47 protein-coding genes (2 of these 47 running past the window's edge) are annotated in these 57671 nt (G+C 41.6%); 27 read left to right on the top strand and 20 right to left on the bottom strand.

Annotation, left to right across the window (positions count from 1 at the left end; all coding sequences use genetic code 11):
• The 5 genes from HMPREF1532_RS14925 to HMPREF1532_RS14945 form a co-directional block, all read right to left on the bottom strand.
• On the bottom strand, window positions 1-1127 hold the 5' portion of the coding sequence (locus HMPREF1532_RS14925; RefSeq protein WP_005931213.1) for a sensor histidine kinase. The gene continues 220 nt to the left of window position 1, outside the view; 1127 of the gene's 1347 nt are visible here — the first part of the coding sequence; the start codon lies at window positions 1125-1127; its stop codon lies off the left edge, out of view.
• 25 nt (window positions 1128-1152) lie between these two features.
• Window positions 1153-1830 (bottom strand): response regulator transcription factor, encoded by a 678-nt coding sequence (locus HMPREF1532_RS14930; protein ID WP_005931216.1) that lies wholly within the window; start codon window positions 1828-1830, stop codon window positions 1153-1155.
• 177 nt (window positions 1831-2007) lie between these two features.
• Window positions 2008-5133: an efflux RND transporter permease subunit gene (locus HMPREF1532_RS14935; RefSeq protein WP_005931219.1), complete on the bottom strand. Its 3126-nt coding sequence runs from the start codon at window positions 5131-5133 to the stop codon at window positions 2008-2010.
• Window positions 5134-5148: 15 nt separating this feature from the next.
• Window positions 5149-6240, bottom strand: a complete 1092-nt coding sequence (locus HMPREF1532_RS14940; RefSeq protein ID WP_005931221.1) for an efflux RND transporter periplasmic adaptor subunit — start codon at window positions 6238-6240, stop codon at window positions 5149-5151.
• A 7-nt stretch (window positions 6241-6247) separates the two neighbouring features.
• Window positions 6248-7513, bottom strand: a complete 1266-nt coding sequence (locus tag HMPREF1532_RS14945) for a TolC family protein (protein WP_005931224.1) — start codon at window positions 7511-7513, stop codon at window positions 6248-6250.
• A gap of 897 nt (window positions 7514-8410) precedes the next feature.
• Between HMPREF1532_RS14945 and HMPREF1532_RS14950 the strand changes: the two genes are divergently transcribed.
• Both HMPREF1532_RS14950 and HMPREF1532_RS14955 read left to right on the top strand, forming a co-directional pair.
• Window positions 8411-9223, top strand: coding sequence for a TrmH family RNA methyltransferase (locus HMPREF1532_RS14950; protein WP_005931232.1), 813 nt, complete (start codon window positions 8411-8413; stop codon window positions 9221-9223).
• Window positions 9224-9398: 175 nt separating this feature from the next.
• Complete coding sequence (locus tag HMPREF1532_RS14955) at window positions 9399-10952, top strand: ATP-binding protein (protein ID WP_005931235.1); 1554 nt, start codon at window positions 9399-9401, stop codon at window positions 10950-10952.
• Window positions 10953-11061: 109 nt separating this feature from the next.
• Here HMPREF1532_RS14955 and HMPREF1532_RS14960 read toward each other — a convergent pair whose 3' ends face one another.
• Window positions 11062-11841: a class I SAM-dependent methyltransferase gene (locus HMPREF1532_RS14960; RefSeq protein ID WP_005931238.1), complete on the bottom strand. Its 780-nt coding sequence runs from the start codon at window positions 11839-11841 to the stop codon at window positions 11062-11064.
• A gap of 359 nt (window positions 11842-12200) precedes the next feature.
• On the opposite strand from HMPREF1532_RS14960, the gene HMPREF1532_RS14965 reads away from it, so the two are divergent.
• A complete protein-coding gene (locus tag HMPREF1532_RS14965; protein ID WP_005931241.1) occupies window positions 12201-13376 on the top strand; it encodes a hypothetical protein in 1176 nt (391 codons plus the stop codon).
• A 116-nt stretch (window positions 13377-13492) separates the two neighbouring features.
• Window positions 13493-14161, top strand: coding sequence for an HAD family hydrolase (locus HMPREF1532_RS14970; protein ID WP_005931243.1), 669 nt, complete (start codon window positions 13493-13495; stop codon window positions 14159-14161).
• Window positions 14162-14314: 153 nt separating this feature from the next.
• On the opposite strand, the gene HMPREF1532_RS14975 is transcribed toward HMPREF1532_RS14970, so the two are convergent.
• From HMPREF1532_RS14975 to HMPREF1532_RS14985, 3 genes are read right to left on the bottom strand one after another with little or no spacing between them, the layout of a single operon-like run.
• A complete protein-coding gene (locus HMPREF1532_RS14975; RefSeq protein WP_005931245.1) occupies window positions 14315-15682 on the bottom strand; it encodes a TolC family protein in 1368 nt (455 codons plus the stop codon).
• Window positions 15679-18810, bottom strand: a complete 3132-nt coding sequence (locus tag HMPREF1532_RS14980; RefSeq protein WP_005931247.1) for an efflux RND transporter permease subunit — start codon at window positions 18808-18810, stop codon at window positions 15679-15681. Before HMPREF1532_RS14980 ends, HMPREF1532_RS14975 begins: the two co-directional genes overlap by 4 nt.
• On the bottom strand, window positions 18810-19877 hold the full coding sequence (locus HMPREF1532_RS14985; protein ID WP_005931248.1) for an efflux RND transporter periplasmic adaptor subunit: 1068 nt from the start codon (window positions 19875-19877) through the stop codon (window positions 18810-18812). The genes HMPREF1532_RS14980 and HMPREF1532_RS14985 overlap by 1 nt, the downstream gene beginning before the upstream one ends.
• A 165-nt stretch (window positions 19878-20042) precedes the next feature.
• Here HMPREF1532_RS14985 and HMPREF1532_RS14990 point away from each other — a divergent pair, with 165 nt between their 5' ends.
• The 3 genes from HMPREF1532_RS14990 to HMPREF1532_RS15000 all read left to right on the top strand — a co-directional run bounded on the left by HMPREF1532_RS14990 (window position 20043) and on the right by HMPREF1532_RS15000 (window position 22772).
• On the top strand, window positions 20043-20918 hold the full coding sequence (locus HMPREF1532_RS14990; RefSeq protein ID WP_005931250.1) for a helix-turn-helix domain-containing protein: 876 nt from the start codon (window positions 20043-20045) through the stop codon (window positions 20916-20918).
• A gap of 49 nt (window positions 20919-20967) precedes the next feature.
• Entirely contained in the window at window positions 20968-21876 is a 909-nt protein-coding gene (bla, locus tag HMPREF1532_RS14995) for a class A beta-lactamase, subclass A2 (RefSeq protein WP_005931252.1), read from the top strand.
• 182 nt (window positions 21877-22058) lie between these two features.
• Window positions 22059-22772, top strand: a complete 714-nt coding sequence (locus HMPREF1532_RS15000; RefSeq protein ID WP_005931254.1) for a DUF3784 domain-containing protein — start codon at window positions 22059-22061, stop codon at window positions 22770-22772.
• 420 nt (window positions 22773-23192) lie between these two features.
• Here the strand turns inward: HMPREF1532_RS15000 and HMPREF1532_RS15005 are convergent, their stop codons facing one another.
• Together HMPREF1532_RS15005 and HMPREF1532_RS15010 are read right to left on the bottom strand one after the other, a co-directional pair.
• Window positions 23193-23741, bottom strand: a complete 549-nt coding sequence (locus tag HMPREF1532_RS15005; protein WP_005931255.1) for a 30S ribosomal protein S16 — start codon at window positions 23739-23741, stop codon at window positions 23193-23195.
• Window positions 23742-23873: 132 nt separating this feature from the next.
• Window positions 23874-24764 carry a helix-turn-helix domain-containing protein gene (locus HMPREF1532_RS15010; protein ID WP_005931257.1) on the bottom strand — a complete coding sequence of 297 codons (891 nt, stop codon included), beginning with the start codon at window positions 24762-24764 and terminating at the stop codon, window positions 23874-23876.
• Between the two features lie 215 nt (window positions 24765-24979).
• Between HMPREF1532_RS15010 and HMPREF1532_RS15015 the strand changes: the two genes are divergently transcribed.
• The 5 genes from HMPREF1532_RS15015 (at window position 24980) to HMPREF1532_RS15035 (ending at window position 31096) form a co-directional block, all read left to right on the top strand.
• On the top strand, window positions 24980-26239 hold the full coding sequence (locus HMPREF1532_RS15015; protein WP_025819191.1) for a TolC family protein: 1260 nt from the start codon (window positions 24980-24982) through the stop codon (window positions 26237-26239).
• 50 nt (window positions 26240-26289) lie between these two features.
• Complete coding sequence (locus HMPREF1532_RS15020) at window positions 26290-27198, top strand: HlyD family secretion protein (protein WP_005931262.1); 909 nt, start codon at window positions 26290-26292, stop codon at window positions 27196-27198.
• A gap of 32 nt (window positions 27199-27230) precedes the next feature.
• On the top strand, window positions 27231-28691 hold the full coding sequence (locus HMPREF1532_RS15025) for an ATP-binding cassette domain-containing protein (protein WP_044094044.1): 1461 nt from the start codon (window positions 27231-27233) through the stop codon (window positions 28689-28691).
• A gap of 3 nt (window positions 28692-28694) precedes the next feature.
• Window positions 28695-29798 (top strand): ABC transporter permease, encoded by a 1104-nt coding sequence (locus tag HMPREF1532_RS15030; protein WP_005931268.1) that lies wholly within the window; start codon window positions 28695-28697, stop codon window positions 29796-29798.
• Between the two features lie 125 nt (window positions 29799-29923).
• Window positions 29924-31096 carry an ABC transporter permease gene (locus HMPREF1532_RS15035; protein ID WP_025819190.1) on the top strand — a complete coding sequence of 391 codons (1173 nt, stop codon included), beginning with the start codon at window positions 29924-29926 and terminating at the stop codon, window positions 31094-31096.
• Window positions 31097-31293: 197 nt separating this feature from the next.
• Here the strand turns inward: HMPREF1532_RS15035 and HMPREF1532_RS15040 are convergent, their stop codons facing one another.
• The 6 genes from HMPREF1532_RS15040 to uvrB form a co-directional block, all read right to left on the bottom strand.
• A complete protein-coding gene (locus HMPREF1532_RS15040; RefSeq protein WP_025819189.1) occupies window positions 31294-31722 on the bottom strand; it encodes an Hsp20/alpha crystallin family protein in 429 nt (142 codons plus the stop codon).
• Between the two features lie 229 nt (window positions 31723-31951).
• On the bottom strand, window positions 31952-32422 hold the full coding sequence (locus HMPREF1532_RS15045; RefSeq protein WP_005931277.1) for an alanyl-tRNA editing protein: 471 nt from the start codon (window positions 32420-32422) through the stop codon (window positions 31952-31954).
• Window positions 32423-32559: 137 nt separating this feature from the next.
• Complete coding sequence (locus HMPREF1532_RS15050) at window positions 32560-33273, bottom strand: hypothetical protein (RefSeq protein ID WP_005931283.1); 714 nt, start codon at window positions 33271-33273, stop codon at window positions 32560-32562.
• A complete protein-coding gene (locus HMPREF1532_RS15055) occupies window positions 33270-34070 on the bottom strand; it encodes a hypothetical protein (RefSeq protein WP_005931286.1) in 801 nt (266 codons plus the stop codon). The genes HMPREF1532_RS15050 and HMPREF1532_RS15055 overlap by 4 nt, the downstream gene beginning before the upstream one ends.
• 357 nt (window positions 34071-34427) lie before the next feature.
• A complete protein-coding gene (locus HMPREF1532_RS21000; RefSeq protein ID WP_005931291.1) occupies window positions 34428-34823 on the bottom strand; it encodes a hypothetical protein in 396 nt (131 codons plus the stop codon).
• Between the two features lie 404 nt (window positions 34824-35227).
• Window positions 35228-37261: an excinuclease ABC subunit UvrB gene (gene uvrB / locus HMPREF1532_RS15065; RefSeq protein ID WP_005931294.1), complete on the bottom strand. Its 2034-nt coding sequence runs from the start codon at window positions 37259-37261 to the stop codon at window positions 35228-35230.
• 135 nt (window positions 37262-37396) lie between these two features.
• Here uvrB and HMPREF1532_RS15070 point away from each other — a divergent pair, with 135 nt between their 5' ends.
• The 5 genes from HMPREF1532_RS15070 to HMPREF1532_RS15090 all read left to right on the top strand — a co-directional run bounded on the left by HMPREF1532_RS15070 (window position 37397) and on the right by HMPREF1532_RS15090 (window position 41270).
• The gene (locus HMPREF1532_RS15070) at window positions 37397-38695 is read left to right on the top strand and encodes a phenylacetate--CoA ligase family protein (RefSeq protein WP_005931297.1); all 1299 of its coding nucleotides are present in this window, start codon (window positions 37397-37399) and stop codon (window positions 38693-38695) included.
• A gap of 93 nt (window positions 38696-38788) precedes the next feature.
• A complete protein-coding gene (locus HMPREF1532_RS15075; RefSeq protein ID WP_005931299.1) occupies window positions 38789-39214 on the top strand; it encodes a hypothetical protein in 426 nt (141 codons plus the stop codon).
• Window positions 39215-39516: 302 nt separating this feature from the next.
• The gene (locus tag HMPREF1532_RS15080; RefSeq protein ID WP_005931301.1) at window positions 39517-40320 is read left to right on the top strand and encodes an outer membrane protein assembly factor BamD; all 804 of its coding nucleotides are present in this window, start codon (window positions 39517-39519) and stop codon (window positions 40318-40320) included.
• A gap of 15 nt (window positions 40321-40335) precedes the next feature.
• Window positions 40336-40671 carry a DNA-directed RNA polymerase subunit omega gene (locus tag HMPREF1532_RS15085; protein ID WP_005931304.1) on the top strand — a complete coding sequence of 112 codons (336 nt, stop codon included), beginning with the start codon at window positions 40336-40338 and terminating at the stop codon, window positions 40669-40671.
• A gap of 152 nt (window positions 40672-40823) precedes the next feature.
• Window positions 40824-41270 (top strand): DUF4293 domain-containing protein, encoded by a 447-nt coding sequence (locus tag HMPREF1532_RS15090; protein WP_005931306.1) that lies wholly within the window; start codon window positions 40824-40826, stop codon window positions 41268-41270.
• Between the two features lie 136 nt (window positions 41271-41406).
• On the opposite strand, the gene HMPREF1532_RS15095 is transcribed toward HMPREF1532_RS15090, so the two are convergent.
• Entirely contained in the window at window positions 41407-42117 is a 711-nt protein-coding gene (locus HMPREF1532_RS15095) for a porin family protein (RefSeq protein ID WP_005931308.1), read from the bottom strand.
• Window position 42118: 1 nt separating this feature from the next.
• Window positions 42119-43903 carry a LysM peptidoglycan-binding domain-containing protein gene (locus HMPREF1532_RS15100; protein ID WP_021936915.1) on the bottom strand — a complete coding sequence of 595 codons (1785 nt, stop codon included), beginning with the start codon at window positions 43901-43903 and terminating at the stop codon, window positions 42119-42121.
• A 143-nt stretch (window positions 43904-44046) separates the two neighbouring features.
• On the opposite strand from HMPREF1532_RS15100, the gene HMPREF1532_RS15105 reads away from it, so the two are divergent.
• The 8 genes from HMPREF1532_RS15105 to HMPREF1532_RS15140 all read left to right on the top strand — a co-directional run bounded on the left by HMPREF1532_RS15105 (window position 44047) and on the right by HMPREF1532_RS15140 (window position 56050).
• Complete coding sequence (locus HMPREF1532_RS15105; protein WP_005931312.1) at window positions 44047-44739, top strand: T9SS type B sorting domain-containing protein; 693 nt, start codon at window positions 44047-44049, stop codon at window positions 44737-44739.
• Between the two features lie 7 nt (window positions 44740-44746).
• A complete protein-coding gene (gene uvrA, locus HMPREF1532_RS15110; RefSeq protein WP_005931314.1) occupies window positions 44747-47572 on the top strand; it encodes an excinuclease ABC subunit UvrA in 2826 nt (941 codons plus the stop codon).
• Between the two features lie 30 nt (window positions 47573-47602).
• Window positions 47603-49510, top strand: a complete 1908-nt coding sequence (locus HMPREF1532_RS15115; protein WP_005931316.1) for a tetratricopeptide repeat-containing sensor histidine kinase — start codon at window positions 47603-47605, stop codon at window positions 49508-49510.
• Between the two features lie 237 nt (window positions 49511-49747).
• On the top strand, window positions 49748-50404 hold the full coding sequence (locus tag HMPREF1532_RS15120; RefSeq protein WP_005931318.1) for a response regulator: 657 nt from the start codon (window positions 49748-49750) through the stop codon (window positions 50402-50404).
• Between the two features lie 39 nt (window positions 50405-50443).
• Window positions 50444-52771, top strand: coding sequence for a carboxypeptidase regulatory-like domain-containing protein (locus tag HMPREF1532_RS15125; protein WP_005931320.1), 2328 nt, complete (start codon window positions 50444-50446; stop codon window positions 52769-52771).
• Window positions 52772-52969: 198 nt separating this feature from the next.
• Complete coding sequence (ybaK, locus tag HMPREF1532_RS15130; protein WP_005931322.1) at window positions 52970-53449, top strand: Cys-tRNA(Pro) deacylase; 480 nt, start codon at window positions 52970-52972, stop codon at window positions 53447-53449.
• A gap of 76 nt (window positions 53450-53525) precedes the next feature.
• The gene (locus HMPREF1532_RS15135) at window positions 53526-55049 is read left to right on the top strand and encodes a peptide MFS transporter (protein ID WP_005931326.1); all 1524 of its coding nucleotides are present in this window, start codon (window positions 53526-53528) and stop codon (window positions 55047-55049) included.
• 380 nt (window positions 55050-55429) lie between these two features.
• Complete coding sequence (locus HMPREF1532_RS15140) at window positions 55430-56050, top strand: hypothetical protein (RefSeq protein WP_005931329.1); 621 nt, start codon at window positions 55430-55432, stop codon at window positions 56048-56050.
• Here the strand turns inward: HMPREF1532_RS15140 and HMPREF1532_RS15145 are convergent.
• Window positions 56031-56528 (bottom strand): GNAT family N-acetyltransferase, encoded by a 498-nt coding sequence (locus HMPREF1532_RS15145; protein WP_005931332.1) that lies wholly within the window; start codon window positions 56526-56528, stop codon window positions 56031-56033. The genes HMPREF1532_RS15140 and HMPREF1532_RS15145 overlap by 20 nt on opposite strands.
• Window positions 56529-56811: 283 nt before the next feature.
• Between HMPREF1532_RS15145 and HMPREF1532_RS15150 the strand changes: the two genes are divergently transcribed.
• Together HMPREF1532_RS15150 and HMPREF1532_RS15155 are read left to right on the top strand one after the other, a co-directional pair.
• Complete coding sequence (locus tag HMPREF1532_RS15150; protein WP_005931334.1) at window positions 56812-57138, top strand: PadR family transcriptional regulator; 327 nt, start codon at window positions 56812-56814, stop codon at window positions 57136-57138.
• A gap of 22 nt (window positions 57139-57160) precedes the next feature.
• Window positions 57161-57671, top strand: the 5' end (the start) of a protein-coding gene (locus tag HMPREF1532_RS15155; protein WP_005931337.1) for a PspC domain-containing protein. It continues 575 nt past the right edge of the window; only the first 511 of its 1086 coding nucleotides appear in the window; it begins with the start codon at window positions 57161-57163; the stop codon falls past the right edge of the window.

The raw sequence follows: 57671 nt of genomic DNA on the forward strand, positions 1-57671 counted from the left end.
ACTTCTATGACGGGCGCGTTTTCACGAATGCTTAAACTGACATCTACCTGCCCTTTGGAGTACTTCCGGGCATTATCGATTACATTTTGGAAGGCTATGCGCAGCAGATAGAAATTGGCCGTAACGAGAGCATGGCCTTCCGGCACATCGGTATGGAACATCACTTGGGGGTATTGTAGGCATAAGTCGCGTAAAAGCACCACAAGGTCCATCTCTTCCCTTGCGTTTTGCAGGATGTCTTCTTCTTGGCGGGAGAGGAAAAGCAGGTGCTTTATCAGTTGGGTGATGCGCTTGCTTTCGGTAGAGATACGCTGGAGCGAATCGATATACTCTTGGGGGGAACGCTCTTTGAGCAGGGTGATTTCGCACTCGCCCTGAATGGCGGTGAGCGGGTTGTTCAGTTCGTGCGAAGCATTGCTGATGAAAGATTTTTCCGCTTGGAAAGCGGTGTCGATTCTGTCCAGCATTCCGTTCAGCGTGCGGATGAGGTCGTCCAGTTCATCCTTGTTGCCGAATGTTTTCATCCGTATGTTCAGGTTGTTTCCACGGATGCGCTTCAACTCTTTGAGGATGTGTTTCAGGGGATGCAGAATACGGTTGGCATAGATTCTTCCGATGAGGTAGATGAGTCCGCAACTCATCAGCAGCAGGAACAGGGCGAGCAGGAGGATGTGCTTCTGAATGTCGCGTCCGTAATTATTGCTTGCCATGACCAATACGATGAAGTCACCTTCATTGTCGGGATAATGGAGGGCAGCACCCCTCAGATTGCCGTAGACGAACGGAACCGGGAGGTCTTTGAACAGGCGTGCCTGCTGGTTACTGTCGAGGTATTTGTTCAGCGTGTCGTTCACGGCTGCCGACGCACTGTCTATATTCAGCAATATCTCTTGCGCCTGTGGCAACAGTTCGTCATATTTCTGTTGGATTTCGCGGTAGCTGTATTCATCCACCTCATCTTTTTCCCAATGCTTCTGAGCGGTCAGATAGGCTTTTTCTATCAGGTAAGAGTCGTAAAGATGGTTGATGTAGCGGGAGGTGAAAAAGTAGAATACCATGACCACCGCAGCGATTGCCCCTACGGTGATGATGGTATAAAACAATGCTATTCTGGAACCTATCTTCATACGCTGTGCTTTTTCTTTTTATCTGTTACCGGATACCCATGATATAGCCCATTCCCACAACGGTGTGAATGAGCTTCGTGTCGAAATCCTTGTCTATCTTGTTTCTCAGATAGTTCACGTAGACATCTACCACGTTGGTGTTGGTATCGAAGTTCTTGTCCCACACGTCTTTTAGCAAGGTGAGACGGGAAAGGACGATGCCTTGATGGGTCATGAAGTATTCCAGCAGGCGATATTCCTTAACGGTAAGGTCGATGCTGATCTCTCCGCGTTGGGCGCGGCGGGTGTTGCAGTCCAGCACGAGGTCATTGCAGGTCAGTTGCAATGTCGGTGTTTCCCTACCCCGGCGGAGCAGTGCTTTGATGCGGGCTTCGAGTTCCTGAAAGCTGAAAGGCTTTACCAGATAATCATCCGCTCCGGCATCCAGTCCTTTCACTATGTCTTCGGTAGTGCCGAGTGCGGTGAGCATGATGACAGGTGTCTGATATCCTTCCTTCTGCCGGTATTGCCTGCATAAGTCCAGACCGTTTATTCCGGGCATGATGATATCCAGCACTAACAGGTCGAACGCTTCGTGCTGTAATAGTTCCCAGGCGGTGGTGCCATCGTGGGTTACGCTTACCGTATGACCGAATTCATGCAGTCCGCGTTCGATGAACGAGGCTATGTTCCTTTCATCTTCTACCAATAATATCTTTGCCATAACTGGAACAACGTTTTTAAAGTACCGTACAAATATACGAGAATTCACCACAGAATGCCATAGAGTTTCTTAAGTTTAAGGCTTGTATTTGTTTTATTTGTACCAACACACCATTATGGTTACTTGCAAGGCTCGAAAGAAAAACTCTCTGTGCCCTTTCTGTGGTGAATATCTTATTTATAGTTTTCTCTGGTTCAGATTACCTTCCTTGTCATACAGCATCTTCTTGTAAACCATCTCCACAATCAGCGGGAAGATGAACAGGGCAAAGAAAGTAGCGCCTATCAATCCGCCGATAATGACGATTGCCAACGGGCGTTGCGATTCCGAACCGATGCCGTGACTCATGGCTGCCGGCATCAGGCCGATGGCTGCCATGGCTGCCGTCATCACTACGGGGCGGATGCGCGAACGCATACTTGTCTTTATGGCTTCCGGCAATGGCAACCGTGCCTGTATGTTGTGCTTGATGTCCGAAATCATAATCACACCGTTTTGAATACAGATACCGAACAGGGCGATGAACCCGATACCTGCCGATATGGAGAAGTTGAAGTGGGTGATGAGCAGCGCAATAATACCGCCGACGGCTGCAAAGGGTACATTCAGTAATACCAACCCTGCATCCCGTGCATTGGAGAACAGTACGAACAGGATGATAAAGATGATAGCGATACTTACCGGAACGACTTGCGAAAGACGTTTGGTGGCACGTTGCTGATTCTCGAAGTCTCCCGTCCACTTTAGCGTGTATCCTTCGGGCAGGTGTACGGAAGTATTGACCTTCTTTTGCGCTTCGGCCACGGCAGTACCCATGTCCCGACCGCGTACGGAGAATTTCACGGCGCAGAAGCGGGTGTGGTTATCGCGGAATATCAGCAGGGGGCCTGTGATGGTTTTTATCTCCGCCAGTTCCTTGATGGGGATCATTGTCCCGTTCATGGTGGGTACCAGAATCTTGCCTATTTCCTCTTCGTTCTGCCGGTATTCCGGTTTATAGCGTACCATGATGTTGAACTTCCGCTCGTCTTCGTAAAGCAGTGATGCCGATTTTCCTCCGATAGCCATTTCGATGATGGACTGTACATCCTCTTTGGCTACCCCATAGCGTGCCAGACTCTGTTCGTTCAGTTCGATGCGTAGTTCCGGCTGACCGATGTTGCGGATAACTCCGAGGTCTTCGATACCCTGCACGGTGGAGAGTATCTTGTCTATCTGTACCGCAATCTTTTCCGATTTATACAGGTCTTTTCCGAATACTTTCACGGCGATGGAGCCTTTCACGCCCGAAGCCGCTTCCTCCACATTGTCCGTGATGGGCTGGGAGAAGTTAAAGTCGATGCCGGGATATAGCGAAAGGTCGTCCTGCATTTTGTCTATCAGTTGCAGCTTGCTGAGTTTGCTTTCCCAGTCCTTTTCCGGGTAGATGTCTACGTGGAATTCGATGTTGTAGAATCCTGTGGCATCCGTGCCGTCATTGGGGCGTCCGGTTTGTGAGAGCACTTGCCGCACTTCGGGGTATGCCGCTAACTTGCGCCGCATCTGATTGGCGAGCTGTACCGATTCATCCAGCGAGATGCTTTGCGGCAGGGTGGCACGGATGTAGATGGAACCTTCGTTCAGTTGCGGCAGGAACTCTGTGCCCAGCAGGGTGAACATCCACAATCCCACGATGGCGGCGATGCTCGCCAGCCCGATGGATAGCTTGCGATGTGCATAGCATTTGTCGAAGAGGGCACTTGCCTTTTCGTTGATGAAACGGACAAAGAAATTATTCTTTTCGCGTACATTCTTTTTCAGCAGCATGGAAGACATTACGGGTACCAGCGTCAGCGTAAACAGCAGTGCGCCCAACAAAGCGAAACCGAGCGTATAGGCCAACGGTGAGAACATCTTACCCTCTACTTTCTGGAAAGAGAAGATAGGGATAAGCGCCGTGATGATGATCAGTTTGGAGAAGAACACCGCTTTGGCCTTGTCTTTGGCCGTGTGGCGGATGAGTCCCATCTTCGACATGCGGTTGAAGGCAGGCATGCCCACTTCCCGCGCTTTTTTGTCGAGCGCCACGAACACCCCTTCCACCATCACCACAGCACCGTCTATGATAATACCGAAGTCGATGGCGCCCATGGATAGGAGATTGGCCGACATGCCCATGGCCCGCAGGCAGATAAAGGCGAAAAGCAGTGCTAACGGAATGACTACCGCCACTACCACCGTGGTACGCCAGTCGGCCATGAATATCAGTACGATGAAAGTCACTAACAGAATCCCTTCAATCAAGTTATGGGTAACCGTGCGCACGGCAAGGTTTACGAGATTTTCGCGGTCATAGAACGGAACGATTTCCACATCTTTGGGCAGTATGTTCTTGTTTATATCCTCTATTTTAGTCTTTAGGGCGTCGATCACCTCTCCGGGATTTTCTCCCTTTCGCATCACGACGATGCCTTGCACTACATCGTCTTCGTCCATTCTTCCCACTTGTCCCAAGCGTGGCAGGCACGATTCGTGCACATCTGCCAGGTGGCGTACCAGTACGGGCGTACCGTTGATGTTTTTCACTACGATGTTCCGCAGTTCCTCCAGGTCGTTGATGAGGCCGATACCCCGTACCACATATGCCTGCGAGCTTTTCGTGATAACGTCGCCGCCCACGTTGATATTACTGTTGGCAATGGCGTTGTACAGTTCCAGCGCGGTGATGCCATAATTGATCAGTTGGTGCGGGTTGACACTAACCTCAAAAGTCTTCACCTCTCCGCCGAAGCTGACAATATCCGCTACACCCGATACTGCACGGAGGTTACGTTCGATCACCCAGTCCTGAATGGTTTTCAGTTCGCGTACGCTCCGTTTGTCACTGCGCAGGGTGTAGCGGAATATCTCTCCCGTAGGGCCATAGAGGGGCTGTACCTCCGGTGTGATCCCTTCCGGCAGGTCGGCGTCGTTCAGCAGGTTGTATACTTGCTGGCGGGCGGTGAAGTCGTCCACTTGATCTTCAAACATCACATTGATCACCGATAGCCCGAAGAGGGTGGTAGAGCGGATATCCGTTTTCTTCTGCACCGGATTCATGGCTATCTCGATGGGGATGGTGATGAACTTCTCCACCTCTTCGGCGCTTCGTCCCGGCCATTGGGTGATGATGGTGACCTTCGTGTTCGTCACATCCGGAAAGGCGTCGATCGGTGTATGCTTAAAGGACACGACTCCGGCGATAACGGCTATCGTGGTACAGAAAAAGATAAAAAACTTGTTCTTCAGTGAGAAGGCTACAATGTTATCGATAAACTTGTGCATCGTCTGTTCCTCCCTTTAATCTGCATTCAGTGCGTTATACACTAACAATACGTTTTTGTTCAGAATCCGGTCTCCTTCCTGTACCCCCGATGAGAGATAACACTCCTTGCTCAGTTGCCGGTATACTTCCACCTCTTTTACGGCGAGTTTGCCGTCGGCATCCACCGTCACTACAAAGTTCTTTCCGTTTTCAAACACGAGGGCGTGCAAGTCGATGCGGGGCAGTTGCTTGTCGGACGATCTGCTGATTACGGATACGTTGGTGAACATGCCCGGTTTCAGCAGGTAGTTTTCGTTGGTGAGCTTCACACGCACGTTCATCGTTTTACTTTCGTCGTTCAGCATGTTGTACACCTTGTCTATCTTTCCGGTGAACTCTTTGCCGGGGTAGGCGAGGGTGGTAATCCGTACCGGAGCGTTCTCGTGCACCTTGCTGATGTTGCTTTCGTATACATCCGCCATCACCCACACGTTTTCCAGTCCGGAAATGACGAACATCTCATCGTTCTGGTCGGAACGTATCTGCATCTCCTTATTGATATTCTTTTCGACGATGAAACCCGATACCGGCGCTTTCACTATATAAAGGGATTTGCCGGCAAGGTGGTAGATGGAGAATATTTCCGTGATTCTCTTCTCTTCCGCTTCGGCATTGCTCAGTTCCTGGCGTGCTTGCAGCACATCGCGTTCCGATGCCATGCCGGATGCGAACATATCCTGCACGGATTGCAGGTTGCGCCGGGCGATGATGAGCTGTTGTTCGGCTTCTTTTTTCTGTTTCTCATAATCGGCTACCTCACCGCTCCGGATGACGGCAAGTATATCGCCTTTGCGCACATGGTCGCCGATTTCGGCAGAAACCTCGGTCACCGTTCCCCCGAAGATGGGGAATACGCGTGCCACTTGTTCCTGATTGAAAGTGACCCTGCCGTTAAGCGTCAACTCATCGGCCACTTCATGTATGTGTACGGTGTCCACCGATACTACGTTTTGTAAACTGTCTGTAAGAAAAAGTTCCCGGGTTGTTTCTTGGGGAGCTTCTGTTTGTCCGCCACAAGCACTTAATAGCGCAGCGCAGAGGCAGGCGGGTAGTAGAATGCGATTCATATTGAGTTTAATAGTTAAATACGGTTTGTCCGACAATTGTGTTTAAATTCTCCATAGCGAGGAATACCTCTTTTTTCAGTTCGTGCAGTTGCAGGCAGGTTTCTTTGTAACTTTGGTAATAGTCGATGAACTCGAGCATGCTGATGTTCCTTTTCCGGAAGTTCTCGTTCACCCCTTCGATGAGACGGCCGAAGTTATGTTCCAGTTCATCGTTGGACGAGCGGTACAGTTCCGCTGCTTTCTGCAATCGGATATAGGCGGCATGCAGCTCCATACGTGCTTTCTCTATGGCGTATTCCTCTTCCTTGCCATTTTGTTGTATGTCGAGTTTGGCCGATTTGATGTTTCCTTGATTACGGTTGAAGATGGGTACGGAGATGCTGGCTCCTATGGCGAAGTAGTTATCAATAAAGTTTCCCGCCCGGTCGTACATCCCTTTGATGGAGAACTCCGGTGCGGCCAGCGACCGTTGTAGTTTCAGGTTTGCCTGAGCGGCTGTGACATTGGCATGAGCCATTTTCAGATCGGGACGGACGGAAAGCATCCGGCTCATATCCGTGAAAGAGACCGTTGCCGCATCCACCTGCTTCAGAATTTCATCATCCAGCAGTAATGTTACCTCTTGACCCGTAGGAAGGCTCAACAGCAGGTTTAATTCGCCGTGCAGGCCGATGAGATTGTTTTCCAGTTCGTTCTTCTCTTTACGGAGCGATAACAGTAAGGATTCCAATCGTGAACTCTCCAGCAGCGAGATGTTTCCTTTGCTCTGTTGCTCTTTAGTTGCCTGCATCAGCAGTCCGAGGGATTCTATCTCTTTGTCGTATATCCCGATCGAGCGGGTGGAGAAGCAGATTTCTACAAAAGTCCGGTTCAGTTCGCTGCGCAAAGTACGCAATACCTCTTCAAACTGATATTCGGCTATCTCCTTGTTTACCCTTTCCAGCCGTACCCGTTTGTTGCGTTGTCCGGCCAGGTTAATCACCTGCTCTATTTCGGCAGTGGCTTCCCCCTCTTTCCCCATATCGAAGTATTTGCCGTTCAGTCGGTTGTACACGTTTTGTTCCAATGAGATGACGGGGTTTTCGAATAATCGTGCCTGCGTTACTTGCGCCTGAGCCATATCGATGTTGTATCTTTCGGCAATCAGTGACAGGTTGCGTTCCAGAAATATCTTTTCCGCATCTTTCAGTGATAATTGTAAAGCCGTAGTTTCCTGTGCATGCAGAAATCCGTAAACGGATGAGAACAATAAAATAATAATCAGCCTTTTCATTCTTACTTTTAATTTTGGGGCAAAAGTAAAACTCTCCTTCCGGAAGGCATTCCGAAGGGGATTATAATACACTCAGACGAGATTAGAAAGTGATTAGAGAGCTTTAGAAGCTGCCTAGATTTTGCTCAAAATAAGCTGATAAAAACTTTTAAGAGAAAATTTAAACAGGTCGCTAGGTCAGGCTTTGTGTGGATAACAATATAGGTGGCGGGACACTACATATATTGGTGGATGACATTACATTTATTGTTATTTCTTTTATATGTAATGGTACAGGAAAGAAATTTGTTTTTGTTCCTCTTTTGTAATATCATTCCTGACAGGTACATAATTGTTGAAAAAGCAAATATAAAATTTCTCGAGAATTGGCGATGAGGTTGATTGTGTTTCTTTGCTATTTGTGTAATCGCTTGTTGTAGAGTGATATATGAGTGATTCTTCGGTCGTTGTAAAAGTATGCTCTTTTTCTTGTGTTAACTGTATACTTCTGCCGTATAGGAGTATACAGTTTTGTAGGGGAATGATATATACTTTTAGATAGCCAATCTTTATTGTTAATTTTGAATGTTAATAATGGGTTTTCTTTTTAACAGTCTATCTTCTTTTGATAATTTGAATATGGTTAATTGTATTGATGGGGGTGTACGATACATATCCGAAATTACGGATTTATATGTAATAGAACTTATATTGAATAAATAATAAAAGCATTCTTTTCTTTATCTTTGTGATTTAAAAAGTTTAATAGATGTATTACGACAAAATCTGTCACTGGTACAGTCTGGTTTTTGCTTTTACAGGGCTAATTCCTGTAGAGTGCGATACGTTACTGATAACTACCAAATACCATTTATAGTGAAAATTGTATTTACTGGATAATTACTTTTACTTAAGAATATGCCTGTTATTGAAATATCTTCTTTATCTCATCCTGGAGTTGAGATGTTCTGTACTCTTACCGAGGCTCAATTGCGTAATCGTATCGAGCCTGACAAGGGTATTTTTATCGTGGAAAGCCCGAAGGTCATCATTAGAGCTTTGGATGCCGGTTATGAACCCTTAGCCATTTTGTGTGAGTATAAGCATATCACCGGTGATGCCTCCGACATTATTAAACGTTGCGAAAATGTGCCTGTCTATACGGGCAATAGGGAATTACTTGCTACACTGACCGGCTACGTTCTGACACGTGGTGTTCTTTGTGCTATGCGTCGCCCCGCAATACGCAGTATGAAAGAAGTATGCCGGGAAGCCCGGCGCATCGTCGTGATCGATGGTGTTGTTGATGCTACCAACATTGGAGCTATTTTCCGTTCGGCGGCCGCTCTCGGAATAGATGCTGTATTGCTGACACGCAATTCTTGTGACCCATTGAATCGTCGTGCAGTCAGGGTATCGATGGGGGCAGTTTTCCTTGTTCCATGGACTTGGTTGGACGGTTCTCTTAGGGATTTGGGTAAATTGGGATTCCGCACGGCTGCCATGGCACTCACGGATCATTCTATTTCCATTGATAATCCTGCTTTGGCTTCTGAGTCCAAATTAGCTATCGTGATGGGTACTGAAGGTGACGGTCTCTCACCTGAAACGATTGCCGAAGCTGATTATGTAGTCCGTATCCCTATGTCGCATGGGGTCGATTCGCTCAATGTGGCTGCTGCGGCTGCCGTCGCTTTTTGGGAGCTTCGTGATACACGGTTCAAAGATTAGTATGCATTAGCGATACCGTTGTTTAGGCTGGATGAACTTTGTCCGGACATTAATGTATACACTTCTATTTTGTAATACAGGTTCTTTGATTGTGGAAAGAGAAAAGCATTTTCTTGAAAAGATTGAAAGTAAATAGAAAATAAGTACCTTTGTTGTTATAGAAAAGGAGAGGAATATGGGCAATAAAATTTATCCTATCGGTATTCAGAGTTTCGAGAAGATTCGTAAAGACGGTTATTTTTATATTGATAAGACAGCGTTGGTTTATCAATTGGCAAAAACGGGTTGTTATTACTTTTTGAATCGTCCCCGTCGTTTCGGTAAAAGCCTGCTTATCTCTACTTTGGAAGCTTACTTTCAAGGAAAGCAGGAATTATTTGAGGGACTGGCGATCGATAAGTTGGAAAAGGATTGGATAAAATACCCTATACTGCACTTGGATCTTAATATTGGAAAATATGATGCTCCGGAAAGTCTGAATCAGATATTGAACGATCATTTGACGCATTGGGAAGAATTATATGGAAGCCGCCCGTCTGAGGTTTCTCTTGCTTTGCGTTTTGCCGGTATCATTCAACGCGCTTGTGAGCAAACCGGACAACGGACCGTGATTCTGGTAGATGAATATGACAAGCCTATGTTGCAGGCTATTGGTAATCCGGAATTGCAGGAAAACTATCGTAATGCCTTAAAGCCTTTTTATGGGGCTTTGAAAAGTAAGGATGGGTATATTAAATTTGCGATGCTGACGGGAGTCACTAAATTTGGTAAGATAAGCGTATTCAGTGATCTGAATAATCTGGATGACATATCTATGCGTGAGCCTTATGTGGATTTGTGTGGAATATCCGAAGAGGAAATTCATGCGAATTTGGAAACAGAACTGCATGAATTGGCAGTGGCCCAAAAAATGACCTACGAACAGGCTTGTGCTAAGTTGGAAGAGTGCTATGATGGCTACCATTTTGTGGAAGATACAATTGGTATTTACAATCCGTTCAGCTTGCTTAATACGTTTAAGTATAATAAATTCAGTAATTATTGGTTTGAAACAGGTACGCCTACTTATCTGGTGAAACTTCTGAAACGACATCATTATAATTTGGAACGTATGGCAGATGTAGAGACGGATGCCGATGTGTTGAATAGCATTGATTCGGAATCTACTAATCCCATTCCGGTTATCTATCAGAGCGGCTATCTTACTATTAAGGAGTATGACTCTCGTTTTGGTATCTATCGATTAGGTTTCCCAAACCGTGAAGTAGAAGAAGGATTCATGCGTTTTCTGCTTCCTTACTATGCCAAAACTACTAAAGTGGAAGCCCCGTTTGAGATTCAGAAATTTGTTCGTGAAGTGGAATCCGGTGATTACGATTCTTTCTTTCGCCGTCTGCAAAGCTTTTTTGCCGATACTACTTATGAGATTATCCGCGAACAGGAATTACACTATCAGAATGTTCTTTTCATCGTTTTCAAGTTGATAGGCTTTTACACGAAAGTGGAATATCGTACCAGTGAGGGGCGTATAGACTTAGTTCTCCAGACCGATAATTTTATTTATGTCATGGAATTCAAATTGGATGGAACTGCCGAAGAAGCGTTGCAACAAATTAATGAAAAGCATTATATACAGCCTTTTCAGACAGATAGCCGTAAATTATTCAAGATAGGAGTGAATTTTAGCGGAAAGACACGGAACATAGAACGGTGGATCGTAGAAGAATAGATAAGTGCAGGTATTTTCTTTGTTTGAAGAATACCTGCACTGTTTAAGTTCGTATCAGCGATTTACCTAATGCTTACCTTTTCCGTCTACGAACATTGACAGGAATGAATTATAGTCCTGTCTTTTTTGCAATAAAGAATGTATAACCGTAGAAATCTTTATACTTACGATACAGTTCTTCTTCAAAGGATTGAAGTGCACTGAATTCTTCGGCAATTTTATTTCTTGCATATTTCTCGAGGAAAATCTTCTGTGCTGGAATTTTTAGCGCAAGATAATGTTCCGTCCAGCAAGTGGCAGGTAGAATAAATGTGGCGACGGGAAGATACCCTGCTTTGTGTATCTTGACCACTTGATTGGGGATCGTATCTATTTCCGGATACGCATCCACCCAGAAGTCATTGATTTCCGCAGGCCGTTCGTCGGTAAACCACGAACTTTCGGAAACAGCAATATATCCTCCTTTCTTCAAATACTTGCGCCACTCATTCAGTCCCCGTTCGAACCCGATATTATAGATGGCTCCTTCCGACCAGATCAAGTCTAATTCCTCGCTCTGAAAGGGAAGGTTGTCCATTGAACCGACAATACCTTTCACTCTATTTTGCAAACCGAGGTGTTTGGCATTACGATTGAATATATCGATAAAGTCGGGAAATAAATCGAGTCCGGTGATCTGTCCCTGTAACTGCCGAGCCAATACCATTGTCTGACCGCCTGTGCCGCACCCGATATCGGCGATGAGGGATTTGTCGGTGAGATCGTCTATGAAGCTTAATGCTTTTAGGGTTACTTCGGGGCTTCCGGGCCCTTGCCGTTCCATATTGGAAAAAAAGTCGCAGATTAACTTTAGTTCGAAATCGTGAATGGTTTTATTTTCGTTACTCATTGTCTTAATGTATTTTGCATACACAGCGAAGCATCACAAAGCTTTCGCCATTGTATGCAGATTAAAAATTGAAATTATAAGGGTATAAAAATCACTCCCGAAAAGAATGATCCGAGAGCATACGAAAGGACAATCTGTACGTGAAACACAGATTGTTTACAACACCAAATCCGATTTAATAGTCTTTGTCATGCGGCAAAGGTACATAAAAACGAGGTAAAACCAAATTTTAACCCTATAAGTTGGATACTCTCAAGAAATATATGATGAATAAAGCAATTAAAATTTTATATATACTTCTATCGATGGATGTAAAATTTTCCACTACATTTGTATATAGTATTTAAAAAACTAATGGTATGAAAAACAGAGTGTATTTTATTATTGTTTTTATCTTTTTTTCTTGTGTCTCTTATTCTGCAAACGTAGAATGGATGAAAGGATATGTTGTGACCAACGAATCTGATACTATTTATGGGGAATTGGGTTATCGTGATGGTACAGGAGACTGGAAAGAATGCTTTTATCGTCAGCAGGGAGAGGTAGAATATAAAGTTTATTCTCCGGAACAGATTACTGCTTATGGTTATGAATCAGGGCTTCTCTTTGTCTCTGAAGATATAAAACTATTCAAAATAAAGCAACGTGTTTTTGTTCAGTCGCTTCTTTCTGGTATAATAGATCTTTATTATTTGGATGTAAAAAAATGTACGGATTTTCCCAAGGGTTATGCTGCATATATTGTAAAAGAGGCTTCCGGAATAATGATGGAGTTGTCTGATCCTTCTAAATCTGACAATAGAGACATCATAAGGCGACAGAATAAAGCTAAATTGAATTATTTGTTTTCGGATTATCCTCAATTACAGAAAAGCATAAATAAAATAGATTCAGATAGAGATCAATGGATAGCATTGTTTCAGAAATATCATGATATTATTTGTAATGAATCTGTTTGCACTAATTATGAGGAAAAGAAGGTGGCTTCCCGTTGCTTTTTAACTCCTTATATAATAGGGAATTATTGTAAGGTGGGTTTTAATAACTTCGTTGATAGGAATAGCTTTGCGCCTGGAATAGGAGTTGCTTTTTCCAGAAGTATGAGTAAATATACAGATCGAAATTTAATTCATGTTGGATTGGAGTTTTCCGGAATCTCTATATCTTCACATGAAGAAGGCTCAGAACAAATGGATTTTTCTACGTTATCTTTTATAAATTACTATACTTATGAGAATCGTTTTACACTTGACAAAGTAGCTCCATTGTTGGAAGTGGGATTTTTTCATGGTCTACAATTTGCGTGTAAGAATAAATTAGAGAGCCACTATGATTATGCTAATGAAGTAGACTATAATAAATACTATTATGGTATTACTTTGGGGGCAGGTATAGCTATTAAAGTGAGAAAAACTTGGATTCCTGTGAAGCTCCAATATAGATATTACTTTTGGGGTACAAAAGTATTAGAGGGAGTTTCTCTTCAGAAAATTAATGGTGTTTCTTTATCTATTGGATATGATTTTAAATTGTAACCTATGGTGCCAATTTTATGTTTTATATTTTAAGATAGCATCATTTTTATTTGTATCGTGTTACGGGATATATGGCAAATTTGCTTTATATTCGCGTAATATATAATAAAAGAAGAATGAAGCAATCATTTAATTTATTCTCGAAATACCAATACCTTTTCTTTGATCTGGATGGTACCGTTACCGACCCTATGCAGGGTATTACCCGTTCCGTAGCTTATGCTTTGAATCATTTTGGCATTGTTGTGAATGATCTCCGGGAACTATGTCCTTTCATAGGTCCTCCATTGAAGGATTCTTTTATAGAGTTTTATCAGTTTATGGAAGTGCAGGCAGAAGAGGCGGTGAAGAAATACCGGGAACGATATTCGGAAACAGGACTTTATGAGAATGAAGTGTATCCGGGTATGGCCGAACTTCTGGAACAAGCTCGGCGAAAAGGATATCAGTTGATGATGGCTACTTCTAAACCGGATGTTTTTGCCGGGCTTATTCTGAAACATTTTCATTTGGACGGTTATTTTTCCTTTGTGGGTGGTAGCGGATTGGATGGTTCGCGGCATACGAAGGCGGACGTGATAGAGTATGTGATACGTGAGAATGGAATTACGGACTTAAGTAAGGTAGTGATGATTGGCGACCGGAAACATGATATAATAGGTGCGAAAGCGGTAGGCATTGATTCTATCGGTGTGCTGTATGGATATGGTGACCGGGAGGAGCTGATGACGGCCGGAGCAGATTATATTGTAGAGGATATCGAGGAATTGATGTCTTTACTTTAATCATATTCTATTTTTTCATTTCTTTCGTCCCGCACAGATATGCAAAGATAATTGGATGAGGATATAAAAACGGTAAAAGCCCGTCGGGTTGCATGCATAGATAGTGCTGCCAGACGGGCTTTGGTAATTCTTTATTTGTTATGCTCTTTTCTTTCAGAATTTGTTTTGCAATGTTCCCGATGCTTTCAAGTATTCGATATAGCTTAGGTAGAGTTGGAAATGCGCATCTACTTTAGTCTCGTAAGCTTGTTGCCATAACGCTTGTGCTTCCAAATGGTCGGATAGGTTTTCAAGTCCTACTTCATATTGGCTTTTGCTTACTTTCATGTTTTCTTCGGCCTGCTCCAGAGCACGGTTAGAAAGTTCACATTCCAGACGGGCTTCATCCAGATTGTTGGCGGCTTGTGTCAATTCCAGCAGCATCTGCTCGTTCATATTCTCTTGTTCCAGCCGGGATTGTTCTAATTTGGCCTTGGAGGCACGCACTTTGTTGCTCCGTTCGCCAAAGTGGAAAAGTGGGATACTCACATTCAGAAAGACAGAAAAACTGCCTTTATCCAGTAGTGTCTGATCGTTCAGCTCTAATCCGTGAACGTAGTCATAAGAACCTTTGATACCGACTTTGGGTAATAATTCACTGCGATTTAGTTTTACTTGTTGCTGTGCAATAGCTACTTGTTTGCTCAATATACTATATTCGGGGCGGGCGGCAATGTTTGTTATTTGAACTTCCACATCTTGCTCTATCTTTGGAAAATCAGCCGATACGGCTATATCCGTATTTAGTGGTTTCCCAATGAGGTGACAGAGGTTCATTGTGGCCAGTCGTAGTGCATTTTCCGCTTTCCGGATATTCAGTTCGCTTTCATTTAGCTTTACTTGTACTTTTAAAACGTCATTTTGGGGCTTTAGCCCGTGTTTATGTGCGCTTGCAACGTTCTTGTGTAACTCTGTAAGCACAGTATTGTACATGTCGGCTACTTTTTTTATTTCTTTGGCCTTTACTACTTGTGCATACGCTTGGTCCGTTTTTAGGATAACGGTGGTTGCAGTCAGTGTTTCATTCATTTGCGCCATTTCTTTTCCTAATACAGACATTTTATAGGCAGCACTGATTTTTCCTCCCATGTAGAGTGGTTGTTCCATTTGGATACCTCCCATGTAGATTGCTCCTATTTTGTAGTTCAAATCGATACCGGGAAAATAGGCAAAGCCGCCGTTAGGCAGAAATTGTCCGGTAGCATCCGGCAAGAAAACCGGTAAGTTGCCGCTGCCGGAACTGTAACCGCCATCTGCATTGCTGTATATTCCGGTTCCATTGGCTGTAAAATTAGGAAAGAAATTACCTTTGTAGCTCTTTACGGTGTAAAGTGCACTTTCTGTTTGGCGGATGGAAGCCGCCATCTCTTTATTATACTTCAATGCCATTGCTCTGCATTGCTCCAAACTCAGCATTTCTTGTGAGAAAAGCGACGGGCAGGACAGAGAACATATTGTAATAATTATAGATATTCGTTTCATTCGTTTGTCTTTTTTATGTGAAAGAATAATGCATATAGAACAGGGATAAAAAGCAGGGTTATCAGCGTTCCGAATAATAAACCGCCCATGATAGATGCTGCCAGTGAACCAAACATTGCATCTGACAATAGTGGAATCATTCCGAGAATAGTAGTCAGAGAAGCCATCATTACCGGACGAAGGCGGCTCTGGGAGCTATCGATTAAAGCCGTAACAGGTTCTATTCCCTTATTGATTTGCAATGTGATTTCGTCCATTAATACGATGCCGTTTTTGATAATCATACCTATTAGCCCCAGTGTGCCTACAATGGCCACGAAATTGAATGTTTTCCCTGTAAGCAGCATGATAGCCACTACACCGACAAAAACTAACGGAATGCAACAGAAGATAATGAGCGGTTTACGATAATCCTTAAACAGCATGATCAGAATGGCTATCATCAGGATAATTGCCAACGGGAAGTTTTTGAATAAATATTTCATGGATTTGGTGCTGGCTATCTTTTCTCCCTGCCAGCAGAGTGAATATCCCTCGGGCAACTGTATCTTTTCAATTTCACGGGCAATGGCCAGTCGTGCCTGTTCCGTTTCCAATCCCGGAGCAGGAGAACATTGTACACGCAGATTTCTTTGCCCGTTATATCGGGGCACTACGGGATCTTCCCATCTGACATCGATACCTTTACTGATTTGCTTGAGTGGGGTACTTCCCATCAGTTTTTCTACCAGTTCTTCTTTAGAAAGTGTGCCGGCTTTTAACTTTACCATTGTTTCTTCATTCAATAGTCCGTTCAAAGAAGGCAATGATGAGAATACTTGTGCATTACTCAAATCTTCAATGGGATGACCTTTTTCGTCGAGGCATTTGAGGTAGATATTGTTTTTGTGAATGCCTTCATAAAAGGAACCGATAGGAATTCCGCCTGTGGCAGAAAGTAAAGAAAGACTGACATCGTTCCGGCTGAGCCCCAACGCGCGAGCCGTAGGCTGATCGTATTCTATGGTAAGTACCGGAACCGAGGGTTCCCAGTCTGAAGTGATAAGACATACTTCCGGAGCCTTTTCCATGATACTGCGGGCACTGTCTGCCAATTGGCGTAATATTGCCGGGTCGGGGCCTAAGAACTGTGCTTCAATAGGATATTTTTTGAACATCAGGTTATACCGTTTTAATTTGACGTAGGCATCCGGATATTGTTGTGATAAATAATTTTGAATTTCATCCAGATTACTGACAAGCTCTTCGGGGGATATAAAATCGATAATGAGTTCACCGTATGCCAAGGAGGGGTTGGCAACACTGCGTACCAGATTGTAACGTCCCGGTGTTCCTCCTATGGAAGTCGTGATATGTGTAATCTCTTTACGGCCTTTCAGGTAATTTTCGATTTCTGCCAGATCATGGGCTACACGCGTGGAATTGGTTCCTTCCGGCAGCTTGTATTCCATATAGAGCTGATCGTAGACCATATCGGGAAAGAATCCCTGACGCATGTATCCGTAGCCGAAAATAGAAAGGGCTAACAGGCCGATCATGGCAAATACGAAACTCCAGCGATGGGCAAGGCCGAACCGTAAAGAGGTACGTAGAAAAGCATAAATACGTCCTTTATATTCACGTTTTCCCGAATTACTGATTTCTACGTTCGGGTGTAATCCGCGGTCTGCCATCAAGGGGACATGAATTAATGCCAATACCCAACTCAGTAAAAGGGAGACTGCCAGGACTATAAAAAGATCACGGGTATAAACTCCTGCCGTGTCGGGTGACATATAGATGGGGAGGAATGCGATAATGGCAATGAGCGTGGCGCCTAGAAGTGGCATAGCTGTCTGTCGGCCAATAGCGGTCATTGCTTCCATCCGGCTCTTGCCGGCTTTGAGATCTACCAATATACCATCGATAATGACAATGGCATTGTCGACCAACATACCCATAGCCAGTACAAATGCTGCTAAAGACACACGCTGCATCGTTCCCCCTGCAAAATGAAGGAAGAGAAACGAACCGAAAACCGTGACAATTAAGCTGATTCCTATGATGAGACCGCTCTTAAATCCCATGGCTATCATCAGAATCAAAACAACAATGGCTACGGATTCTATCAAATTGATGATGAAAGTGCCTAATGAATCGCCTACACGTTCCGGTTGATAAAAAACTTTATGATATTCTACACCGGCAGGCAGGTGGTGACTTTGGAGTTTGGCTAATGTTGTTTCCACCTCTTTGCCTACTTTAATGATGTCTGAACCACTGGAAGCTGCAATCAGAATGCCGAGCGCCCGTTCCCGGTCGTAGAACATTTCATTACGTGTCGGGGTTTCATAGTCTTTTTCAATCTGTGCAATGTCCCGCAGGCGAAGTTGATCGTCGTCATGCCCTTGAATAAGCATTTTGCCGATATCTTCTACTGTCTTGAATTTATCGTTTACCATTACCCGAATGCGATTCTTGCCATTTTCGTAATAACCGGTATAGGTGGTTTGGTTTTGTCCGTTGAGTGTGGCAAGAACTTCGGCGGGTTTAACTCCTAAGTTGGCCATGCGATCCTGTAATAAGGATATATTGATACATTCGGCGCGTTTTCCGTATAGCTCCACCCGGTCTACTCCTTCCAAGTCGCTGACCTCTCGTTTGATCAGTTCTGCATAATCAGATAATTCGCGATCGGAGAGCCCGTCGCCAGTCAAGGCATAAAATATACCGTATACATTGCCGAAGTCATCTTTTACAACCGGCGTGCTTACCCCTTCGGGAAGGGAAGCACGGGCATCATTTACCTTGCGGCGTAGCATGTCCCAGCATTGCTCCACATCTTCATCGTTGACGGTGCTTAGCAGTTCGATTTGTATAAGAGAAAGGTCATTGTAGGAATAACTTTCTACATTATCTATATTGCCCATAGTACGGATGCTCTTTTCGAGCACATCCGTTACTTCCAGTTCTACCTGATGAGCCGATGCTCCCGGATAAGTGGTTACTACCATGGCCAGTTTTACTTTTATTTCCGGATCTTCCAGTTTACTCATTTCATAACATGAATAAGCACCTCCAAATAGTAAAACGGTCACGAAGAAATAGATCAGATTCCGGTTCTGGAATGCCCATTTACTTATATCCATTATAGCAATCCTCCTATATTTGTTTTTGTGGAATGTGGTAAAGGTTTTACCTTTTCACCGTCTTTAATGTGATGTACTCCGGATGACACGACCCATTCGCCCGGTTGCAAATTATCTGATGTAACAATACTGTGTCCGTTGCTAAGCAAGCGTATGACAGTAATTTTACGGCTATGAACGGTGTGGTCGATGGAGTCGTAGGCAAACACGTATGTTTGTCCTTCTTTTTGTAGGATGGCACCTTGAGGAACAGATAAGGAATGTGTCGCATCCGTATCGCAATGAATAGTAACCATGGCATTCATTCCGGGAGAGGGAAGCGGTTGCTCGTTCGGAATCAATTGCAGGCGCATCGTATACAATTGGTTGGCGTTTGCTTTGGGAGTAATGCTGATATATTTCATCGGATAAACTTTATCCGGATAAATGTCGAATGTGCAGTGATAGCGAAGAAATTGTTTGCGACGGATGTATTCTGCTGCCGGAAGGTTTATTTCTACTTCGGGTGTTTCACTACTGATCATGGAGATTACAGGCATTCCTGCTCCGATGGTTTCATGCTCATTGAACAAGTGTTTTTGCACATACCCGTCAAAAGGAGCGTATAGACGGGTATAGCCCAGCTGGTCTTTGTGGTGCTGATACTTGGATGTTATCTGTTTCAGGCCATAGACTGCCTTGTCATAGGTATTGGGAGTCGTTCCATTCTCTTGGTAAAGGGCGATTACTCTTTCTGCTTCGGCTTTGATTTGTCTGTACTCTGCTTCTGTGGCATCCAACTGCACTTGATAGTCGGTAGGATCGAGTTCTGCCAGCAATTCTCCTTTACGTACATGTGTGCCGTTTTCGACACATATTTTACGGATGGTTCCGCTTACCCTGAAAGCAATATTGATATCTTGGGCAGCTTTTACTTTTCCGGGAAACTGCAAAATAGTTTGTTCGCCGGCGGAAGTGACTGTGTCTGTTTTTACTGTCTGCAACTCTTGTTTTTCCTTTGTACGGCCGGTACAGGAAATTGATAAAAATATGCAGATACCGGATAAAATGAGATAAAATTGTTTCATAACTTAAGCATGTTGATTTGTGAATACAAAATTATTCCGACCGGACAAGACAGAAAAGGTTAATATGAATAATAAATTGTTCGATTTGTCTATTTTTTAACTGAATGATAGGTCTGTATTTGGCGATTTGTATTTATTTTGCGCTGAATATATAAATAGAAGAAAATGTTTAATCAGCAAATACCTTTTGAATTTGCGTTACTTTCCTGCGGTGATACTGCACAAGTTGTTAAAACAGGACAGATTATTTCAACAATAAATAAATGCGGATTCTTTCTTTGTCGGCAGGGAGAGATAGAAATATCTTTGCAGGAGAAATCGTATATAATAAAACGGGGTGATCTCTACATTTATATTCCTTCTACTTTGGTGCGGCTTTTACATAAAAGTGCGGATGCAGAGGGTATTATGGTTGGAGTCGATTTGGATTATGTGATCCCGATTGTCAATAAAGTGACTAATGTAGAGAATCTGTTGTTTATCAGAGAGTATCCGTGTGTTTCTCTATCGGATGAACAATATATACATTTGGAAGCTTTGCTTGAGAACTTGCAAAACAGAATCTGTTTGGAAGAGTGTTCGGATATGGGCATACAGCGCCGTCGTCTGACATTGGAACTTGTCAAATCTATGGGGCAGACTATCTGTTATGAGGTTCTGAACATCTATTTTACCAATCGACCGTTGCAACCGTTGTCGCAGAATAAAAAAGATGTGGTTTTTCAGCATTTTATGTTATCTCTGTATCGCTTTTATCGTAAAGAACGCGATGTTACCTTTTATGCCGGGTTGCAACATCTTTCCCCGCGCTATTTTTCAACTATTGTCAAAGAAAAATCGGGTAGCAGTGCTTCTCAGTGGATTATCCAGATGGTTATCACGGAAGCGAAGCAATTATTGGAAACGTCGGATTTAAGTATAAAGGAGATAGCTACGCAGCTGAATTTTCCGACACAGTCCTTTTTCGGTAAATACTTTAAGCAATATGCCGGTGTATCTCCCAAAGATTATAGGAAAGATGAGTTAGGCAGGCGCAGGTGATTGGCGGCGGAGTTATAATAATTGTAATATTAAACAATATAGAGAAAGTATGAAGAATAATATTTCATGGAAGTTCGGAATAATTGTGGCATTGTTTTTGATTATTTCGTGGCATGGATATGCCACTCATCCCTTGAAAGCTGATTTTGATAAACTGTTGCAAGATAAGCAGGCAACCGTAGGAGTAGCTGTTGTGTCTGATGGGCGCAAGACTTTTACTTACAATAATCAGCATCATTTTCCCTTAATGAGTGTTTTTAAGTTTCATCAGGCATTGGCAGTATTGAATTATCTGGACAGGAAACAATTGCCGTTGACGACGGAAATATTGATTCGAAAAGCGGATCTGCTGCCCGATACTTACAGTCCGTTAAGGGAAGCACGCCCTGAAGGAGGGTTTAAAATGTCAGTGGGTGAGCTATTGAGATATAGCGTGTCGGAAAGTGATAATAATGCCTGTGATATTTTATTTCGCTATATCGGTGGAGTTGAGGTAGTGGATAAATACATCCGTACATTGGGTATCACGGATTTTAAGATTGAGGCAACGGAGGAGGATATGCACGAAGGTTTTAGATATCAATACCTCAATTGGACCACTCCTCTTGCGGCAGTTCGGGCTTTGGAGAAGTTTTGCACGGAAACCTTGTTCCGGCATTCCGGATATAAAGAGTTTTTAGAGAAAATAATGATGGAAACCGTTACAGGGAAGGACAAATTGAAAGCAGGATTACCTCCGGCAGTTGTATTGGGGCACAAAACAGGTTCGTCTGACAGAGACGAATCAGGATTGAAAGCGGGCGATAATGATATGGGTTTTGTTCGCTTACCGGATGGAAGCCGATATAGTATAGCGGTGTTTGTGAAGGATTCCAAGGAGGATGATAAGACAAATGCTGCCCTTATCGCGGCGATTTCTCAAAAGGTATATGAATATTACAGCATATATAAGGAATGAAAGCGCTCTTGTCATTGAAAGATATTTTTTGAGACCTTTCATTAGGAAAAGGGCATTCTATTCTGTTTTTCAAAGAATAATTCTTATCTTTCGGAAATGAAATAAGAGGTGAAATAAGGGATTCTTTGTCGATAGGAAATCGAGATAAATTTGAAACTAAACAATAGGAAACAAACTTTATTATGGAAACTACAGTGTTGATTACAGCTTTTATCCTCATTGGTCTCGGGGTACTTGTAAAGCGTTTCCCGATTCTTATTGCAGGATATAATACTATGTCTAAGGAAGAAAAGATGAATGTGGACGTCAAAGGATTGTCTGCTTTTATGTGTTACAGTCTGGTGGGTATGGGGACGGTTCCTGTACTTGCTTACTACATTTGTTTGGGACTGGGACATGCCGATTGGGCAAGCTATTGTCTTTTCCTTCCTATACTTTATATTCCGTACCTGATAGTCAAGGCGAATAAGTTCGATCACAATCCTCCTAAAAAAAGTACGAAGTACGTGGTTGCTATCAGTGTGTTTACCATCGCAGTGATTGCTGCATTTATGGCGTATGGCATGAATCCGGCTACAATAAAGATCAAGGATGACAGACTGGTCTTTACGGGGATGTATGGAATTACCAGAACTTTTGGAGAGATTGCCGGAGTTCATTTGGTGGATTCTCTTCCTGATATCACTCTCCGGCTCAATGGCCTTTCGATCGGTGGGATCAGCAAAGGTTGGTTTAAATTGAAAGAGGGAGGTAATTGTTTACTGCTGCTTTCTTCTCGTAGCAAACCTTATATTGTGTTTACGGAAAGAACGGGGAAGGAAATCTTCTTCAATTCGACGAACGGTGAAATTACAGAAACTCTGTATCAGGAATTGAGGAAACTGATCCATCAGTAGCAGGGCAATGGCAATAAGGAAAGTAGGGACGATGAATTAACATGGTTAACGGCTTTTTCCAACTCTATTTTCTTGTGAAAAGGAAATGTATTTTATAGATGCAAAGAATAGTATTCTTATCTGTAAGGAAACGCTTTTAACAGCATGTTAAAAGCGTTTCTTTGTTACTAATGAATCATATAGTTTAAATCGTTGGAAATAAGTATTATACCCTTTCTTGATCTCTTTTCTTCCCTTGTCTACTGCTTTGTTTGGGAAGAGGAGAAGATGGGAAACTTGTTATTTTGATAACTATCTTTTTGTTTTTAGAGATAGATTATTTAGCAGAATTGTCCTATGTCATAAACATAAAAAATCCTCCCCGGCAAACCGGAGAGGATTCTTATAGTTTTAATCCCAATTTTTTGAATTTGCTTACTCTTATTCGGCAACTTCTGTTGCAGGAGCTTCTTCTGCCGGAGCAGCTTCTTCCTCTGCGGGTGCATTAGCAGCAGCTTTTGCAGCTTCTTCAGCAGCTTTCTTTTCTGCCAATACTTTAGCTTTTGCTTCGTTTACTTTCTTTTCTGCTTCAAGACGTGCTTTTGCATCAGCTTTCTTAGCTTCTTCTTCTTTAGCTTTCAAAGCAGCAAGACCTGTTTGCTTGTTGTTTTTCCAAGCTTCGAATTTTGCATCAGCTTCTGCTTCACCGAATGCGCCTTTAGCTACACCACCGAGGAGGTGCTTCTTCATGTAAACACCTTCGCGTGAAAGGATGTTACGTACAGTATCGCTGGGTTGTGCACCCTTCAATACCCATGCCAATGCAGCGTCAAAATTCAAATCTACTGTAGCAGGATTGGTGTTTGGGTTATAAGTACCAATCTTCTCAATAAATTTACCATCACGTGGTGCTCTGCTGTCTGCAATTACAATTGAATAGAACGCGTAACTTTTACGTCCGTGTCTTTGCAATCTGATTCTGGTTGCCATTTTTAATAAATGTTTTTAATTAATGATTTGAATTAGTGCTACTAACTCGTAATAGCGGCTGCAAAGATACAACTTTACTTTTGATTGACAAAGTATCCTGCTGATTATTTGTGTAGTGCGATATGGAAGAGCTTATTTCTTTTGGTATTCTTGAGGTGTCATTCCGGTTTTTCTTTTGAAGAATTTACAAAAGAAAGAGGGATTGGGGAAATTTAACTGGTCGGCAATCTGATAGATCAGTAAATCGCTGTGTTTAAGCAAAACTTGTGCTTCGAGTATCACGGCTTGGTTTATCCAGTCCATCACTGTGTGGTGGCTCACTTGATGGATAACGGTATTCAGATAGCGGGGTGTGAGGCATAATTTGTCGGCATAAAATCCGACAGTGCGTTTTTCTTTGCTGTATTCGTTGACTAAGGCGATGAACCGACGGAACAATTCTTCTTGGTGCGAAGGGGCTTGTCCGGTACTGTTTCGTAACTTTCTTTGTATATACCTTATATTATATAGAAGAGCTGTGAGCAGATGTAGAACGACTTCCCGTCTAAAGACCGGTTCTTGCACAGTTTTCCAAATCAGTGAGAAGTACATGCTGATTTCATCCCATTCCTCATCTGTCGGTTTAATTACGATGCCTTGTTGCATATATGAATCGGCCAGGTCTTCTTTATGGGGGATAGGTAGAAAACTGCTGTTGGTAGCAATCATCTGAAAATCGTAGTCGGGAGAAAAATTTATGATTTGGATGATAGAATCCGGTGGAGTAACGATGATCATTTGGGGATCGATATCGTATTCTATCAGATTGACTGATATACGTGCTTTTCCGTGTAAACTGCGGATAATCCGTCCCTCTTTGGCACGATAGGGTTGTCCCGCCTTGACAAGATTACTTTCCAGTTTGGAGGAACTGATGACAATTCCGAAATCGGGGTTTATATATCGATATTCGTTGTTGTGTACAATCAGGCTATGTTTTAATTGCTCGAGCGTTATTTCAAGCGGCTCGTTTTTTTCTTTCATAATAAGACACTCGTATTTCCTACAAAGATAGGATAGAAGAGGGAAAAAATGTGATTTGTACGGGAATAATTTAATATCGGAAGAGTTTTCTTCTTTCTTGTTTTATAAAATCAAGGAAAATCGAACCAATGGAACATCATTACAAACAATTGGAACCTGGTTGTATATTCTATTTCCCTATCTTTGCCGCAAAGAAATTAATAGAGAAAAAGAGTATGAAACGAATGATTCTTTTATTGTCTTTCTTGATGGTAGTGTCATGGATGTACGGACAGATAACTTTGGAGGAGTGCCGGCAGAAAACACAGGATAACTATCCGTTGGTGAGACAATACAGCCTTATTGAAAAAACAAAAGAGTATAATCTGAATAATGCTTCGAAAGGAAATCTGCCACAGTTTTCCCTTTCCGCCAAAGCGAGTTATCAAAGCGATGTGACGGAGCTCCCTGTGAAAATTCCGGGAATAGATATTAAAGGACAGCCGAAAGATCAGTATCAAGTGATGCTGGAGCTGAAACAGAACATTTGGGATGGGGGAGAGATACATTCGAAAAAAGAGAGGATACTTGCATCGTCTGACGTGGAACGGGAAAAGTTGAATGTCGATATGTATGCTCTGAACGAACGGGTAGATCAAATTTATTTCGGCATTCTGTCATTGGATGAGCAGTTGATACAGAATCGTCTGTTACAGGAGGACTTGGAGCGTAGTTATCGGCAGATCAGTGCTTATATGGAAAACGGAATAGCCAATCAGGCTGATCTGGATGCTGTGAAAGTGGAACAGCTTAATACTCGGCAAAAACGGATCGAACTTACCTCGTTGCGACAGGCGTATTTGAAGATGTTGTCTTTACTGACAGGTGAGGAATTGGCGGAAGATACAAAACTGATGAAGCCGTTAGAGAGCGAATACTCGCTGCTGAATGAGATCCGGCGACCGGAGTTGACATGGTTCGATGCACAGAACAATCAACTCGGGATACAGGAGGAGGCTCTGAAGGTTGGCTATCTTCCCCGTTTGGGCTTGTTTGTGCAAGGGGTATATGGCAATCCGGGACTGAATATGTTGAAGGATGAGTTTGCGCCTTTCTATATAGCAGGGGTGCGCTTATCGTGGAATTTTGGAAGTCTGTATACACTGCGGAATGATAAAAAGGTGATAGCCAGTAACCGGCAACAGTTGCAGACAAACCGGGATGTGTTTCTTTTTAACACCCGCTTGCAGGCCACACAACAGAACAGCGATATTGTTTCAATGCGGAAACAGATGCAGGATGACGAAGAAATAATTCGCTTGCGTACCAATATTCGTTTGGCTGCCGAAGCGAAGGTGGCGAACGGTACCCTTACTGTTACCGATATGCTTCGGGAAATCACCTCTGAGAATATGGCCCGGCAAACGAAAGCATTGCACGAGGTACAGTTGTTGATGAACATCTGGAAACTGAAATATACGATAAATGGAGAGTGATATGCCGGTTGAGAGAGACAAATAATAGAAATAATTAAAATATACTTTATATGAAGTCAATGAAACTTATAGGAACTTTTTCCTTACTTTTAATAACTGCCGCTTGTGGGAGTGGCATGCCTGATTATGATGCAACCGGTACGTTTGAAACGACCGAAGTGCTGGTCTCCTCCGAAGTATCCGGAAAATTACTTTGGCTGGATGTAGAGGAAGGTACGGTTTTGGAGGCCGGGCAGCAGGTGGGAGTGGTGGATACCGTTCAGCTTTACTTAAGAAAAAAACAGTTGGAAGCCAGCGTGAAATCAGTTGAGGGCCAACTTCCCGATATTTTGAAGCAGGTTGCCGCTTTGAAAGAAGAGATTGCTACTGCCGAGCGTGAGAAACGTCGTGTGGAGAATCTGTTGAAAGCCGGTGCTGCCAATCAGAAACAACTGGATGACGCCCAAGCCCATCTGGAAGTATTGCAGAAACAACTCGTAGCGCAGGGATCTACTTTGCTTAACAGCCGTGAAAGTCTTACCTGGCAGAGTTCTTCGGTAGGTGTTCAAGTGGCACAGGTGGAAGATCAGTTGATGAAATGTCACATTACATCTCCCATCGCCGGCACGGTACTCGCCAAATATGCGGAAGCCGGCGAACTGGCAACGATGGGTAAGCCGCTGTTTAAAGTGGCGGATATGGAGCAGATGTATATCCGCGCATATATTACTTCCGAACAACTGTCGCAAGTGAAGTTGGGGCAAAAGGTCACGGTGTTTTCCGATTATGGAAATGATGAAAGAAAAGAGTATCCGGGCGTTGTTACTTGGATATCCGACCGTTCGGAATTTACTCCGAAAACGATTCTTACGAAAGATGAACGCGCCAATTTGGTATATGCCGTAAAAGTAGCCGTGAAAAATGACGGGTATCTGAAAATAGGAATGTATGGAGGAGTGGTGTTTGAGAAGGGGAAATAAAAGGAGAGGGGAGAATGGAGAAAGAAGATAGGATGAAGATGGAGGTGGTGGTAGATGGGGTAAGTAAACGGTATGGGAAAGTGGAGGCTTTACAGGATGTCTCTTTCTCGGTGAAGCGTGGTGAACTGTTCGGGCTTATCGGACCGGATGGGGCAGGAAAGAGTACGCTTTTCCGGATTTTGACTACGTTGTTGCTTGCTGATGGCGGTACGGCTACCGTAGGAGGACTGGATGTGGTGAAGGAATATCGGAAAATCCGGCACAAAGTGGGGTATATGCCCGGGCGGTTCTCTTTGTATAAGGACTTGACGGTCGAAGAGAATCTGAACTTCTTTGCGACGGTTTTTCATACTACCATAGAGGAAAATTATGATTTGGTGAAGGATATTTACCAGCAGATAGAGCCTTTTAAGAAACGCCGGGCAGGGGCATTGTCGGGAGGAATGAAGCAGAAGTTGGCTTTGAGTTGTGCTTTGATCCATAAGCCGGACATCCTGTTTCTTGATGAACCGACCACCGGGGTAGACCCCGTTTCCCGTAAGGAATTTTGGGAAATGCTTCGCCGGCTCAAAGAGCAGGGGATCACCATTATAGCTTCTACCCCCATTATGGATGAGGCCCGGCAATGCGACCGTATTGCTTTTATTCACGAAGGACGGATACACGGCATCGATACCCCGGAACAGATTCTGCGCCGGTTTGCCGCTATCCTATGTCCGCCGGGACTGGAACGGGAGGAAACGCATCACGACAACGACTATGTCATTGAAGTGGATAACCTCTGTAAACGATTCGGGAACTTTACTGCCGTGGATCATATTTCATTTAAAGTGAATCGTGGCGAAATCTTTGGTTTTCTTGGTGCCAATGGGGCCGGCAAGACTACTGCGATGCGTATGCTTTGCGGATTGAGCAAGCCGACTTCCGGGCAGGGAGTGGTAGCCGGATTCGACATCTTTACTCATTCTGAGGAAGTGAAAAAGAATATCGGTTATATGAGCCAGAAATTTTCTCTGTACGAGGATCTCAAGGTGTGGGAAAATATTCGTCTGTTTGCCGGTATCTATGGCATGAAAGATAAAGAGATTGCTGTGAAGACGGATGAACTTCTGGCACGCCTTGGTTTTAGTGACGAACGCGATACGCTGGTCCGTAGCCTTCCTTTAGGCTGGAAACAGAAGCTTGCTTTTTCCGTTTCCATCTTTCATGAGCCGAAGATTGTCTTTTTGGATGAGCCTACCGGAGGAGTCGATCCCGCCACCCGCCGACAGTTTTGGGAGCTTATCTATCAGGCTGCCGACCGGGGAATTACCGTTTTTGTTACCACCCATTATATGGATGAGGCAGAGTATTGCAACCGTGTTTCTATCATGGTGGACGGGTGTATCGAGGCGCTCGACACACCTCTTCGGCTGAAGGAACAGTTTCATGCCGATACGATGGATGATGTATTTCAGCAACTGGCCCGCAAGGCTGTCCGTAAAGCAGATTAAGGAATGAAACAGTTTATAGCTTTTGTCAGAAAAGAGTTTTTCCATATTTTTCGTGACCGGCGGACGATGTTGATCCTTTTGGGAATGCCTGTCGTTCAGATCATTCTCTTTGGTTTCGCCATATCTACCGAAGTGAAAAATGTGCGTGTAGCCGTACTCGATCCTAACAATGACGTAATGACGCGTCACATCGTCGACCGGATCAATGCCAGTGAATATTTTATGGTGACCCGGTTGCTTCATTCTCCACAGGAAGTGGAAAAGGCCTTTAGGGAGGGGGATACCGATCTTGCTATTGTATTCGGTACACAGTTTGCCGACAGGCTTTATGCCGGTGATGCCGAGATACAGCTTATTACCGATGCCACCGACCCTAATATGGCAACAACACAGGTAAATTATGCTACGGGTATTATCGCTTCCGTGCAACAGGAAATGATGCCTGCCGGCGTTTCTGTTCCTACGATCGTGCCGGATGTCAAGTTGCTCTATAATCCGCAGATGAAGAGTACTTATAACTTTGTTCCCGGTGTCATGGGGCTTATCCTGATGCTGATTTGTGCAATGATGACCTCTATATCCATTGTTCGTGAGAAGGAGACCGGAACAATGGAGATCTTGTTGGTTTCACCTGTCCGTCCGTTGTTTGTGATATTATCCAAAGCAGTACCTTATTTTGTATTGTCATTCATTAATCTGATCACGATCCTGTTGTTGTCGGTTTATGTGTTGCATGTGCCTGTGGCAGGTAGTCTGTTCTGGTTGATTGTCGTATCGCTGTTGTTTATATTCGTATCATTGGCATTGGGCTTGCTTATCTCTTCGGTAACACGGACACAGGTAGCTGCCATGTTGGCTTCGGGATTGATTTTGATGATGCCTACCATGATACTTTCCGGTATGATTTTCCCCATAGAAAGCATGCCGCTCGTATTGCAGGTGATATCCGATGTACTGCCTGCCCGTTGGTACATTCAGGCTGTGCGTAAGTTGATGATCGAGGGAGTGGATGTCGCATTTGTAGTGAAAGAGATTATTATTCTGGCATTTATGGCGATAGTACTGATTACGATTAGTTTCAAGAAGTTTAAAAACAGATTGGAATGATGGAATAATGTGCCAATTGGGCAATATGCCAATGTGCCAATTAGAGAAAATGAACATAATTAACCCATTAAAAGCGCCAGCCAATTGGCACATTGTCCCATTGGCATATTGGCACATTATTTACTATGATCAAGTTTCTTATTGAAAAAGAATTTAAGCAATTGATGCGTAATTCGTTTCTTCCGCGTCTTATCTTGCTCTTTCCTTGCATGATCATGATTTTTATGCCTTGGGCAATGAATCTTGAAGTGCGGAATATTTCTCTGAATATCGTAGATAATGATCATTCGGTGATTTCGCGCCGATTGGTTGATAAGATTGCCGCTTCCACTTACTTTCGCCTTACGGCTCTTCCGGATTCTTATGACGCGGCATTGAGAAATGTGGAGTCGGGTGATGCTGATGTTATCCTTGAAATTCCACATCATTTTGAAAGGAATTGTACCAGTGGAAACACTGCTCACGTATTGATTGCAGTGAATGCGGTTAACGGTACGAAAGGCGGATTGGGCAGTGCTTATCTCTCCAACATCATTCGTGATTATGCTTCCGAAGTAGTCTCTTCGTCTGCATTCTCTCCTGTAACGCTTTCTGTGCAAGCTGATGTATTGGGGGATGATACTGTCGTAGGGGGTATTCCGGCATCTTTTACTGCCGATTGCCGGTTATCTACTCTTAACTTGTATAATCCGAATCTGAACTATAAGCTTTTTATGGTACCGGCACTTATGGTAATGTTGCTTACTCTGATCTGTGGCTTTTTACCGGCCCTTAATATTGTAGGAGAGAAAGAAGCAGGAACTATTGAGCAGATAAATGTCACTCCGGTTGGTAAATTTACTTTTATTCTGGCAAAGCTGCTTCCATATTGGCTGATTGGTTTTGTTGTTCTTACTATTTGCTTTATTCTGGCATGGGTACTTTACGGCATTACTCCGGTAGGTCATTTTCTGATAATCTACTTTTTTGCGGTTTTGTTTGTATTGTCTATGTCCGGTTTGGGATTGGTTATTTCTAACCATTCTGCCACTATGCAGCAGTCCATGTTCGTTATGTGGTTTTGCATGTTAGTCCTTATTTTAATGAGTGGTTTGTTTACTCCCATCAGTAGTATGCCCGAGTGGGCACAAGTGATTACCGTATTCAATCCGTTGAAATACCTGATGCAGGTGATGCGTATGGTTTATTTGAAGGGTAGTGGCATGGCCGATTTGTTGCCGCAGTTGGGAGCCTTGCTTGCTTTTGCATTGGTGCTGAATATTTGGGCCGTAAAGAGTTTTAAGAAAGTCGAGGGATAGAGGTACGTTTTTTCGCTTTTTATAAAAAATCACCCGCGTCACAAATTATCTGAACTAACATTCCCAAAACGTTGTGTTCAACTTTGGGGGTACAGTTGGTCTGTGACGCGGGTGGATCTTATGAAAAAAGGGGAGTTTTATTATCCCCTTTTTACTGTTTATTCTATCGGTAAGATGATTCTTGTCCTTAGAACTTTTTATTTAATTTCAATCGTTCTCTCCGGTTTTTTTATCTCCTCTTCGCTAAGTTTGGGAAGATCAATAGTCAAAACACCGTTTTCAACCTGAGCAGCGATTTTTTCCTTGTCTACATTGTCCGGCAAGATCATGGTTTGTTGGAACTTGGAGTATGAGAACTCACGGCGCAGATAGCGACCGTCTTTTTTCTCTTCCTTGTTTTCAACTTTTTTCTCCATAGAAATCACGAGATTGTTATCTTCATCGATACGGATGTTGAAATCTTCCTTTGTCATACCCGGAGCAGCTACTTCCACTTTATATTCTTTTTCCGATTCAATTACATTGATGGCAGGTGCTGTGGCGTTTGCTTTTGCCATCCATTCGTTATCAAAGAAATCATTAAAGATACTTGGTAACCAGTTTTGAGTTCTTCTAACAGGCATCATAATTTTAGTCTCCTATCTTTAAGTTAAACATTCAATTCGTTTATAACTTCCGTTCCGTTTCCGGAACCGTCGTTCACTATCGATAGGGCAAAACATATGCCAAGCCATTTTTATTCCTATATTTGACTATTTGTCATAAAATAGATGCCAAATTTTCATTATTCATGCCAATTTGTTATCTCATTTTGTTTATTTTATAAAAAATAGATGGAATTTTGATGTTTTGATATTATTTTATCAACTTAAAGCGCATTCGCAATACTTTCCGCTCTTCGTTATAATCATAACTGATAATTTTGAAAGTACCTATTTCGGACGTGTTTTCTACATGTAGTCCGATACATGCACAGACATCATAGCCTCCGATGCGGACGATCCGTAATGTTTCACTTGCGTCTTCCGGCAGTTTGCTGAGGTCGACAATATCTTTGGCTTCCTGTTGTGACATAAATTCAATGCTTACAGGCAGATGTAAACGGATAACCTCATTCACCTTCTCCTCGATGGCCTGTATCTGTTCTTTGTTCGGACAGCTTGCTAATTCATAATCACATTTACTTTTCTTTTTTTCGATGTGGGCATTGCGTGAACGCGGGCAACCGAAGGTTTTCACCATAGTAGCATTCAGAATATGTTCTACTGTATGCATGGGCGCGATTGACACATCCTGAAACTTGGGGGCTGCTTGATTTATTTCCATAATAGATAAGTTTTTATTTTTAAATATAAGGACAAAAGTACATATTTGATTTCATTTTTCTGTTAAACTCACTTGTATACATCATAAGAGGGCATTTCTGTTTGTTATGCTTGTCGGGTTTAACTGACTCTTCCATATTATTTTAGTTTTTTGTAGAAATACGAAATAAGTTTTTCCAGCATATTCTTCTTGGATGGATTTGAAATAGGCATATTTTCATTAAGATCATGGCTTTTGCCTGTTTCGTGTTCTTGAATAGGAGTATTAATCCATTGTTTAAGGTAATTTAGTGTGTATTTATACCAATCTTCTTTTGTTAAAGCTACATCATTCCAATACCATTGGGTACCGTAGCTTTTTAGTTCTCCTATGGCATTTGATAACAGATAAAAGTCGCATAAGATACTATTGTATTCAGTGTCTATGTATAGTTGTTCCAACTTGAACAATACTTCCGAGATCTTTTCTTTATTTGGTGATTGAACAGCCTGTTTTATAAGGTAGGTGCTATATATTATGAAAACCCGGTCAGTGATATTAATCTTGTTTAGGTGTAGCTCTTCAAATATTTTATTTGTTAGGGCAGTGAATTCAAATGGATTACAATGAATATCTTCTCCTGCCAATATAATTAGGTTTTCGGTTTCGTATCCTGCCTGAAGCATTTCGATTGCCCAGTTTATCCATTGAATGTTTATGTTGGAATTTTGCTGTTTATAGAACAGAATTTCAGCAGTCATAGGGACTTTTTGTAGTAAGTCGTTTAGGGTTGCTTCGGTCTCACTTGTATACATAGGCGGATGCTTTTGCTTATTGGGGTCGTTGTGTTCCGGTTGTCGTTCGGTAATCATGATTTGTTGTTCTTTACTTTATTTCTAACTTTTATTATTTCAAATATAGCATTTATTACTAAAACACAGGTGAAAGATGCTACGATGAGAATGGATATAATGCTATTCGAGAAAAGTTTATATATCATCCAGTAAAAGCCGATAAAGAAAACAATGATAAAAATGAAATAGACAATAGAAGCATATTTGTTACGACATATTTGTTCCAGCCTTTTTCGAAATGAAGATTTTTGTTCCCATTTATTGTAGATTTTGCTATCCGGCTTTTTAAGCCATTCATCAAAATATGCTCTTACATACTCTTCCTTATTTTTTAGATCCATGCCTTTCCACAGAGATTGTTCTCCTTCTTCTCTCAGCTCTGTGTAGGCCACATAGAATACATGGAAATCATATAATAAATAATAATAAGTATTCAGAAACAGCTGATTGAGTTGAGATAATATTTCATATACCTCTTTATTGAGTGTCAATCCCTGCTTTAAGATATAGATGCCATAGTATTTATAGATTGTGAAAGTATCATCCAAGTCGATATTTAGTTCATCAAAGATGACATTGATAAGTCCAATTGATTTTATTTGATCATCTGTCTTTTTATGACTCAAAGCAATGATGTGTGCGTTAATATAGCCTGCTTTCAAAAGCTCGGATGCCCATTCGAACCATTCGGTAGTAATTTCCAGATCCGCATATTCGGTTGATACCATATAGTATGCGATAGCGGCTGTTGATGGTACTTTCTCGAAAATTTGATTAGAGGGTATGTTATCCTCTGTTGTATCTATATTACGCATTGCTTAATTGCTCTGTTATTAAATATGGAATATGACTCTATTCAAATATATCAAGGTTCGTGACATTCTTGAATATGAATTTAAGGTGCTTATCCACTTCTCATTGTCGCTGTTTGTCTTTTTAGAAATGATTGCAGTTTTCTGCTTTGCTTTAAACATTGATTTTCATGTTATAAGCATATTCTTCAGCACTGTTTTTGGCTTTTTGGCGATTGGTTTTGCTACATATGATATATATATTGGCACAACGGCCTATTTCATACATCAGCAATCGTTCCAAATAATACTTTCTTGCACTTTCCTTTGTAAATTCGAAGAACCAATCTTCGTGTTCCTTTTGAGGAGTTGATGCATAGCCTAGCCTTTATACCATGTTAATTGTCGATTTGTTGGTTTCTTTTTACCTATCATCAACTTGTTGTTTTTAGAGAAGGGGTACAATATAATAACATAGACTCCGCTGCCAACTATAAACTCTCTTTGGTCATGATTATTATATGGATTTTTTTTTCTTAGCCATATATGTGTCAAAGGAGCGACGTCTTCGGTGGGTAGCTGTTCTAGCACGCTTTTTATATCGTCTACCGTTATTGGGAAATAAAAATCTTTGGATGGATTTTCTTGCATGTAAATAGGACATTCGTCCAATGGGGAGGGGCACTGTAATGAATGTAACTTTCTCAAAATATTGTCTTTCAGTTTTACCCGCATCCGTCCTCCTTTGAGGTCACCGAAGGTTCGGCTTTTTTCCATGCGGTTTGCTTTTTACTTTGGAGGTGTCTCATGGTATTGCATTTTTAGAAAGAATATGTGTATGACAAATATAGGATCATTCTATGAAGAAAGCAAACGAATGTGAGAAAAGTTAAGATTGCAAAGCTGGCTTTTGAAGATGATAGTGGTGAATAGGTATTTTGAAGCAGCGTAAAAATATGTCCCGGAACTCTTTGATTTTTTTGTGGAGGAAGTAAACGTCTGAAAATAAAAAAAGGAGCAACGCCTTGCTCCAACCTTTGTTAACCTTAAATCTAATACTATGAAAAACACAGTGCAAAGATACGGCCTTTGGGGATATCTGCAAATTTTTCGACTTTAAAACTATGTTTTATAACATTGATTAAGATTTGTATTTCTGAAATTAAGTTCTATTGAGAAAATTATCCCCATTTTTCCTTCATCAGATCTTCTAACTTCAGCAATTCGTCGCGATATTGTGCCGCTTCGATGAACTCCAGTTTCTTAGCAGCTTCTTGCATAAGTTTTCGTGTGCGTTCAATACTTTTTTGCATTTGCGCTTTTGTCATGTATTGAACAACAGGGTCAGCTGCTATATTTGGACTTAATGGCTCTACATAGGCACGTTGTTCTTTTAGCATGGTTTCTGTCTCAGTATTGTTTCCACCGAATACGGAAAGATTACGGGCCTTCTTTATCTGCTGTGGAGTGATACCGTGTGCTTCATTGTAAGCTAATTGTTTTTCGCGTCTGCGATTGGTTTCATTAATGGTAAGCTGCATGCTTTCCGTTATTTTGTCGGCATACATGATGACTTTTCCATTTACATTTCGGGCAGCACGCCCGGCGGTTTGTGTCAATGAACGGTGCGAGCGGAGGAACCCCTCTTTGTCCGCATCGAGAATGGCAACAAGTGATACTTCGGGAAGATCTAACCCTTCACGCAACAGATTTACGCCGATAAGCACATCATATATTCCTTGACGTAGATCATCCATGATTTTTACCCGTTCAAGCGTATCGACGTCGCTATGGATATAGTTACAGCGCACATTGTTGTTTAGCAGGTATTCCGTCAGTTCTTCTGCCATCCGTTTGGTCAGAGTAGTGACAAGCGTGCGCTCTTCTTTTTCAATGCGTATCTGAATTTCTTCCATCAGATCATCGATTTGGTTAAGACTTGGACGTACCTCGATAATCGGATCGAGCAGACCGGTAGGACGTATCACTTGTTCTACAATGATGCCTTCTGAATGGATAAGCTCGTAATCGGCAGGAGTGGCACTTACGTATATTACTTGCTTGGCCATCTCTTCAAATTCTTCGAATTTTAACGGACGGTTATCCATCGCTGCGGGTAGACGGAAACCGTATTCTACCAAGTTTATTTTTCGTGCACGGTCGCCTCCATACATGGCACGTATTTGTGGAACACTCACATGGCTTTCGTCTATTACGATAAGAAAGTCATCGGGGAAGAAATCCAACAGGCAATAGGGACGTGTGCCAGCGGCGCGCCCATCGAAATAACGAGAATAATTTTCGATGCCGGAACAGTGTCCCAATTCACGGATCATTTCCATATCGTAGGTCACACGCTCATATAGTCGTTTGGCTTCGTATTCTTTTCCGATGGATTCAAAATAGGCGACCTGCTTGGTGAGATCCTCTTCTATTTCGTGAATAGCCCGTAAGGTTGCTTCTTTGGTGGTCATAAAAAGGTTGGCGGGGTATATTTTGTATGCCTCGAAAGGAGCGGTAGTAACACCGGTAATCGGGTCCACTTCTTCTATTCCGTCAATTTCATCTCCCCAAAAAGTAACCCGTAGGATGTTATCGGAATAGGCCAGATAGATATCCACCGTATCTCCTTTGACACGGAAATTACCTCGGTTTAAATCCAGGTCGTTACGTACATATAGGCTGTCGACGAGACGGCGCAGAAAGACGTTGCGATCCATCATACGCCCGCGCTCTATTTCTATTACGTTATTATAGAAATCCGAAGGGTTCCCCATACCATAGATACAAGAGACGGATGAAACCACTACCACATCTTTTCGTCCCGAAAGTAGAGAAGAAGTGGCGGCAAGGCGCAGTTTGTCTATTTCATCATTGATGGCAAGATCTTTTTCGATATACGTATCGGAACTGGGAAGATAGGCTTCCGGTTGGTAATAGTCATAATAAGATACGTAGTATTCAACGGCATTGTTTGGGAAAAATCCTTTGAACTCACTGTATAGTTGGGCTGCCAATGTCTTATTATGGCTCAATATCAGTGTGGGTTTATTGATATTGGCTATGACATTGGCAATCGTAAAAGTCTTTCCGGAGCCTGTAACTCCCAGCAGAGTTTGGCCCGGTAGTCCTTGTTTCACCCCTTCGGTGAGCTGTGCAATGGCTTCAGGTTGATCGCCTGTAGGTTTATAAGCGGATGTTAATTCAAAATTCATGTTCTGTTTTAAAAAGGAAGGCAATATTCGGGAAAATAGTTGAGATAAACAAGTCTTTTTTTCAAATAAATCCTTTACTTTGCAACAGTTTATTATAAAAAACAGAATAATACAAATAGAAATACAGCGAAAAACATGATTTGGAATGAAAGTATCGAATGCATGGACCGGGAGAGCCTTCGCAAGATTCAAAGTATACGGCTCAGGAAAATAGTAGAGCACGTTTATCACAACACACCTTTTTACCGGAAGAAAATGCAGGAGTTAGGCATTACTCCTGACGATATCAATAGTATTGACGATATAGGAAAACTGCCTTTTACTACAAAGTATGATTTACGGGATAATTATCCATTTGGACTTTGTGCCGTGCCGATGAGTCAGATTGTACGTATTCACGCCTCTTCGGGAACTACCGGAAAACCGACGGTGGTGGGGTATACTCGTAAAGATTTGTCTACGTGGTCGGAATGTTTGTCGCGTGCTTTTACAGCTTATGGAGCGGATAGTTCGGATATTTTTCAAATATCTTATGGTTACGGACTCTTTACCGGTGGGCTTGGTGCTCATGCGGGGGCTGAAAATATTGGGGCGTCCGTCATTCCTATGTCAAGCGGAAATACGGAAAAACAAATAACGTTGATGCATGATTTCGGTTCGACTATGCTGTGTTGCACTCCATCTTATGCGCTTTATCTGGCTGATGCTATTAAAGATTCCGGTTTACCTCGTGAAGAGTTTAAATTGAAAGCCGGTGCTTTTGGAGCCGAACCTTGGACGGAGAATATGCGTCGTGAAATAGAGGAGAAGTTGGGCATTAAAGCTTATGATATATACGGGTTGAGTGAAATAGCCGGTCCGGGTGTCGGATATGAGTGTGAATGCCAGCATGGTACACATTTGAACGAGGATCATTATTTCCCTGAAATCATCGATCCTCATACGCTGCAACCCGTTAAACCCGGACAGACAGGAGAGCTTGTCTTTACACATCTTACGAAAGAAGGAATGCCTTTATTGCGCTATCGTACTAAAGATCTTACTGCTTTACATTATGATACATGTTCTTGTGGACGAACGCTGGTGCGTATGGATCGTATTTTAGGACGTAGTGATGATATGCTGATTATTCGTGGCGTAAATGTATTCCCCACTCAGATTGAGTCCGTCATTCTTGAAATGCCGGAATTCGAGCCGCATTATCTGTTAACTATTGATCGTCAGAACAATACTGATACGATGGAGCTGAAAGTGGAAGTGCGTGAAGATTGTTATTCGGATGAGATTAACAAGATGCTCGCATTAAAGAAGAAGTTGACTTCTCGTTTACAAAGTGTGTTAGGGTTAGGTGTGAATGTAAAGCTGGTTGAACCACGTAGTATTGAACGCAGTGTGGGAAAAGCAAAGAGAGTAATTGATAACAGAAAACTTTAATTTGATTACAGATGTGTGAGTTGCAAACGATCAAATGTGTTTATTTTGCATGATTGGCAACTTTGTTATTTGTAAATCGTAACTTCAAATATTATGGTAGCAAAACAACTTTCTATCTTTTTGGAAAATAAGTCCGGCCGTTTGACGGAAGTGACTGAGGTACTGGCGAAAGAGAATATTAATCTTTCTGCTCTATGTATTGCCGAAAATGCTGATTTTGGTATTTTGCGTGGTATTGTGTCCGATCCCGATAGAGCTTATAAGGCTTTGAAAGAAAATCATTTTGCAGTTAATGTGACAGATGTAGTAGGGATTAGTTGCCCGAATGTGGCCGGGGCATTGGCTAAGGTGCTGAGATATCTGTCTGATGAAGAGGTATTTATTGAATATATGTATTCGTTTGCCAACAATCAAACAGCTAATGTTGTGATCCGTCCCAACGATATGGAAAACTGTATCCGTGTATTGACGGAGAAAAAGGTAGATTTATTGGCAGCGAGCGATTTGTATAAGCTGTGATTTTAATAGATGAATAGATGAGTAGTAAGTAGTCAAGTAGTTAAGTAGTAAGTAGCTGATAGTTCTTGTTGGATAATTGTGGAGTGGAAATTTAGTTTTGTAGTTATTGATAGGGGAATTGGACTATCATAACTCATAAGGAGTCTAATCATTTGCTATTGACTAACTTACTGCTACTTGACTACTTACTACTAACCTACTTATCTGCTTACCACCTCCCAACTCCTATTTTATATTAAAAAACATTGATTAATTGGTTAATTCGGTACGATTCTGTAACTTTGCGCATTATTTGAAATAGAATGAAGAAAAATATCGTTATAACTCTGCTTGTAGCTGCTACGCTTTCCTCGTGTGGAGAGTATAATAAATTGCTGAAAAGTACTGATTACGAATACAAGTATGAGGCAGCTAAAAACTACTTTGCCAAAGGGCAGTATGGGCGTTCGGCTACATTGTTGAACGAGTTGATTACCATTCTGAAAGGTACGGATAAAGCGGAGGAATCCCTTTACATGTTGGGTATGAGTTATTATAATCAAAAAGACTACTCTACCGCAGCCCAGACGTTTATAACTTATACAAATACTTATCCGCGTGGTACATTTGCCGAATTGGCCAGTTATCATGCCGGTAAAGCTTTATTTTTAGATACGCCGGAAGCACGGTTGGATCAGTCGGGTACTTATACGGCTATTCAGCAATTACAGACATTCCTTGAATATTATCCGGCAAGTTCTAAAAAGCAGGAAGCACAAGACATGGTTTTTGCTCTTCAGGATAAACTTGTGTTGAAAGAGTTTATGTCAGCTAAGTTATACTATAATTTGGGTAATTATATGGGGAATAATTATGAGTCGTGTGTAATCACTGCTCAGAATGCACTGAAAGATTATCCTTATACTGACTATCGCGAAGATCTTTCCATTCTTATTCTTCGGGCTAAATACGAAATGGCGGTTAATAGTATAGAAGAAAAAAAGATAGACCGTTACCGTGAAACGATTGATGAATACTATGCTTTTAAGAATGAGTTTCCGGAAAGTAAATATTTGAGAGAAGCTGAGAAGATATTTAATGCATCAACCAAAGTAATAAAAGATTAAATTATAAATAGATTTATGGATTACAAAAAAACGAATGCTCCGTCTAATACTGTAACGCGTGACATGATGGAACTGTGCGCAGATACAGGTAATGTTTATGAGACTGTGGCTATCATTGGTAAGCGTGCCAATCAGATTAGTGTGGAAATCAAAAATGACCTTTCTAAGAAGTTGGCAGAGTTTGCTTCTTATAATGATAATTTGGAAGAGGTTTTTGAAAACCGGGAGCAGATTGAGATTTCCCGTTATTATGAGAAATTGCCGAAACCGACATTGATTGCTACTCAAGAGTATATCGAAGGTAAAATTTATTATAGAAATCCGGCTAAAGAGAAAGAAAAATTGCAGTAAAGGAAAACTGTAAATAAGGAATAGATAAGAATAAAATAGTCAGGTAGTAAGTAGGAATTATATTCTTATTATTACTTGGCTATTTTTTTAGTCACTAATTTTTTATTGACTATCGACCGTCTGACTACTAACTTCTAATTACTAAAATAATTATGATTCAACGAATTCAGAGTGTTTATTTACTGCTTGTTACCGGTTTGTTGATAGCAAGTATGTGTTTGCCTGTGGGCTCTATAATCGACTTTAACGGAGCAGCGAATGTGTTTAAACCGTTAGGACTTATGATAGGTGAGACGTTTCAGTCTACATGGGGACTTTTTGGGATATTGATGTTGGCTGCTATTATTGCATTTGCCACTATTTTCTTGTTTAAGAATCGTATTTTGCAGATTCGTATGGTTATATTCAATAGTCTTTTACTGGTAGGATATTATCTGGCTTTTTTAGCTTTCTACTTTGTGCTTCGTAGTGACGATACATCTTTTCAGTTCCATTGGGCATTGTGCTTTCCATTGATAGCTATTATACTGAATTATCTTGCTATGCGTGCAATTGGCCGTGATGAGGCTATGATACATGCGGCTGACAGATTACGGTAAAATAAACGGTAAGTTACGTGTATTTATAGTTTTTTAGTTTTGTTTGAAAATACAGAAAGTCCGCCATATCTCTTAGAGATAACAGCGGACTTTCTGTATTATATATAAATTCTTTTGGACTTCTTCTTTGTGTCAGCTATTTGGTTATATCAAACAAATAGGTAAGTTTTATCGATATAGTGTTATGGGCAGCGCGGGAAAAATCATCTTTCTTTCTGGTCTTATAAAAATCGGCTAACCCGAAATAGTATCTGCCTTCTAACAGGAAATTGCCGGCTCTTTTGGTTCTGATCTCGAGTCCGCCACCACCTGCAATTCCATAGTCGAATTTATTTTCTATCTTTTTTCCGTATTCTGGTCTTATGGCTATTTGCTCAGCAGTCCAGCCGTCTGCTTTTTCCGATTCGTTGATTAGGAAAGCTACCTGTGGCCCCAAATTGATAAAAAACTGTACGCCCCTGTCTTTGCCAAAAGCCAAATGAGCAAGAAATGGAATTTCTAAATATGTCATCTCCCGGCTATAACTACGGCTTAAATCTTTTTGTCCGTCAGCTGTTTCAAATAGGGCTTCCCAACCACGCTGTGATATGTTTAATTCAACTTGCACACCACAGATCATTGCAAAATATTTTTCGGAAATATAACGTCCTGTCAGACCGGCTGTGATGCCCATAGGCATGTTTTGTTTGATCTTTGGTTCGAAAGTCACTTTATTGAGGTTAACGCCACCGTTGACGCCAATAGAGAAATTATGTCGCAATTCGCCTATTTGTGCCATTGACGGAAGGGCAATGCCTGACAATAATAATATGATAACTGCTATTATTGATTTTTTTTTATTAATCATTTTATTCAAAATCAAGTTTTACTAATTCAAAATTCTTGGTAAAACGGACGAAGAATACTTTCTTATTAATGAAACCGCCCCAGTTGTTAACTCTTTGGAATTTAAACCCGGTTTGTATAGGAGTCAAATCCATTTTAGGCAGATTTTTTTCCAGTTCGGAGCCGTATTTAGCCAGTCCCTTCAAGAAGAAAAAACCGGTATCAAACCCAAGCATACCGTACTGCGGATAGTTTACGGTCATGTCTTTACTGTACCATTTATGGTAAGAGTTGATAAAGTTGATAGCTGCTGGAAGCATATTGTTCGTGTAGAATGAGGAATAAAAATAAGTGTCCAGTTCAAAGAAACTGTCTAAATGGTTTTTGGTATAAGTTTGCCATTCGGGATAGCCGAAAAGGTGAATGTTGACGTCCGGGTTTTCCCTTACCAGCATGGTTAATTGGGGGATGATTTTGATAAGTGTCACATCACTGCCGGAAGTGGGAATAAAGATATTCTCTTTATCATTTCGGAGAACCTCTTTCATGTTTTGTGCCGTTGCTGATTCGGACAGCGTTTTAACGGAGATTCCTTTGTTGCTTAATTCCTGTTTCAACCCTTTGATAAATTCGGTTTTATCTTTTTCTACTGCCGTAGCTTCCAATATTATTATATTGGCGTCTGGAAATTGGCGTGTAAAATGTTCGTATACTTCAGAGTACAGATAAGACTGTGGAGTATTGATTTGATAAATAAAGGGGTTGTTGAATACCTCCTCTTCTTTGGAAGAGAAAGGGATAACCATGCGGATATCGTGTTTTTTGGCAAAGGTTGCCAGCGTTTTCACATGTTGTGATTGTGATGGTCCGAAAATGATATTCATGTTTTTCATTTCCTCCTTGGCGAGGATTGTGTTCAGTGAAGCCTTGTCGTCTCCACAGTTATAAACATAAAGATCGACAGAAGTGCCTGTACGTTTTAGGCTATCCACGGCGATAAGAAATCCTTCGTAGTATTCGATCATCCGTTTGTCCTGCAAAAAAGGAAGTAAGATCGCTGCTTTTACAGTACTTATTTTTTCCGGAGTTTCTTTATTGGCAAGGAATAATTCTCTATCGGTAGGGGGAATGGGGTTTCTGTTTCCTGGCGATGTCACCGGCTTTTCCGATGGATAAGGAATACATAAGAATTGTCCCTTTTTCATTCCTTGTTTTAATTCCGGATTGGCGTTGATAAGTTCTTGTTCACTGATTCCGTATTCACGGCTGACACTAAAGATCGTTTCACGACGCTTTACTTTGTGCATCTCTTTGCATCTGGACTGAACAGGGCCTTGAATCGTATTGGTTGTTTTCTCTGTGTCTGCATTATTTGGCTCTTGTGAGTCGGCAGTTGCTTGTGCGGCTTCTTCGGCAGAAGGAATACGGATCACTTGACCGATGCGAAAGTTTTCCGCACTCAGTCCGGGGTTGGCTTCACAAATAGCCTTAGCCGATATATTGTATACAATTGTCAGTTTGTATAAAGTCTCTCCAGCTTGGATTGTATGGAATATTTCGCTTTGTTGGGCAGTTTTCTTTTGAGGAATTTTGATCGTTTGACCTGCGTATATTTTTTCATCACATCCGGGGTTTAATCTGATGATGTCGGCTTGGCTTACTCCATACATACTGGATATGGAATATAGACTTTGTCCCTTTTCAATAGTGTGAAGGAAGTAGGATTGATTCTCTTGAGCATAAAGGCTCATACAAGAGATACTTATAAAAAACAGAAAAAAGAGTATACGACTGATTATCGGTTTCATCAATTTTTAAACTATTGGTTCTTAAAATCAGGCAACAAAGGTACGAATTCTGCTATATATCTGCCTAATAATTGCGTTAAGAAAATAATATTGTGTTTCTTTAATACCATAATTCGAGCGGAAACATTAATTTTGCAGATGTTATGTCACTACGTATATTATCTTATATCGTGCTATTATGCATCGCCCTTCCTTTCTCAGAAAGCAAGGCGCAGATCAGCTTGAATCCTGTAGGCATAGTGCTGAAGGAGAATGGAGTTGAACCGGAAGAGACCAAAACGCTTGAAGCGGGTGGAGAAACCTACCAGGGAGCTGCCCCGCTTGAAATTCGCTTTATGGCTAATATAGAGTCACCTTCTGCTACATTGCGTTATGAATGGAATTTTGCATACGATGCAGAATTTACGGATAATTACCTGCCACCGCGTTATGATGAAGAGACCACTGTACCCTTTGATACTTCAGGAACATTTTATGTCCGGTTGCAGGTGAGTGATACGAGTGTGGAGGACGGTCCGACTTCGACTTCGGACATTTTTGTAATCCAGGTACCCGAATCGGAGCTGAAGATTCCGAATGCTTTCTCACCCAACGGAGACGGTATTAATGACATTTTTAAGGTGAAGCATAATTCATTGGTCAGTTTCAATGCGGTAGTGTTTAATCGCTGGGGACAAAAAATGTATCAGTGGGGATTTCCGGATATTGATAAAGGATGGGATGGGACATCGAATGGGCATCAGGTTCCTGCCGGTGTCTATTTCATTGTCATAGAAGCCCGTGGATCGGATGGAGTAGTGTACAAACATAAAGGAGATATAAATATACTTAGGTAAAAAGAATATGCAGGAAACAGAATATATAAATGTATACGGTGCGCGTGTACATAATTTGAAAGATATTGATGCTGAAATTCCCCGTAACAGTATGACGGTGATTACCGGACTGAGCGGAAGTGGTAAATCCTCGTTAGCATTTGATACGATATTTGCCGAAGGACAGCGACGGTATATTGAAACATTTTCGGCTTATGCCCGTAACTTCTTGGGTAACTTGGAACGCCCTGATGTAGATAAAATCACCGGATTAAGTCCGGTAATTTCCATAGAACAGAAAACAACGAATAAAAATCCCCGATCTACGGTGGGAACGACAACGGAGATATATGATTACCTCCGTTTGCTTTATGCCCGCGCGGGAACAGCTTATTCTTATCTTTCGGGAGAAGAGATGGTGAAGTATACTGAAGAACAAATACTCGATCTTATTCTGAAAGATTATAAGGGAAAGAAGATTTATATGCTGGCACCGTTGGTTCGTTCACGCAAAGGACATTATAAGGAATTATTCGAACAGGTGCGTAAGAAGGGATATCTATATGTACGTGTAGATGGAGAGGTGCGCGAAGTGACGCACGGCATGAAACTGGATCGTTACAAAAATCATGATATCGAAGTAGTGATCGATAAGATGGTGGTAACTGATAAAGATGACAAACGTTTGAAACAAAGTGTTGCCACTGCTATGAGGCAAGGAGATGGTTTATTACTGATTCTGGATGTGGCGACTGAAAGTATCCGTCATTATAGTAAGCGGCTGATGTGTCCTGTTACCGGATTGTCTTATCGGGAACCGGCGCCGCACAACTTTTCGTTTAATTCTCCGCAAGGAGCCTGTCCGAAGTGTAAAGGGCTCGGAGTAGTAAGCCAGATTGATGTGGACAAGGTAGTTCCCGATCGAAGTATGTCTATCTATGAGGGTGCTATCGCCCCATTGGGCAAGTATAAGAATGCGATGATATTCTGGCAGATAGGAGCATTGCTTGAAAAGTATGAGGCTACGTTGAAGACTCCTGTTAAGGATTTGCCGGATGATGCCATTGATGAAATCTTATATGGTTCGGATGAAAGAATCAAAATAAAAAGTTCTCTGATCGGAACTTCTTCCGATTATTTTGTGACTTATGAAGGCGTGGTTAAATATATTCAGATGCTGCAGGAGAAAGATGCTTCGGCCACTGCCCAGAAATGGGCGGAGCAGTTTGCACGTACTACCGTTTGTCCGGAATGTAAGGGAGCACGATTGAATAAAGAAGCATTGCATTTCCGCATTCACGATAAGAATATCAATGAACTCTCCAATATGGATATCAACGAGCTTTATGACTGGTTGATGAAAGTAGATGAATTCTTGTCGGATAAACAAAAGAAAATCGCTGCTGAAATATTAAAAGAAATACGTACGCGCCTGAAGTTTTTGTTGGATGTAGGACTCGATTATCTGGCGTTGAACCGTAGTTCGGTAAGTTTATCGGGAGGGGAAAGTCAGCGTATACGTTTGGCTACGCAGATAGGTTCGCAGTTGGTGAATGTACTTTATATTCTTGATGAACCGAGTATCGGGCTCCATCAGCGGGACAATCTGCGACTCATCAATTCGTTAAAGGAATTGCGCGATATGGGGAATTCTGTTATTGTGGTCGAACATGATAAAGATATGATGCTTGCAGCCGACTATGTGATCGATATGGGGCCGAAGGCCGGCCGGTTGGGAGGTGAAGTCGTGTTTGCCGGTACACCGCAGGAAATGTTGCAAACCAATACGCTGACTTCCCAATATCTCAACGGGCAACAAAGGATTGAGATTCCTGCCAAGCGCCGTCCCGGTAACGGTAAGTCGTTATGGCTTCGCGGGGCGAAAGGGAACAATCTGAAAAATGTCGATGTGGAGTTTCCATTGGGTAAGTTGATTTGTGTAACCGGTGTCTCCGGCAGTGGTAAATCCACTTTGATTAATGAGACCTTGCAACCGATTCTTTCACAAAAGTTCTATCGGTCTTTGCAGGATCCGTTGGAATACGATTCTATCGAAGGGTTGGAGAATATAGATAAAGTGGTGAACGTAGACCAGTCACCATTGGGCCGTACCCCGCGTTCCAATCCGGCAACGTATACCGGTGTCTTTTCTGATATTCGTAATCTTTTTGTCGGCTTACCTGAAGCGAAGATACGCGGTTATAAACCCGGCCGTTTCTCTTTTAATGTATCCGGCGGGCGTTGTGAGGCATGTTCCGGAAATGGCTATAAGACGATTGAAATGAATTTTCTGCCGGATGTGTATGTACCTTGCGAAGTATGTCATGGTAAGCGTTATAACCGTGAAACCTTAGAAGTACGTTTTAAAGGAAAATCCATTGCTGATGTGCTCGATATGACGATCAACCGTGCTGTGGAGTTCTTTGAAAACGTGCCGCAGATTCTGAATAAAATCAAGGTGATACAGGATGTCGGACTGGGATATATAAAGTTAGGACAATCGTCAACAACCCTTTCCGGTGGTGAAAGCCAGCGTGTGAAATTGGCTACCGAGCTCTCGAAACGCGATACGGGCAAAACCCTTTATATTCTCGACGAACCCACTACCGGGTTGCATTTTGAAGATATCCGCGTACTGATGAATGTGCTGAATAAACTGGTAGACAAGGGAAATACGGTTATTGTGATTGAACATAATTTGGATGTAATCAAAATGGCTGATTATATTATCGATATGGGACCGGATGGGGGTAAAGGCGGCGGTGAGTTATTGAGCTTCGGTACTCCGGAGGAAGTTGCGAAGAGCAAGAAAGGATATACTCCGAAGTTTCTTCGTGAGGAACTGGCCCTTTGATCGGATTCCCAAAGAACACATACCCTGAAGATGAAGAATTATTTATTTGTTTTATCGTTATTATTGGTTTGTTTTCCGGTATCTGCCAACGATGATGCCTTGTTGGACAGTCTGCGTTTGAACTTGGAAACGGCTGAGGGAAAAACAGGGAATGCCTTGGCCGAAGCCTATTCGGATTTGGGGGATTATTACATGTATAAGCAGCCCGATTCGGCTTATTATTATTTTCAGAAAGGCATAGATCATCTTCGCAATCATACCGATTTCTGTTATTCCGGATTGTTGAGTAATATGGCTACCTATTATTACTCTATAGGGGATATAGATAAGGCACTTTCTTCTTATCTTTTTGCTTTGCAAGAGGCCGTGAGATTAGGGCATGATGAGATTTCCACTTTAGTATCTTCGTCACTCGGAGTGATTTATCGTAGAAAGGAAATGCCGGATTCTGCTCTTTATTATTATAATAGAGCGCTGGAGTTTGCGGAACATCAGAATGACTTTGCAACTATTGCCAATTTATACACTAATATTGCGGTGTTGTATAGTGCTACTTCCCGTTTGTCGGAGGCGATTCCTTATGCAGAAAAGGCAGTAGGATTTTCTCTGAAAGGAAATGATCCTGTTCAGACGGTGTATAGCTACTCTGTTTATGGTTCTTTGCTGATAAAGAATAAGGAGTGGGAAAAAGCTTCGCAGATATTGAGAAACGGGGTGGCGGAGTCGAAAAAGATGCAGTCATCACAACTTGTAGTGAAGTGTATTACTCCTTTGCTGTCTGTCTTTGATTGTTTGGGGCAGGCCGATTCTGTAAAATATTACATGGATATAGCAGAGAAAGAACTTCCTGAGTTATCTCCCAATGCGATAGAAGTACTCGGTTTTTATGAAGTAAAAGGAGAACTGTTTAACAGATACGGGCAATATCGTGAGAGTTTGGAAGCTCTGAAAAAGATCGAAAATCTGCGCGGAAAGAATCTGCATACACCGCTCGATCTGCTTTATTTCCGGTTTGCAAGCAATTATTATGGCTTGAAGGATTTTACTTCTGCATATGTGTATATGAAAAAGGCTTATCTGGCAAAAGATTCCCTGTTCGCCGGTGAGGTACAAAAGCAATTGTCTGACATGACTGTAAAATATCAGACGAAAGAGAAAGAACTTGAGATAGCGCAATTAAAGCAGATTCAAACCGAGCAGCATGCTCTGATGGTAAAAAGAATTTTTTATCTTGTACTTTTCTTATTGGTCCTGATTGCAGCGTTTCTCGTTTTGCTGTATAAGAAAAAGGCTTTGGAGAAAGAAACTGATCTTCGTCTGGCACGTCAGTATATCGATGGATTGGAGAGCGAACGGAAGCGTCTTGCAAAAGAACTTCATGACGGAGTATGTAATGACCTGTTGGGCATACAATATTACATGCAGACATCGGATGCCATAGGGAAAGAAGTACAGCAGAAGCTTTTTCCTATGATTGAGCAGACTCGTACGGATGTTCGTTTCATTTCGCACGAATTGATGCCTCCTGCTTTTCAATATGCCAATTTAAATGTGATGTTGGAGGATTATGTCGAGCGGCTCGGCAATGTACACCAGCTTATTCACTTTCATTATTTTTCTTTGCCGGAGCAAGCAAATTGGGAACTTGTTTCCTGTCAAAAAGCATATGAACTTTATCGTATCGTGCAGGAAGTGTTAGGCAATTCTTTGTCTCACAGCAAAGCTACTGAAATTGAAATAATCTTATCGATGATCGCAGAGGAGAGGAAGATTGTATTGACAGTTTCTGATAATGGTAAGGGGGCATCGGTTTCACTTGCCAGTGGTAACGGTATCGGATTGCGAACGGTGGAAGATCGTGTAAAATGCATTGATGGTGTTTATTCGTTGACTTCAGATGCTAAGGGAACTTCTTTTATTGTAGAAACGGGGATTTAGAGCTTGTTTAAATTTTGCTTAAAATAAACTGATCGATATTTTTAAGAGCAAAATTAAAACATTGGTACTTAATGAAAGGATACAAGAAAGAATGCATCAATCGCTTTTCAATGTCATAGTGCAGCCAATTGGTACATTGGCATATTATTCATTCTTTCGCTGATTTTTCACGGTTTTCCGTGAAGTGTGTTTTTACTAATATTCATTACTTTGCAGATGAATAACGAAGGACAGTAAATGAGTGAAACCAAGAAAAGCATATTATTGGTCGATGATCATGATTTAATTCTTCAAGGCATTAAATACATTGTCGATCAGATACCGGAAATAAATCAACTTTGTACAGCTTCTTCTGCAGAAGAAGCTTGTCGGTGTATTTCCAGCCAGCCTTTTGATCTTTATATCTTAGATGTCGAACTTCCGGATGCGTCCGGATTCGAGTTGATCGACCGCATCCGTGAAAAGCATCCGGAAGCCCGCATTATAATCAATACCATGCATGATGAAATGTGGAACATCAGCCGCCTGCTTCAGATGAAAGTATCTTCCGTTATCCTTAAATCTTCCAATATACAGGAAGTAAAACAGGCGATCCTTACTGTATTATCCGGTAAACAATATTTTTGTGATCACTTTGAGTCTTTATGCCGTAAACTTAAAAATACGAATACCGGAATATTTCCGAATGATGTGCTCACTACTCGGGAGATGGATGTATTGCAGGCTATTGCCGATGGGTTGAATACTAATGAGATAGCTGAATTGTTACATCTGTCGGATAACACGATTGAATCTCACCGCAAGCGGCTGATGCTGAAATTGAATGCTCGTAATGCAGTGGATCTGGTGATGAAAGCCATTTCCAAAGGCATTATTTCTCTGAAGAAACGCTAAATATTATATTCTGTATTATACACTAAAATTACATGATTTATGAAACACAATTACTCAACGTTCTGGCTAAGCGCCTGCTTTATTCTGTGTTTGCTATTGTGCGGTAATGTATCTGCACAGCCGGTCACATCCTTTGAGGTCCAGCGCCCCGATTTCATGTCCGAACCTTATGAATTGCATTTAATGCTTCGTGTCCCGACTTCTTCGGATACGGAAGTTGGGCGGGAGTTTTACGCTGCATACAATTCTGAAACCGGAAAATATGAGATTCATGATTTGGAGGAATCGGCGGATTTTCTCATTAATGTGTATTACTCTTACTGGCAGCAATATGCCTATATTTTGCCTTATTCGTTTGTACAGCGTGTGACAGTAGGGGAAACCATGAAATTGGATCTACGGAATGTATACCATCAGTGTAATGTTACCGTGAAAGATTATTATGGTAATCCGTTTTCGAATGCTTCTTTGCAGGAATATCCTTACGGAAACAGTTACCAGCTTGATCAAGAGGGACAATTGCGATTCTATATGCCTAATGGTACCTATGATTTTTCAATTTCCGCTTCGGGCTACTCTCCTTTGAAAAAAAGCATAACAATGGCAGGAGCCGATCGTAATGTGACATTCACGCTCGATGATTATAGAAAAGTGAACTTTAAGGTTACGGATCATAAAGGAGACGCAATGGCGTATGCCAATGTAATGGTAGAGGAAGACAGAAGTTCTTTCTCTGTACAGACGAATGAAGAAGGGGAAGCGACTATGTTTCTAACTGATGGTAATTATGAAGTTTGTCTGTCGGCTACCGGATATTGGAGCTTGAACAAAGAACTTGTGGTGAACAGTGCTACTGAAACGGTAAGTCTTTCTTTTGAAGGATACAAACATTTATCTTTCAAAGTGAAGAATGGTGAGAATATGGATATTCATGTGAGTCATTTTTATCTTTATACTCAAGGTGAGGATTATTCTTCTTCCATTTCCGGTGATTCTTATTATATGCCGGAAGGGCTTTATATGTACGAGGTTAATTTTAATGCTACTTCTGCACAATATGGTTTGATTCAAGTCGGTAATTCGGATATAGAAAAGACATTTGATTTCAGTGGTTATAAAAAAGCAATTATAGAGTGTAGCCAGGATGTCAGATTTATCAATGTGTATGATCCTGCAAAAGAAGAATATGAGCCGATATGGAATATTTCGTTTCCTGATTATGCTGGTCCGGAAGGAGGGGAGACACCGGGGCAAGCGGACAGAACAGCTATCGTTTATCTTCTTGCCGGAGAATACGAAATCAATGGGCATGATACTCCTCAAACGGGTATGAAAATCCAACTGAACCAATCGGAACAGCGTTTCATTTATAATACACAAGCTTTGAATCTGCTCGATGTGGAATTGAATTTTATCAATTCGCCCGTTGATACTGACGAACTTAATTCTTGGTATGCCTATTTTATTCCTAAGGGATACAAGGGGAGTATATCCGGTAGTTCATACAGTTTGCAAATACCTGCCGGTGAATATTCTTATACAGTTGAACATGATGCATATAATGGTTATGGCTTTATGAAAGAAGGGAATTGTAAAGTGGATGCTGCCAATCGTGTGTTGAATGTGGATTTGAAAGATTATCATTGTGTGAGTTTTAACGTATCGACTCCTGATGGTGTTGAAGTGGAATATCCGATCGTGGAACTCTTCAAAGATGGCGAGCCTTTTATGTCGGGAGAAGGGAGAGAGTATTTATTTGAAAATGGGAATTATAAAGCGCTGGTTTGGGATGAAGATGAGACAGAAGTTTTCCAAAAATGGGTATCTTTCACCGTATCCGGTAAAGACCAGATCATAGATGTGCGTTTTGAACATGCTAATACTTCTCTTGTTTTCACAGAGGTAAGAAACGAGAAGTTCGAACCGGTAGAAAATACAGATGTGGTCATCGCAGGAAAGACACCGGATTATGTACATAAGAATTACGCTTTGTTTACGAGCATTCCTTGTGGTAAGAATAATTATACAATTTCTATTGGCGGGGCTCAAGTGCAGGCCGGTACAATAGAGATAAAAGCGGACGAAACGCTCGATATTACGTTCTTTATCAATTCTTCAGCAACCAGTATAAATGACCGGACGGAGGGAAAACTGTCGATGATACAGCAGGGTAACAAGTTACTGTTACTTTCGGAAAACGGAGAGCCATATTCGGTTTCCATTTATAGTGTAAATGGAAATAAAATGTTGGAAAAAAGGATGAATGGAGATGGCGAGCTTTCTGTAGAATCTTTCGGAAGCGGTGTTTATATTTTGCAAATAGTGAAATCCGGTCATGTGAAAACGTTTAAATTTGTAAAGAAATAAACTGGTAAATATTTTTAAGAGGAAAGTTTAAACAGGCTCTAAGTATGATTCCCCCGACAAAAACGTTATTTTGTTTTTGCCGGGGGATTATTTTTTCTTAATTTTGTTCCTTTAAAACAGATATTCAGTCTTATTTGAATTTTACTCAGCATTGTTTTGAGGAGAATTTAAACGAGCTCTTAATTAGACTCGATAGTTATGAAAATAAATAAAACAAATGCCGCCCGTCTTTTGGATAAGTCAAAAATCTCTTATGAGTTGATTCCTTATGAAGTGGACGAGAATGATTTGAGTGCAGTTCATGTAGCGGCTAATCTTGGTGAGAATATAAGTCAGGTGTTTAAAACGCTTGTTTTGCAGGGTGATAAAACCGGGCATTTTGTCTGTGTCATTCCCGGAGATAAAGAGGTGAATCTGAAACTTGCTGCTAAAGTATCCGGCAATAAAAGTTGTGATATGATACCGATGAAAGAGCTTCTTCCTACCACCGGGTATGTTCGGGGAGCTTGTTCGCCTGTAGGGATGAAAAAGCATTTTCCTACTTATATTCATGAGACCTGTCTTGAATTTCCATATATTTATGTAAGTGCCGGCCAGCGTGGGTTACAGATAAAGGTTGATCCGAACGATTTAATAAAAGAAATACATGCTGAAGTTTGCATCTTGTTTGTTGAATAATTCAAAAAAAAGTATATATTTGCAGAAACTATACCAAAAAAAAAGTAAACCATTATTAATTAAATATTTATATCTTATGTTTAGTAAACACCCTAAAGGGCTGATAGCAGCCGCCTTAGCCAATCTTGGCGAACGCTTTGGCTTTTATACTATGATGGCAATCCTCGTTCTTTTCTTACAAGCAAAATTTGGACTGGATGGAAAAAGTGCCGGATTTATCTATTCTACATTTTATTTTTCTATTTACATTCTTGCCCTTGTAGGCGGCATTATTGCTGATAAAACGCGAAATTATAAAGGTACGATTATGGTAGGTATTGTTTTGATGGCATTAGGCTATCTGATGCTTGCCATTCCTTCTAAAACTCCGGTAGACAATCAGACTTTATTTTTGGCTATCACTTGTATCGGGTTATTTGTTATTGCTTTTGGTAACGGGCTTTTTAAAGGAAATCTTCAGGCGTTGGTCGGGCAGATGTACGATAATCCGCAATATTCTGCTATGCGTGACTCCGGTTTCTCCCTTTTCTATATGTTTATTAATATCGGTGCTATTTTTGCTCCGATGGCTGCTATCGGTGTACGTAACTGGTGGTTGTCTACTTTCGGTTTTGCCTATAATGCCGATCTTCCTGCGCTGTGTCACGGACAGTTGGCGCAGACACTTACTCCCGAAGCCATAGAAACTTATACGAGGCTTGCTTCGGAATCATCGTCAGTGCCTGTTACCGATCTGACCGCTTTTGCAGCCGATTATTTGAACGTATTTACTACCGGATTCCATTATGCTTTTGGTGTTGCTATCGTGGCTATGGCAGTTTCGCTTCTCATTTATGTATTGAATAAGAAGAACTTTCCTGATCCCAGCAAGAAAGTGGAAGCCAATAAAACTACCGGAACTTCTGCAGCCGTTACGGAGATGAGCGCCCAAGAAGTGAAGCAACGCATTTATGCTCTGTTTGCTGTATTTGGTGTTGTTATTTTCTTCTGGTTCTCATTCCATCAGAATGGTTTGACATTGACATTCTTTGCAAAAGAATACACTGATCTGAATCTTTTCGGTATGCCTATTTCCGCAGAGTTGTTCCAATCGCTGAATCCTTTCTTTGTGGTATTCCTTACTCCGGTAGTTATGGCGATATTTGCCCGTCAGCGTGCCCGTGGATGTGAACCGTCTACTCCCAAGAAGATTGCTATCGGTATGGGAATTGCTGCTTCGGCATTTGTTGTGATGGCTGTCGGTTCTTTCGTTTCCAACTTACCTTTGCACAAAGAAATTCTTGAAGTAGGAACGTCTCCGGTAAAAGTAACTCCATTGTTGCTGATGGTGACTTACCTTATCCTTACGGTTGCCGAATTGTATATTTCTCCATTGGGTATTTCGTTCGTATCTAAAGTGGCTCCTCCTAAGTATCAAGGAATCATGCAAGGTGGTTGGTTGGGTGCTACCGCCATCGGTAATCAGTTGCTTTTCATTGGTGCGGTATTATATGAGACAATTCCTATCTGGATGACATGGACCGTGTTCGTTGTTGCATGTAGTATCTCGATGATTACTATGCTTTTTATGTTGAAATGGCTGGAAAGAGTGGCTAAATAAAAGAATCTTTTTTTAATTTGTTTTTTTTGAATATGATGAAAGGGTGTATCGGTAATTTTCCGGTGCACCCTTTTTGTAATGTGCCAATGTGTCAATATGCTAATGTGCCAATTGGTTGCGTCGTGGTCTTGAGTAGTAATTAGCCCATGGCCTTATTCTTTAATTGTTCCATTGTTCATTGTTCATTCTTTAATTGGCACATTGATACATTGGTGCATTATTTATTTTTTCTGTTTAAAAACTAAAATATTATTATAAAGATAAATCTTTGTTTCTATATTTGTACGTGTTTTATGTTTTATTATATCATATAAGAAAATGGATATTTGGAACGCCTTTCTGGGGCTCTAAAACCATCATGTGAAAGTACAATAAAGATAATGGAGAGAGAGACCAATGTTAAAACATGTTTAAAGGAATGGCATAAGCATCCTTTTAGTTGGTTAATCGTCCTGTTCGGGATGGGTTATGGTGTTTTTTATGTAATGGTGCGATATCTTTTTAGAGCCAATGGTATCGGAGTTATATTTGTCAGCATTATTTTGGGGATATTACTTGTGTTGGTAAATTGGTTGTTATGGAAGTCTGTCGCTTTTCATTTTTGTCCGAAGAAGGATACGGCCTTGGATGCTCTTGATATTTTAGCTTTATACAAAGCATGGGGAATGCATGTTTTGCTTTATATGATATGGTTCATTCCTGTATGGCCCGCCTTGCTGATCATATTTATTTGGTATTGGGGATGGCAGCATAAATATAACGTCCGTTTAGGATGTACCTGCCCTAAATGCGGGGAGATATCCCTTAAATCGCTTTCCGATGCAGAGTCCGATCCGTTATTGTATGAGAGCGATTGTACGGAGCTTGAGAAAGGAATAGCCGATATAAGGTATTATCGTTGTTCTTCTTGCGGTAAACTTCTGAAGCACCGTATACAGCTTGATAAAAGGCAAGAATGGCATTTGCTTCCATCTGTCATTACTAAATGTTCAACCCCATGATATAATCATTCATATAATATCCGTTTCCTATCGGAAAATCTCCTTCGCGTAATTTTCTCATTCCCATTTTTTCATAAAAGTGCAGGGCTTTATTATTCCGGTTTACATTCAGTTCCATCAGACAGGGGGCAGGGTGTATTTCCTTTATATACTTGATAGCCTGCCGAAATAGGAAACTACCCAAGTGTTGTCCTTGGAAAACCGGGAGCACATAAATCTTTTGTAAATGAAATATAGCATCTTCCTGAGGCTGTACCGATACATATCCGCAAGGTTCGTCTCCTTTGTAGGCTATGAAATAAACATGGCCTTCTTCTTCCATTTGCTTGCGAATATTTTCGTGAGAGTACATCCAGTCCATCATAAAATCTAACTGTTCGGTTGAGATTATTTCTTTATAAGTAGCGGGAAAGACGATGGAAGCCATATTGTGAATCAATCCGCAATCTTTTGTTGTCGCTTTTCGGACAGTAAACATAAGTGTATCGTATTTTGGTTTTGAATGGTACAAATATAAGGTAATAATCGGTATAATTGAATGAGTGGTATTTTAATGTGAGTTAAAATCGTATTTTCAGTAGGGTACATATCTTATTCGGTAAGATGCGTTATATGATATGATCAATATGGATCTATCATATAACCATATAATAATGTGACTGAATAATGATAGATTAATTATTGTTAAATTATAGTACTTTGTATTGCATAGTACTTATATGATACATATATTTGTTTCATCAAATTAAAAAAAGTGATTTATGAATGTAGATAATGTAAAGTCGCAGATGCGGAAAGGGATGTTGGAGTACTGCATTATGCTATTATTGCATAAAGAGCCGGCTTACGCTTCGGACATTATCCAGAAGCTGAAAGAGGCCCGGTTAATTGTGGTGGAAGGTACGCTGTATCCATTGCTTACCCGGTTGAAGAATGATGAACTGTTAAGTTATGAATGGATAGAATCTACTCAAGGCCCCCCGCGTAAATATTACAAGCTGACAGAGAAAGGGGAGATTTTTCTGGGAGAACTGGAAAATTCCTGGAAAGAATTGAATGAAACCGTGAGTCATATAGCAAATAGATAACAGATTAAAGGAAGATATAATAATGAAAAAAACATTGACTGTAAATTTAGGTGGAACTGTTTTTCATATAGATGAAGATGCTTACCGCCTGTTGGACAATTATTTGTGCAATCTTAAGCTGCATTTCCGTAAACAGGAAGGGGCAGAAGAGATCGTAGATGATATTGAAGCTCGTATTTCGGAATTGTTTTTGGAAAAGCTGAATGCCGGTTCGCAAGTGATTACGCTTGCTGACGTAGAGGAGGTGATTGCTCGTGTCGGAAAACCGGAGGATTTTGGGACTACAGATGAAGAGGAAAAGAGGACTTCGTCCGGTACTTCTGCCGCCTCTGCTACTTATACGTCCCGTCGCCGTTTATATCGCAATTCGGATGATAAGATATTGGGAGGAGTCATGGGTGGTTTGGCGGCATATTTAGGGTGGGATCCCACGCTGTTGCGTCTTCTCGCATTGGTAATCCTTATTTGTGGATATGGCACTTTGATCCCCGTGTATATCATTTGCTGGCTGGTTATCCCGGAAGCCCGTACAG

The sequence above is a fragment of the Bacteroides salyersiae WAL 10018 = DSM 18765 = JCM 12988 genome (assembly GCF_000381365.1).
GTDB lineage: Bacteria > Bacteroidota > Bacteroidia > Bacteroidales > Bacteroidaceae > Bacteroides > Bacteroides salyersiae.

What these genes read in the sequence shown, in the direction of transcription:
- HMPREF1532_RS14930 (WP_005931216.1), bottom strand. Translation starts at nt 1,830, where the DNA reads ATGGCAAAGATATTATTGGTAGAAGATGAAAGGAACATAGCCTCGTTC.
- HMPREF1532_RS14935 (WP_005931219.1), bottom strand. Translation starts at nt 5,133, where the DNA reads ATGCACAAGTTTATCGATAACATTGTAGCCTTCTCACTGAAGAACAAG.
- HMPREF1532_RS14940 (WP_005931221.1), bottom strand. Translation starts at nt 6,240, where the DNA reads ATGAATCGCATTCTACTACCCGCCTGCCTCTGCGCTGCGCTATTAAGT.
- HMPREF1532_RS14945 (WP_005931224.1), bottom strand. Translation starts at nt 7,513, where the DNA reads ATGAAAAGGCTGATTATTATTTTATTGTTCTCATCCGTTTACGGATTT.
- HMPREF1532_RS14950 (WP_005931232.1), top strand. Translation starts at nt 8,411, where the DNA reads ATGCCTGTTATTGAAATATCTTCTTTATCTCATCCTGGAGTTGAGATG.
- HMPREF1532_RS14955 (WP_005931235.1), top strand. Translation starts at nt 9,399, where the DNA reads ATGGGCAATAAAATTTATCCTATCGGTATTCAGAGTTTCGAGAAGATT.
- HMPREF1532_RS14960 (WP_005931238.1), bottom strand. Translation starts at nt 11,841, where the DNA reads ATGAGTAACGAAAATAAAACCATTCACGATTTCGAACTAAAGTTAATC.
- HMPREF1532_RS14965 (WP_005931241.1), top strand. Translation starts at nt 12,201, where the DNA reads ATGAAAAACAGAGTGTATTTTATTATTGTTTTTATCTTTTTTTCTTGT.
- HMPREF1532_RS14970 (WP_005931243.1), top strand. Translation starts at nt 13,493, where the DNA reads ATGAAGCAATCATTTAATTTATTCTCGAAATACCAATACCTTTTCTTT.
- HMPREF1532_RS14975 (WP_005931245.1), bottom strand. Translation starts at nt 15,682, where the DNA reads ATGAAACGAATATCTATAATTATTACAATATGTTCTCTGTCCTGCCCG.
- HMPREF1532_RS14980 (WP_005931247.1), bottom strand. Translation starts at nt 18,810, where the DNA reads ATGGATATAAGTAAATGGGCATTCCAGAACCGGAATCTGATCTATTTC.
- HMPREF1532_RS14985 (WP_005931248.1), bottom strand. Translation starts at nt 19,877, where the DNA reads ATGAAACAATTTTATCTCATTTTATCCGGTATCTGCATATTTTTATCA.
- HMPREF1532_RS14990 (WP_005931250.1), top strand. Translation starts at nt 20,043, where the DNA reads ATGTTTAATCAGCAAATACCTTTTGAATTTGCGTTACTTTCCTGCGGT.
- bla (WP_005931252.1), top strand. Translation starts at nt 20,968, where the DNA reads ATGAAGAATAATATTTCATGGAAGTTCGGAATAATTGTGGCATTGTTT.
- HMPREF1532_RS15000 (WP_005931254.1), top strand. Translation starts at nt 22,059, where the DNA reads ATGGAAACTACAGTGTTGATTACAGCTTTTATCCTCATTGGTCTCGGG.
- HMPREF1532_RS15005 (WP_005931255.1), bottom strand. Translation starts at nt 23,741, where the DNA reads ATGGCAACCAGAATCAGATTGCAAAGACACGGACGTAAAAGTTACGCG.
- HMPREF1532_RS15010 (WP_005931257.1), bottom strand. Translation starts at nt 24,764, where the DNA reads ATGAAAGAAAAAAACGAGCCGCTTGAAATAACGCTCGAGCAATTAAAA.
- HMPREF1532_RS15015 (WP_025819191.1), top strand. Translation starts at nt 24,980, where the DNA reads ATGAAACGAATGATTCTTTTATTGTCTTTCTTGATGGTAGTGTCATGG.
- HMPREF1532_RS15020 (WP_005931262.1), top strand. Translation starts at nt 26,290, where the DNA reads ATGAAGTCAATGAAACTTATAGGAACTTTTTCCTTACTTTTAATAACT.
- HMPREF1532_RS15025 (WP_044094044.1), top strand. Translation starts at nt 27,231, where the DNA reads ATGAAGATGGAGGTGGTGGTAGATGGGGTAAGTAAACGGTATGGGAAA.
- HMPREF1532_RS15030 (WP_005931268.1), top strand. Translation starts at nt 28,695, where the DNA reads ATGAAACAGTTTATAGCTTTTGTCAGAAAAGAGTTTTTCCATATTTTT.
- HMPREF1532_RS15035 (WP_025819190.1), top strand. Translation starts at nt 29,924, where the DNA reads ATGATCAAGTTTCTTATTGAAAAAGAATTTAAGCAATTGATGCGTAAT.
- HMPREF1532_RS15040 (WP_025819189.1), bottom strand. Translation starts at nt 31,722, where the DNA reads ATGATGCCTGTTAGAAGAACTCAAAACTGGTTACCAAGTATCTTTAAT.
- HMPREF1532_RS15045 (WP_005931277.1), bottom strand. Translation starts at nt 32,422, where the DNA reads ATGGAAATAAATCAAGCAGCCCCCAAGTTTCAGGATGTGTCAATCGCG.
- HMPREF1532_RS15050 (WP_005931283.1), bottom strand. Translation starts at nt 33,273, where the DNA reads ATGATTACCGAACGACAACCGGAACACAACGACCCCAATAAGCAAAAG.
- HMPREF1532_RS15055 (WP_005931286.1), bottom strand. Translation starts at nt 34,070, where the DNA reads ATGCGTAATATAGATACAACAGAGGATAACATACCCTCTAATCAAATT.
- HMPREF1532_RS21000 (WP_005931291.1), bottom strand. Translation starts at nt 34,823, where the DNA reads ATGGAAAAAAGCCGAACCTTCGGTGACCTCAAAGGAGGACGGATGCGG.
- uvrB (WP_005931294.1), bottom strand. Translation starts at nt 37,261, where the DNA reads ATGAATTTTGAATTAACATCCGCTTATAAACCTACAGGCGATCAACCT.
- HMPREF1532_RS15070 (WP_005931297.1), top strand. Translation starts at nt 37,397, where the DNA reads ATGATTTGGAATGAAAGTATCGAATGCATGGACCGGGAGAGCCTTCGC.
- HMPREF1532_RS15075 (WP_005931299.1), top strand. Translation starts at nt 38,789, where the DNA reads ATGGTAGCAAAACAACTTTCTATCTTTTTGGAAAATAAGTCCGGCCGT.
- HMPREF1532_RS15080 (WP_005931301.1), top strand. Translation starts at nt 39,517, where the DNA reads ATGAAGAAAAATATCGTTATAACTCTGCTTGTAGCTGCTACGCTTTCC.
- HMPREF1532_RS15085 (WP_005931304.1), top strand. Translation starts at nt 40,336, where the DNA reads ATGGATTACAAAAAAACGAATGCTCCGTCTAATACTGTAACGCGTGAC.
- HMPREF1532_RS15090 (WP_005931306.1), top strand. Translation starts at nt 40,824, where the DNA reads ATGATTCAACGAATTCAGAGTGTTTATTTACTGCTTGTTACCGGTTTG.
- HMPREF1532_RS15095 (WP_005931308.1), bottom strand. Translation starts at nt 42,117, where the DNA reads ATGATTAATAAAAAAAAATCAATAATAGCAGTTATCATATTATTATTG.
- HMPREF1532_RS15100 (WP_021936915.1), bottom strand. Translation starts at nt 43,903, where the DNA reads ATGAAACCGATAATCAGTCGTATACTCTTTTTTCTGTTTTTTATAAGT.
- HMPREF1532_RS15105 (WP_005931312.1), top strand. Translation starts at nt 44,047, where the DNA reads ATGTCACTACGTATATTATCTTATATCGTGCTATTATGCATCGCCCTT.
- uvrA (WP_005931314.1), top strand. Translation starts at nt 44,747, where the DNA reads ATGCAGGAAACAGAATATATAAATGTATACGGTGCGCGTGTACATAAT.
- HMPREF1532_RS15115 (WP_005931316.1), top strand. Translation starts at nt 47,603, where the DNA reads ATGAAGAATTATTTATTTGTTTTATCGTTATTATTGGTTTGTTTTCCG.
- HMPREF1532_RS15120 (WP_005931318.1), top strand. Translation starts at nt 49,748, where the DNA reads ATGAGTGAAACCAAGAAAAGCATATTATTGGTCGATGATCATGATTTA.
- HMPREF1532_RS15125 (WP_005931320.1), top strand. Translation starts at nt 50,444, where the DNA reads ATGAAACACAATTACTCAACGTTCTGGCTAAGCGCCTGCTTTATTCTG.
- ybaK (WP_005931322.1), top strand. Translation starts at nt 52,970, where the DNA reads ATGAAAATAAATAAAACAAATGCCGCCCGTCTTTTGGATAAGTCAAAA.
- HMPREF1532_RS15135 (WP_005931326.1), top strand. Translation starts at nt 53,526, where the DNA reads ATGTTTAGTAAACACCCTAAAGGGCTGATAGCAGCCGCCTTAGCCAAT.
- HMPREF1532_RS15140 (WP_005931329.1), top strand. Translation starts at nt 55,430, where the DNA reads ATGGAGAGAGAGACCAATGTTAAAACATGTTTAAAGGAATGGCATAAG.
- HMPREF1532_RS15145 (WP_005931332.1), bottom strand. Translation starts at nt 56,528, where the DNA reads ATGTTTACTGTCCGAAAAGCGACAACAAAAGATTGCGGATTGATTCAC.
- HMPREF1532_RS15150 (WP_005931334.1), top strand. Translation starts at nt 56,812, where the DNA reads ATGAATGTAGATAATGTAAAGTCGCAGATGCGGAAAGGGATGTTGGAG.